Source organism: Proteiniclasticum ruminis DSM 24773, from assembly GCF_000701905.1.
Lineage (GTDB): Bacteria > Bacillota > Clostridia > Clostridiales > Clostridiaceae > Proteiniclasticum > Proteiniclasticum ruminis.
Map to the genome: position 1 here is coordinate 57,672 of NZ_JNKC01000008.1, position 56,085 is coordinate 113,756.

The 56,085-nt window shown below is 45.0% G+C and carries 61 protein-coding genes, 1 riboswitch and 1 other annotated feature (2 of these 63 running past the window's edge); of the genes, 47 read left to right on the top strand and 14 right to left on the bottom strand.

Annotated elements, in window-relative coordinates:
• The 4 genes from T487_RS15985 to T487_RS0110315 all read left to right on the top strand — a co-directional run.
• Positions 1–259: the 3' portion of a M23 family metallopeptidase gene (locus tag T487_RS15985; RefSeq protein ID WP_051651664.1), read on the top strand. 791 nt of this gene lie to the left of the window's left edge; only the last 259 of its 1,050 coding nucleotides appear in the window; the start codon falls outside the window, past its left edge; it ends in the stop codon at positions 257–259.
• Between the two features lie 136 nt (positions 260–395).
• The gene (locus T487_RS0110300; protein ID WP_031576959.1) at positions 396–692 is read left to right on the top strand and encodes a hypothetical protein; all 297 of its coding nucleotides are present in this window, start codon (positions 396–398) and stop codon (positions 690–692) included.
• A 125-nt stretch (positions 693–817) separates the two neighbouring features.
• Positions 818–1,018: a binding site (T-box leader), on the top strand.
• A gap of 47 nt (positions 1,019–1,065) precedes the next feature.
• Positions 1,066–2,502 (top strand): proline--tRNA ligase, encoded by a 1,437-nt coding sequence (proS, locus tag T487_RS0110310; protein ID WP_031576961.1) that lies wholly within the window; start codon positions 1,066–1,068, stop codon positions 2,500–2,502.
• Positions 2,503–2,662: 160 nt separating this feature from the next.
• Positions 2,663–2,992: a hypothetical protein gene (locus tag T487_RS0110315; protein ID WP_031576963.1), complete on the top strand. Its 330-nt coding sequence runs from the start codon at positions 2,663–2,665 to the stop codon at positions 2,990–2,992.
• Positions 2,993–3,222: 230 nt separating this feature from the next.
• Here the strand turns inward: T487_RS0110315 and T487_RS0110325 are convergent, their stop codons facing one another.
• The gene (locus T487_RS0110325; RefSeq protein WP_031576964.1) at positions 3,223–4,017 is read right to left on the bottom strand and encodes a nitroreductase family protein; all 795 of its coding nucleotides are present in this window, start codon (positions 4,015–4,017) and stop codon (positions 3,223–3,225) included.
• A 30-nt stretch (positions 4,018–4,047) separates the two neighbouring features.
• Positions 4,048–4,524, bottom strand: coding sequence for a 2-C-methyl-D-erythritol 2,4-cyclodiphosphate synthase (gene ispF / locus T487_RS0110330; protein WP_031576965.1), 477 nt, complete (start codon positions 4,522–4,524; stop codon positions 4,048–4,050).
• Between the two features lie 508 nt (positions 4,525–5,032).
• Here ispF and T487_RS0110335 point away from each other — a divergent pair.
• From T487_RS0110335 to T487_RS15990, 5 genes are read left to right on the top strand one after another with little or no spacing between them, the layout of a single operon-like run.
• On the top strand, positions 5,033–6,316 hold the full coding sequence (locus T487_RS0110335; protein WP_031576967.1) for an RnfABCDGE type electron transport complex subunit C: 1,284 nt from the start codon (positions 5,033–5,035) through the stop codon (positions 6,314–6,316).
• Between the two features lie 14 nt (positions 6,317–6,330).
• The gene (locus T487_RS0110340) at positions 6,331–7,794 is read left to right on the top strand and encodes an RnfABCDGE type electron transport complex subunit D (RefSeq protein ID WP_031576969.1); all 1,464 of its coding nucleotides are present in this window, start codon (positions 6,331–6,333) and stop codon (positions 7,792–7,794) included.
• Between the two features lie 14 nt (positions 7,795–7,808).
• Positions 7,809–8,753 (top strand): FMN-binding protein, encoded by a 945-nt coding sequence (locus T487_RS0110345; protein ID WP_031576971.1) that lies wholly within the window; start codon positions 7,809–7,811, stop codon positions 8,751–8,753.
• 13 nt (positions 8,754–8,766) lie between these two features.
• On the top strand, positions 8,767–9,405 hold the full coding sequence (locus T487_RS0110350; RefSeq protein WP_031576973.1) for an Rnf-Nqr domain containing protein: 639 nt from the start codon (positions 8,767–8,769) through the stop codon (positions 9,403–9,405).
• Between the two features lies 1 nt (position 9,406).
• Positions 9,407–10,009, top strand: coding sequence for an Rnf-Nqr domain containing protein (locus T487_RS15990; protein ID WP_031576976.1), 603 nt, complete (start codon positions 9,407–9,409; stop codon positions 10,007–10,009).
• 441 nt (positions 10,010–10,450) lie between these two features.
• Here the strand turns inward: T487_RS15990 and rluF are convergent, their stop codons facing one another.
• On the bottom strand, positions 10,451–11,170 hold the full coding sequence (gene rluF, locus T487_RS0110360) for a 23S rRNA pseudouridine(2604) synthase RluF (protein WP_031576977.1): 720 nt from the start codon (positions 11,168–11,170) through the stop codon (positions 10,451–10,453).
• A gap of 141 nt (positions 11,171–11,311) precedes the next feature.
• Between rluF and T487_RS0110365 the strand changes: the two genes are divergently transcribed.
• The gene (locus tag T487_RS0110365; protein WP_031576979.1) at positions 11,312–11,530 is read left to right on the top strand and encodes a cysteine-rich CWC family protein; all 219 of its coding nucleotides are present in this window, start codon (positions 11,312–11,314) and stop codon (positions 11,528–11,530) included.
• 87 nt (positions 11,531–11,617) lie between these two features.
• Positions 11,618–11,848, top strand: a complete 231-nt coding sequence (locus T487_RS0110370; protein WP_031576980.1) for a glutaredoxin family protein — start codon at positions 11,618–11,620, stop codon at positions 11,846–11,848.
• Positions 11,849–11,936: 88 nt separating this feature from the next.
• Here T487_RS0110370 and T487_RS0110375 read toward each other — a convergent pair whose 3' ends face one another.
• Positions 11,937–12,926 (bottom strand): hypothetical protein, encoded by a 990-nt coding sequence (locus tag T487_RS0110375; protein ID WP_031576982.1) that lies wholly within the window; start codon positions 12,924–12,926, stop codon positions 11,937–11,939.
• A gap of 228 nt (positions 12,927–13,154) precedes the next feature.
• Here T487_RS0110375 and T487_RS0110380 point away from each other — a divergent pair, with 228 nt between their 5' ends.
• From T487_RS0110380 to T487_RS0110400, 5 genes are all read left to right on the top strand, one after another.
• Positions 13,155–13,892, top strand: coding sequence for an alpha/beta hydrolase (locus T487_RS0110380; RefSeq protein ID WP_031576984.1), 738 nt, complete (start codon positions 13,155–13,157; stop codon positions 13,890–13,892).
• A 329-nt stretch (positions 13,893–14,221) separates the two neighbouring features.
• Positions 14,222–14,857: a redox-sensing transcriptional repressor Rex gene (locus T487_RS0110385; RefSeq protein ID WP_031576986.1), complete on the top strand. Its 636-nt coding sequence runs from the start codon at positions 14,222–14,224 to the stop codon at positions 14,855–14,857.
• Between the two features lie 139 nt (positions 14,858–14,996).
• Positions 14,997–15,902, top strand: a complete 906-nt coding sequence (locus T487_RS0110390; RefSeq protein ID WP_031576988.1) for a sulfide/dihydroorotate dehydrogenase-like FAD/NAD-binding protein — start codon at positions 14,997–14,999, stop codon at positions 15,900–15,902.
• Positions 15,883–17,277: an NADPH-dependent glutamate synthase gene (gene gltA / locus T487_RS0110395; protein ID WP_341349283.1), complete on the top strand. Its 1,395-nt coding sequence runs from the start codon at positions 15,883–15,885 to the stop codon at positions 17,275–17,277. Before T487_RS0110390 ends, gltA begins: the two co-directional genes overlap by 20 nt.
• A 12-nt stretch (positions 17,278–17,289) precedes the next feature.
• On the top strand, positions 17,290–18,255 hold the full coding sequence (locus T487_RS0110400; RefSeq protein WP_031576993.1) for a DNA-3-methyladenine glycosylase family protein: 966 nt from the start codon (positions 17,290–17,292) through the stop codon (positions 18,253–18,255).
• Positions 18,256–18,334: 79 nt separating this feature from the next.
• On the opposite strand, the gene T487_RS0110405 is transcribed toward T487_RS0110400, so the two are convergent.
• The 5 genes from T487_RS0110405 to T487_RS15485 all read right to left on the bottom strand — a co-directional run bounded on the left by T487_RS0110405 (position 18,335) and on the right by T487_RS15485 (position 22,399).
• Complete coding sequence (locus T487_RS0110405; protein WP_031576995.1) at positions 18,335–19,126, bottom strand: ABC transporter ATP-binding protein; 792 nt, start codon at positions 19,124–19,126, stop codon at positions 18,335–18,337.
• Entirely contained in the window at positions 19,113–20,036 is a 924-nt protein-coding gene (locus T487_RS0110410; protein ID WP_031576997.1) for an ABC transporter permease, read from the bottom strand. Before T487_RS0110410 ends, T487_RS0110405 begins: the two co-directional genes overlap by 14 nt.
• Entirely contained in the window at positions 20,036–21,007 is a 972-nt protein-coding gene (locus T487_RS0110415; RefSeq protein WP_031576998.1) for an ABC transporter substrate-binding protein, read from the bottom strand. Before T487_RS0110415 ends, T487_RS0110410 begins: the two co-directional genes overlap by 1 nt.
• Before the next feature lie 282 nt (positions 21,008–21,289).
• Positions 21,290–21,700 carry a HutP family protein gene (locus T487_RS0110420; protein ID WP_031577000.1) on the bottom strand — a complete coding sequence of 137 codons (411 nt, stop codon included), beginning with the start codon at positions 21,698–21,700 and terminating at the stop codon, positions 21,290–21,292.
• A 63-nt stretch (positions 21,701–21,763) separates the two neighbouring features.
• A complete protein-coding gene (locus T487_RS15485) occupies positions 21,764–22,399 on the bottom strand; it encodes a TIGR01906 family membrane protein (protein ID WP_074542659.1) in 636 nt (211 codons plus the stop codon).
• 329 nt (positions 22,400–22,728) lie between these two features.
• Between T487_RS15485 and groES the strand changes: the two genes are divergently transcribed.
• The 9 genes from groES (at position 22,729) to guaA (ending at position 30,378) form a co-directional block, all read left to right on the top strand.
• Positions 22,729–23,010, top strand: coding sequence for a co-chaperone GroES (gene groES / locus T487_RS0110430; RefSeq protein ID WP_031577004.1), 282 nt, complete (start codon positions 22,729–22,731; stop codon positions 23,008–23,010).
• A gap of 18 nt (positions 23,011–23,028) precedes the next feature.
• The gene (gene groL, locus T487_RS0110435) at positions 23,029–24,645 is read left to right on the top strand and encodes a chaperonin GroEL (RefSeq protein WP_031577005.1); all 1,617 of its coding nucleotides are present in this window, start codon (positions 23,029–23,031) and stop codon (positions 24,643–24,645) included.
• Between the two features lie 207 nt (positions 24,646–24,852).
• The gene (locus T487_RS0110440) at positions 24,853–25,062 is read left to right on the top strand and encodes a helix-turn-helix transcriptional regulator (RefSeq protein ID WP_143004638.1); all 210 of its coding nucleotides are present in this window, start codon (positions 24,853–24,855) and stop codon (positions 25,060–25,062) included.
• The gene (locus T487_RS0110445) at positions 25,059–25,523 is read left to right on the top strand and encodes a hypothetical protein (RefSeq protein ID WP_031577007.1); all 465 of its coding nucleotides are present in this window, start codon (positions 25,059–25,061) and stop codon (positions 25,521–25,523) included. Before T487_RS0110440 ends, T487_RS0110445 begins: the two co-directional genes overlap by 4 nt.
• 72 nt (positions 25,524–25,595) lie before the next feature.
• Positions 25,596–26,132 (top strand): helix-turn-helix domain-containing protein, encoded by a 537-nt coding sequence (locus T487_RS15995; RefSeq protein WP_051651666.1) that lies wholly within the window; start codon positions 25,596–25,598, stop codon positions 26,130–26,132.
• An 88-nt stretch (positions 26,133–26,220) separates the two neighbouring features.
• Positions 26,221–26,559 carry a type II secretion system protein gene (locus tag T487_RS0110455; RefSeq protein ID WP_031577009.1) on the top strand — a complete coding sequence of 113 codons (339 nt, stop codon included), beginning with the start codon at positions 26,221–26,223 and terminating at the stop codon, positions 26,557–26,559.
• The gene (locus T487_RS0110460) at positions 26,556–27,110 is read left to right on the top strand and encodes a hypothetical protein (RefSeq protein WP_031577010.1); all 555 of its coding nucleotides are present in this window, start codon (positions 26,556–26,558) and stop codon (positions 27,108–27,110) included. Before T487_RS0110455 ends, T487_RS0110460 begins: the two co-directional genes overlap by 4 nt.
• A gap of 102 nt (positions 27,111–27,212) precedes the next feature.
• Positions 27,213–27,312: riboswitch (purine riboswitch) on the top strand.
• Positions 27,313–27,377: 65 nt separating this feature from the next.
• Positions 27,378–28,835 (top strand): IMP dehydrogenase, encoded by a 1,458-nt coding sequence (gene guaB, locus T487_RS0110465; protein ID WP_031577012.1) that lies wholly within the window; start codon positions 27,378–27,380, stop codon positions 28,833–28,835.
• Between the two features lie 10 nt (positions 28,836–28,845).
• Positions 28,846–30,378: a glutamine-hydrolyzing GMP synthase gene (guaA, locus tag T487_RS0110470; RefSeq protein WP_031577013.1), complete on the top strand. Its 1,533-nt coding sequence runs from the start codon at positions 28,846–28,848 to the stop codon at positions 30,376–30,378.
• 132 nt (positions 30,379–30,510) lie between these two features.
• Here guaA and T487_RS0110475 read toward each other — a convergent pair whose 3' ends face one another.
• Positions 30,511–31,629 carry a CdaR family transcriptional regulator gene (locus tag T487_RS0110475; RefSeq protein ID WP_031577014.1) on the bottom strand — a complete coding sequence of 373 codons (1,119 nt, stop codon included), beginning with the start codon at positions 31,627–31,629 and terminating at the stop codon, positions 30,511–30,513.
• Positions 31,630–31,774: 145 nt separating this feature from the next.
• On the opposite strand from T487_RS0110475, the gene T487_RS0110480 reads away from it, so the two are divergent.
• The 4 genes from T487_RS0110480 to T487_RS0110495 all read left to right on the top strand — a co-directional run bounded on the left by T487_RS0110480 (position 31,775) and on the right by T487_RS0110495 (position 35,383).
• Entirely contained in the window at positions 31,775–33,055 is a 1,281-nt protein-coding gene (locus T487_RS0110480) for a GntP family permease (RefSeq protein ID WP_031577017.1), read from the top strand.
• Between the two features lie 23 nt (positions 33,056–33,078).
• Entirely contained in the window at positions 33,079–34,236 is a 1,158-nt protein-coding gene (locus tag T487_RS0110485; protein ID WP_031577018.1) for a glycerate kinase family protein, read from the top strand.
• Between the two features lie 269 nt (positions 34,237–34,505).
• Positions 34,506–34,880 (top strand): PH domain-containing protein, encoded by a 375-nt coding sequence (locus tag T487_RS0110490; protein ID WP_031577020.1) that lies wholly within the window; start codon positions 34,506–34,508, stop codon positions 34,878–34,880.
• Between the two features lie 29 nt (positions 34,881–34,909).
• Positions 34,910–35,383, top strand: a complete 474-nt coding sequence (locus tag T487_RS0110495) for a pyridoxamine 5'-phosphate oxidase family protein (RefSeq protein ID WP_031577022.1) — start codon at positions 34,910–34,912, stop codon at positions 35,381–35,383.
• A 96-nt stretch (positions 35,384–35,479) separates the two neighbouring features.
• Here the strand turns inward: T487_RS0110495 and T487_RS0110500 are convergent, their stop codons facing one another.
• On the bottom strand, positions 35,480–36,541 hold the full coding sequence (locus T487_RS0110500; RefSeq protein WP_036909384.1) for a HAMP domain-containing sensor histidine kinase: 1,062 nt from the start codon (positions 36,539–36,541) through the stop codon (positions 35,480–35,482).
• The gene (locus T487_RS0110505) at positions 36,534–37,211 is read right to left on the bottom strand and encodes a response regulator transcription factor (protein ID WP_031577026.1); all 678 of its coding nucleotides are present in this window, start codon (positions 37,209–37,211) and stop codon (positions 36,534–36,536) included. The genes T487_RS0110500 and T487_RS0110505 overlap by 8 nt, the downstream gene beginning before the upstream one ends.
• A 190-nt stretch (positions 37,212–37,401) precedes the next feature.
• On the opposite strand from T487_RS0110505, the gene T487_RS0110510 reads away from it, so the two are divergent.
• From T487_RS0110510 to T487_RS16460, 3 genes are all read left to right on the top strand, one after another.
• On the top strand, positions 37,402–40,143 hold the full coding sequence (locus T487_RS0110510; protein WP_031577028.1) for an ABC transporter ATP-binding protein/permease: 2,742 nt from the start codon (positions 37,402–37,404) through the stop codon (positions 40,141–40,143).
• 254 nt (positions 40,144–40,397) lie between these two features.
• Entirely contained in the window at positions 40,398–41,426 is a 1,029-nt protein-coding gene (locus T487_RS0110515) for a helix-turn-helix domain-containing protein (RefSeq protein ID WP_207638310.1), read from the top strand.
• Positions 41,427–41,578: 152 nt separating this feature from the next.
• Positions 41,579–41,728 carry a hypothetical protein gene (locus tag T487_RS16460; protein ID WP_155953263.1) on the top strand — a complete coding sequence of 50 codons (150 nt, stop codon included), beginning with the start codon at positions 41,579–41,581 and terminating at the stop codon, positions 41,726–41,728.
• Between the two features lie 21 nt (positions 41,729–41,749).
• Here T487_RS16460 and T487_RS16000 read toward each other — a convergent pair whose 3' ends face one another.
• On the bottom strand, positions 41,750–42,499 hold the full coding sequence (locus T487_RS16000) for an ECF transporter S component (protein WP_051651667.1): 750 nt from the start codon (positions 42,497–42,499) through the stop codon (positions 41,750–41,752).
• A gap of 105 nt (positions 42,500–42,604) precedes the next feature.
• Here T487_RS16000 and pdxR point away from each other — a divergent pair, with 105 nt between their 5' ends.
• The 9 genes from pdxR (at position 42,605) to T487_RS0110575 (ending at position 49,278) form a co-directional block, all read left to right on the top strand.
• Positions 42,605–43,999, top strand: a complete 1,395-nt coding sequence (gene pdxR / locus T487_RS0110530; protein WP_051651668.1) for a MocR-like pyridoxine biosynthesis transcription factor PdxR — start codon at positions 42,605–42,607, stop codon at positions 43,997–43,999.
• A gap of 2 nt (positions 44,000–44,001) precedes the next feature.
• Positions 44,002–44,520, top strand: coding sequence for a GNAT family N-acetyltransferase (locus T487_RS0110535; protein WP_051651669.1), 519 nt, complete (start codon positions 44,002–44,004; stop codon positions 44,518–44,520).
• 222 nt (positions 44,521–44,742) lie between these two features.
• A complete protein-coding gene (locus T487_RS0110540; protein ID WP_242848053.1) occupies positions 44,743–45,243 on the top strand; it encodes a flavodoxin domain-containing protein in 501 nt (166 codons plus the stop codon).
• Between the two features lie 43 nt (positions 45,244–45,286).
• Complete coding sequence (locus T487_RS0110545) at positions 45,287–45,955, top strand: DUF308 domain-containing protein (protein ID WP_031577038.1); 669 nt, start codon at positions 45,287–45,289, stop codon at positions 45,953–45,955.
• 49 nt (positions 45,956–46,004) lie between these two features.
• Positions 46,005–47,132, top strand: coding sequence for a DUF5050 domain-containing protein (locus T487_RS0110550; RefSeq protein WP_143004639.1), 1,128 nt, complete (start codon positions 46,005–46,007; stop codon positions 47,130–47,132).
• Between the two features lie 217 nt (positions 47,133–47,349).
• On the top strand, positions 47,350–48,519 hold the full coding sequence (locus T487_RS16710) for an HD domain-containing protein (protein WP_081827622.1): 1,170 nt from the start codon (positions 47,350–47,352) through the stop codon (positions 48,517–48,519).
• Positions 48,520–48,568: 49 nt separating this feature from the next.
• Positions 48,569–48,781, top strand: coding sequence for a hypothetical protein (locus T487_RS0110565; protein WP_031577041.1), 213 nt, complete (start codon positions 48,569–48,571; stop codon positions 48,779–48,781).
• A 51-nt stretch (positions 48,782–48,832) separates the two neighbouring features.
• Complete coding sequence (locus T487_RS0110570) at positions 48,833–49,024, top strand: hypothetical protein (RefSeq protein WP_031577042.1); 192 nt, start codon at positions 48,833–48,835, stop codon at positions 49,022–49,024.
• A gap of 62 nt (positions 49,025–49,086) precedes the next feature.
• Positions 49,087–49,278 (top strand): hypothetical protein, encoded by a 192-nt coding sequence (locus T487_RS0110575; protein ID WP_031577044.1) that lies wholly within the window; start codon positions 49,087–49,089, stop codon positions 49,276–49,278.
• Between the two features lie 84 nt (positions 49,279–49,362).
• Here T487_RS0110575 and T487_RS15490 read toward each other — a convergent pair whose 3' ends face one another.
• Complete coding sequence (locus T487_RS15490; protein WP_031577046.1) at positions 49,363–50,328, bottom strand: DUF1002 domain-containing protein; 966 nt, start codon at positions 50,326–50,328, stop codon at positions 49,363–49,365.
• Positions 50,329–50,527: 199 nt separating this feature from the next.
• Here T487_RS15490 and T487_RS0110585 point away from each other — a divergent pair, with 199 nt between their 5' ends.
• The 6 genes from T487_RS0110585 to T487_RS0110610 form a co-directional block, all read left to right on the top strand.
• The gene (locus T487_RS0110585; RefSeq protein WP_031577048.1) at positions 50,528–51,322 is read left to right on the top strand and encodes an HAD family hydrolase; all 795 of its coding nucleotides are present in this window, start codon (positions 50,528–50,530) and stop codon (positions 51,320–51,322) included.
• Positions 51,323–51,341: 19 nt separating this feature from the next.
• Complete coding sequence (locus T487_RS0110590; RefSeq protein WP_031577049.1) at positions 51,342–52,253, top strand: exonuclease domain-containing protein; 912 nt, start codon at positions 51,342–51,344, stop codon at positions 52,251–52,253.
• 350 nt (positions 52,254–52,603) lie between these two features.
• The gene (locus T487_RS0110595) at positions 52,604–53,233 is read left to right on the top strand and encodes a sugar O-acetyltransferase (protein WP_031577051.1); all 630 of its coding nucleotides are present in this window, start codon (positions 52,604–52,606) and stop codon (positions 53,231–53,233) included.
• A 136-nt stretch (positions 53,234–53,369) separates the two neighbouring features.
• Positions 53,370–54,302, top strand: coding sequence for a tocopherol cyclase family protein (locus T487_RS0110600; RefSeq protein ID WP_031577053.1), 933 nt, complete (start codon positions 53,370–53,372; stop codon positions 54,300–54,302).
• Between the two features lie 58 nt (positions 54,303–54,360).
• On the top strand, positions 54,361–54,795 hold the full coding sequence (locus T487_RS0110605; RefSeq protein ID WP_031577055.1) for a DUF1801 domain-containing protein: 435 nt from the start codon (positions 54,361–54,363) through the stop codon (positions 54,793–54,795).
• Positions 54,796–55,214: 419 nt separating this feature from the next.
• Positions 55,215–56,085: the 5' portion of a methyl-accepting chemotaxis protein gene (locus tag T487_RS0110610; protein WP_031577057.1), read on the top strand. Its footprint extends 869 nt past the window's final position; 871 of the gene's 1,740 nt are visible here — the first part of the coding sequence; the start codon lies at positions 55,215–55,217; the stop codon falls past the right edge of the window.

Consider the following 56,085-nt stretch of genomic DNA (forward strand, 5'->3'; position numbering starts at 1 on the left):
CACAGCATCCCAAAACGGCAAGGTGATCTCTGCCGGATACAAAGGTACTTATGGAAACCTTGTTGTGATCAGACATGGAAATGGTATGGAAACAGCCTATGCTCATTTAAGCAGAATTTCTGTGAGTGTCGGAGATGTTGTGACACAAGGACAGAGTATTGGGAAAATGGGAAGTACAGGAGGATCCACTGGAAGCCATCTTCATTTTGAAATCAGAAAGAATGGCACAGCTGTAAATCCAATGAACTACTTGCAATAAACAATGGAGAGCGGAAGCTCTCTTTTTTTTGTAAAGTTATGCACATAGCGCACAATATGTTGTGGATTGTTTTTCGAGGCACACCACATATTGTGTTGTATTCTTGCTCTTGACTATATAGAACATGTGTTCTAAAATGAAATCAAAAAGTAAAGAAGGTGATTTCATGTACCTGCAGGATTTTCGAAGGCCTTGTGAAGTAATCTCGTATTATAAAGATGGGAAAGTGTATCCACTGAAGTTCCGCGTCTATTCTGTGGAGAATGCCACCTACTATGTGTATGATGTTGAGAAGATTTACTATGTTCTGGAAGAGCATAATAACGGCCTCACCGAGAAGACGTTTTTCGTCCGGGCGAAGAGGAAAAGACTGAAAGAGATACATACACTCTATCTGGATCCCCGGTATAAAAGCTGGTGGGTTCTGACGTAGCCTCACCGGATTATTTTGATTGAGGATCCGTTCAGTGGAGAAGCAGAGGGACCTGGAAGCATCTGTGCAGACCTCTTTCAAAAAAGCAGTTGACCGGAAGTGGAATTTCCTATAGAATTTATATGATATAAACGATGATAAGAACCAGTACGGAAAACCTGCCTTCATAGAGAGAGGGGATTGGTGAAAGCCCTCAAGGAAAGTTTCCGGAACCTGTCTTGGAGTTTCTCAACCAGTTGAGCGGGGAAAGCCGTTATACTTTAGAGTGGATACGTTAGGAGAAGTATCAATAAGGGTGGTACCGCCGAAGAGATTTGGCCCCTTTTATTGAGCCTTCTTTTTTTATTTCATTTATTTTGTGGGAGGTATTGTAATGAACAACAACAAAAAGCTTGTAGAAGCCATCACATCTATGGATGTGGACTTCGCGCAGTGGTACACAGACATCGTGAAAAAAGCAGAACTCATCGAATATTCCAGCGTCAAAGGTGCTGTCATTCTAAGACCCTATGGATATGCCCTATGGGAGAACATTCAGGGGTATCTGGATAAGAAGTTCAAGGAAACGGGGCATGAGAATGTCTATATGCCTATGCTGATTCCTGAGAGTCTTCTTCAGAAGGAGAAGGACCACGTGGAAGGATTCGCGCCTGAAGTGGCCTGGGTAACCCATGGGGGATCTGAGCCTCTTACTGAAAGGCTTTGCATCAGACCTACCTCAGAGACGCTCTTCTGTGAGCACTTCGCAAACATTGTGCAGTCCTATAATGACCTGCCAAAGAAATACAACCAGTGGTGCAGCGTCATCCGATGGGAAAAAACCACACGGCCTTTCCTGAGAACCTCAGAGTTCCTCTGGCAGGAAGGTCATACCATCCATGAGACCGCAGAAGAGGCGCAGGAAGAAACCATCAAGATGCTGAATGTCTATGCGGATATGTTCAGAGACTTTCTGGCCATTCCAGTAGTAAAAGGAAGAAAGACAGACAAAGAGAAGTTTGCAGGGGCGGAAGCCACCTATACCATTGAGGCGCTTATGCACGATGGAAAGGCTCTTCAGTCTGGAACATCCCATAACTTTGGAAAAGGGTTTGCGGAAGCTTTCGGCATCCGTTACACCGGAAAAGACGGTAAACTCAGTCATGTGCATCAGACCAGCTGGGGGCTTTCCACAAGAGTCATTGGTGCCATCATCATGGTTCATGGTGACGATTCAGGACTCATTCTGCCACCAAGAGTGGCTCCAACACAGCTCATGATCATCCCTGTGGCTCAGCACAAGGAAGGTGTTCTGGAAAAAGCGGAAGAGCTTCGCGAAAAGCTTTCAGGTGTGTGCCGTGTGAAGGTGGACGCTTCCGACAAGAAGCCAGGCTGGAAATTCAGTGAGTATGAGATGAAGGGTGTGCCACTAAGACTAGAAGTAGGCCCTAAGGACATCGAAAACAATCAAGTAGTTCTTGTAAGAAGAGACACCCGTGAAAAGATGATTGTATCCATGGATGAACTGGAAGCAAGAATTCCAGCACTGCTGAATGAGATTCACGATGCGCTCTATGAGAAAGCGGTGAAGAGACAGGAAGAAATGACCACAACTGTGACCACTCCTGAAGAAATGAGAGACGCAGCGGACAATAAGCCTGGTTTTATCAAGGCTATGTGGTGTAATGAGCTGGCTTGCGAAGAGAAGATCAAGGAAGTTTATGGACTCAGCTCCCGATGCATGCCTTTTGAACAGGAGAAGGTGGCAGACACCTGCATCTGCTGTGGAAAAGAAACAGACACCATGGTGTACTGGGGTAAAGCATACTAATCAGAACAGGACAGGAGAAGTGCAGATAGAGGCACCTCCTGTCTTTTTTTGCACTTTTTGTAAATATCTTATGAGAAGAAACATTTTGGAGATACGGTGGACTATAATGAAGGAGAAGACAGGCTGTGAAACGCAGCTGATTAAAAGGGGGATGGTTTAAATGTACGAACTGGAACAGCTGATCCAAGGGAACTATCATCTGCGCAGCGTGAAAGATCGAGAAGGTGATAAGGACTATTTTCTCGATAATGAAGGAAGACCCCTGATTCTCAAATATAAGATTGAGATGGAATTTTTTAAAGTCTCTTCCATACTCCTCCGAGTAGGACAGGGGAATCTTTATTCCGTGCATTTTCTCATGGACCGGGATCTTCTTTCCGCCATGTCCTTTATTGAACTGGATGGAGAGAAGCACCAGCTCTCTTATGAGGTGACCGAAGAAAATGCAAAACTGACTATCACGCTGAAAGAAGGCCTTTTTGAAGCGTAGGCGCATCAGAATACACGCTAAAAGAGTACAGTAATCTATGTGATTCTCACACAGATACTGTACTCTTTTATATGTTTGGTTGAAATCTTACTCTATAGGGTTCTCTGTCAGAAGCTTTTCCGACGCTTTCATAAAGAGCAGGGTGCCAAGGAAAAGTGCTAGAAAAAAGAGCTTTTTCTTGTTGACTGGAATCATTTGTTTCGCCTCCCGTAAAATAGATATCTACTCTTTTACTCTTTTATCTCAATTGTGATCATATATTCCATGCCTTCATAGATCACAGGATCTTTCATCAGCCTAAATTTCATCTCCTTGCTTTTGAGGGCTATGACCATGAAGCCCAGAGCGAGTCCCATATCAATCTTATTCAGGGAAGAAAAAAGTTTGCTTTTGATAAACCCTAGCTTTACCCGAAGCAGATGGATTTTATGCCCATCCACTGCAAACCTCCAGGGCTGGGTATTGAAGGAGGATGGAGCAAGTCTTGCAGCTTCCAGAATGAACTTGTACTTTCTTTTTACTGGCCCCTGGATGAGGATGTCCTTATAGGAACGTCTCTTATAATAATCCGCTTTGGGATAAAGAGACAATGGATCCTCTGGGTTGCCAAAGGCGATGAAAAGAATGGGCACCTCTTCTTCTCCCAGTGGAGCAAACTGCTCAATGGTCTTGAGATCCACACCTGGATAGGTGACGCAGGTGGCGATGCCTAAATCATTAAGTGTCAAGAGCACATGCGCCATGGAGTAGCCCGCGGCCTGCCGGAATCCAGAGGCTTCTTTACAGGCCACCACCAGGTAATGTGGAGACTTCACTTTGGTGTATGCGCCCAGGATGCTGGTGCCTTTTTCCATGAAGTGCTCTCCATCTTTTACTAGGATAAAAGATACAGAGAGATTCTCAAAAAGCTGAGGAATATCCTGAAGTGCTTGTTCCACCCGTTCCATGGAGGAAGGATCCAGTGCATCCATGTTGAATTTTCGCGTGGATTTTCTTTTGGAGATGTTCTGATAAAGTCTTTCCATTCCGTACCTCCCTATCTGGAACTTTACTGGTTAGAATCTTTTGTCAATGAGTACGGCCACTTGAGATGAGATGCCTTCTTTGCTTCCAGTAAAGCCAAGACCTTCTTCCGTGGTGGCTTTAATGTTGATCTGGTCTTCCGGAAGGTTCAGCACTTCGCAAAGGACCTTCCTCATGGCAGGGATATGAGGTTTCATCTTGGGTTCCTGCGCAATGATTACGCCATCAATATTGATGATTTTATAAGAACGCTCTTTCAGCATCTTTTTTACTTCCTTTAGAAGAACCAAGCTGTCCACATCTTTATATTCGATTGCGGTATCAGGAAAATGGGTGCCGATGTCACCCAGAGCTGCTGCTCCAAGAAGCGCATCCATAATGGCGTGGGTCAAAACATCCGCGTCGGAGTGTCCAAGCAGTCCTTTATCGTGGGGAATCTTCACACCACCGATGATCAGATCGCGTCCTTCCACAAGTTTATGTACATCATAACCTATACCTATTCTCATAAAATCCTCCATAAAACAGAGTTATCTCTGTGTTCTTTCCTTATATTATACCATGGCTGAGAGAAAACAGAATCTGGAGTTTCGTTTTCGGAGTCCGCAGTAAAATTATGAAAATGGAAAAGGCTATGAGGCTCAAAAAAAGTAAAGTTTTCAGCATTCCTTTGTTGAATAGGTATTGTTCATGAGATTCTACCATGAATCTGTTATTTTATTTAAAGAAAGTTAACAAATTAACATCTAAAATTTAGATTGTTAAATACTGTCAAAACCTTTGATAATATTATACTAAATTTGTGTAAAGGTTTGTTTTAAGAACTTCACAAAAAAGATGGTAATTTCTTGTCGAATCCGGAGTAAAGATCCTGATATGCAGGGCATATTGAAGTTTCAATATTTGAGTTTTATGTTATAATTATTCAGGAACTGTAAAAGAATGATAAAGAGAATCGGGAGCTATTTCATTCTTGGTTTAATTATTAACGAAATTCTGAAAGGTCGGGTGAACAGTATGTCAATATTAATCGGGCCCATGAAATTACATTTGAATGGGCACAAAGAATTGACAAGCCATGGTGAAGTAAAGAACATCGTGGCCGGTAAGAAGGTCTATATACCGCTGATGGCATGTACAGATGTACTTGTGAAAGCAGGGGATACCGTGAAAGCAGGCACAATGCTTGCAAAGCGTGATGACCATTTCAAGGTGCCTATTTTTTCCTCCGTCTCCGGTAAAATTCTGGGTATTGAAGAACTGGAGCATACAACAGGAAGAGTAATAGACCATGTTGTCATTGAAAATGACGGACTCAATACATTTGAGAGACCCTTCGAGCCTATAGATGCTGAAAAAGCTTCTGTAGAAGAACTGGTGACATTCATGATGAATGCCGGAATCGTTGGGTGTGGTGGAGCTGGCTTCCCTTCTTATGTGAAGTATAAAGGGGCTAAAGGCATTCATACTCTGCTGATCAACGCAGTAGAATGTGAGCCATACATCACAGCGGACTATCGTATCATGGACAATCAGGTGGAAGAACTGGTTTATGGAACCAAGACCATGCTGAAGATGTCTGGTGCCAAGAAGGCGCTCATAGCCATCAAGAAAACAAAGAAAGATCTCATAGCCAAGGTTCGTGAAGCTGTGAAGGATACAGAAGGACTCTTCGTGGAAGAAGTTCCGGACCAGTATCCCATGGGCTGGGAAAGAACCCTTATTTATGAAGTCTTCAAGAAGAGATATGACAAGCTGCCAGGAGAAATAGGCGTCATTGTGAACAATGCCACCACAGCCATCGCGTTCTCCGAAGCTCTGCGATATGGAAAGCCAATCATTGAGAAAATCTGCACCATCTCCGGTGATGCAGTGAAGAATCCTTCCAACGTGCGTGTGCCTGTAGGGGTATCTGTTCAGGAAATCATAGAGCAAATCGGTGGATATGCTTATGATGAAGTACGTATTGTGGGCGGCGGACCTATGATGGGTAAGACTGTCTCCACTGATCGTGCTGTAATCAATTCCGCGTCCAATGCCATCACCATTCTGAAGCCTGATGAAGACGAGGCCATTGCTTGTCTTAGATGCGGAAGATGTAATGACCACTGTCCTGCAGGGATTCTTCCAGTAAGAATCAACAATGCGGAAGAAGCAGGGGATGTGAAGCTTCTTACAAAGCTCCGTGCAGACCAGTGTATCGAATGCGGCATGTGTACATATGTATGCCCATCTAAAATCGAAGTGACTGAAGGCGTAAGACGTGGTAAAGCACTCTTAAGAGCCGCAGCGCAGAAGTAAGGGGGACAGTATCAATGAAATTTTTGACCAAAGTGTCTCCAAACAATAGAGACAAAGACCACAGCACCCAGAGTGTCATGGCTGAGCTCACCGTTGGACTTCTTGTAGTCTTTATCTTCTCCATGGTGTTCTATTTCCAGGAGTATGGTATGGACTATGTCATTCATGGTGTGCTTCTTATGGTGACAGCTATTGTTGTTTCGCTGCTGACAGAAGCAGTATTTGCATTGGCAACCAAAAAGAACATCCTAAAACACGTGAAAAGCTCTTTCCCGCTGGTTACAGCAATCATTCTTGTTTTAACCGTACCGATTTCTACCACATACTTTGCCATCGGGGTAGCGTCATTCTTTGCTATTTTCGTAGGAAAGCTGATTTTTGGCGGATTCGGACATAATATCTTTAATCCAGCTGGTGTAGGACGTGCCGTGATTTTTGCCTCCCTGATGGGATCCACTGTGGCAGATGTCACCACCAGCGCAACACCCATCTCCTCTATTGCAAATGCAGGCTGGCTCATCAAAGATGCTGCTGTGACAGAGAAATTTCTGGAGCAGTTCGGCGGACTCAGCAATCTTCTTCTGGGATGGTATCCTGGTGCCATTGGTGAAACCAGTGCGCTGCTCATCCTTCTTGTAGGTGCATATCTTGCTTACAGAAAGGTTCTGGACTGGAAGGTTCCTGCAGTATATATCGGATCTGTATTTGTATTCACCACCATCATCGCACTGGTCAACGGTGTAGGTATGTGGTACCCCATGTTCCATGTACTGGCAGGAGGACTAGTCTTCGGTGCGGTGTTCATGGCAACAGATCCAGTAACCAATCCTACCACCATCAGTGGAAGAATCATTTATGCCATTGGTCTTGCTGCACTGACAGTCATCATCAGACTGCAGGCAAGCCTTCCAGGTGGTGTTGTATTTGCCATTCTTATTATGAACATGGTTTCTCCACTTATTGATAAGCTCACAGACGGATGGTCCATCTATTCTGTGAAGAAGTACTCTGTATCCATCGCAGTCACATTTGCTGCTGGAATCCTTCTGACTTTCATGGCTGGAAACGGTCTTGAGCCTAAAGCCATTGAGTTCCCAAGAGAAGGGGGCGGCCTTGGTATATTCACAGACAGTCAGGACAATCTTCCAGAAGTGCTGGAACAGACCGAAGAGGGATCCGTTGTGACCTTCGTTCTTTCTGCGCCTGGATATTATGCCATCCAGTCCGGCGGAGAGCCTAATAAAATTGAAGTGAAGATCAATAAAGACACCAATATCGTAGAAAGTGTTGCCATCGTTTCCGTGAATGATACACCGGGACTTGGAGACAGAATTGATGACGCTTCATTCCTTGACCAGTTCAAAGGCATCTCCTTTGAGGACAAGAATGCTGGGGTAGACGCGGTTTCTGGTGCAACCATATCATCCACATCTGTGACAAAGGCAGTACGTATTGCTTTTGAAACACTGAATAAGTAAGGGAGGACAGAGAGATGAAAAACATGAAAGGTTTCGTTGTTTTACTTGCTACTGTTCTCGTTGCAGGCGGCGTGCTTCTTTTTGCAGATGCACAGCTGAGACCCCTCATTGAAGCAGCAGGAAGTGGCGAATATCAGGAAATCCTGGAAAAGATCTTCCCGGATTCCAAGAATTTTGAAGAAGAAGAATTTACAGATGAAACTGGTCTTATCCAGAAGCTTTTTGAAGATGAAGATAATGGCGGTTTCGTCTATATCCTTGAAAACCAGGGATTTGCAGATAAGATCACATTCGCTCTGGGCTTTGATCTGGAAGGAAACATCGTTGGATATGAGATCATAAACCTCAATGATACCCCTGGGTATGGAAGTCAGGTAGGTGAAGAAGCATTCATCGGTTCTGTTGTCGGAAAGACCTCTGTAGACGGAATTGCGACTATTTCAGGTTCCACAAAGACCTCTAAAGCAGTGGTGGATGCCATTGATGCAGCAAGAGCGAACTTTAATGAAATGATGGGCATCGAAGACAATGGGGAAGGTGCAGCACCTGAGCCTGTGGCTCCACCACTGGAGTTTGGGGCTAAACTGCCTATTTTTAGAGAAGATGTCTCTGAATCCAGACAAGGTGTTATCATTGATACTGTGGAAGAAGGCGGAAATGTTACTTATACTGTGGAAGCGGCAGGATATGCTGTCATCGAGCAGTATGATGGTGCAAAGCCAAACGTTGTGAAGATTACTTTGGATCCTGCAAATCAGGTGATTGTGAAAGTTGAAGTTCTTGAGGTGAATGACACCAAGGGAATTGGAGATAAAGTCCTCCATGAGGATTTCGCAAAGCAGTTTGAGAATCTATCTTATGCAGATCCATCTGTAGAAGCGGATACGGTGTCGATGGCAACGATATCCAGCACATCCGTCATCAATGCAATTCTCGCAGCGCTGAATGCGAACAAGTAGGAGGGAGAAGAGCATGAATAAATTAAATAACATAAAAACAGGTTTCTTCGGAAATAATCCTGTTCTGTCTCTGGCGCTAGGACTCACCACAGCCCTTGCAGTGACAGGAAGCGTGACAACAGCCCTTGGTATGGGACTTTTGATCTTCGTTCTGGTGATTCTTGCAGGAGTTCTGGGTGGACTTCTTCGTAAAGTGACACCTTCAGAGATGATGATTCCGGTTGGTCTTGTACTTTCCGCATTCCTTGCCAAACTGGGAGAGCTTCTTGCACTGGCGTATATGCCTGGCATTGCTTCTGAAGTGGGCATCTTTATTCCTCTGATGGCTGTGAACTCTCTGATTCTTTTTGCCAGCGGATCACTGACAGAAGGGACATCCTTTGGAGAAAATATGAAAAACGCGCTGCTGGCTGGCTGTGCCTATGTGGTCGCTTTACTGGCGGTAGCGTTCTTAAGAGAACTTGCAGTGACTGGAGGCATCGCCCTTCTGAACCCGCTTAATGGTGCGGAACTCTTCAGTTTCAATATCATTCCACAGCAGTTCACCTTGAGCCTGTTTGCAGGCTCCACGGGGGCATTATTGATGACAGCGTTTGTTGGCGGACTGTTCCAGGCCATTGGCAAGTCCGGAAACGACAAGGGAGGTAAGTAAAATGGAAAATATACTACCGATTCTTCTTGGTACAATACTGATCAATAATCTTGCATTGACAAAGCTTGTGGGACTGGGGCAGCTGGCTCATTTTGGAGAAGAGGAAGGAGAAATTCTTTGCATAGGAGTTTCTGCAGCACTTGTTATGGCCATATCCAGCATTCTTGGGTACTTCGCGGGGACATTATTTGAACTGGGTGTACTGAATCTTTTGGTTTATGTTCTCCTGATTCTTGTGTCCACAGCGCTTGTGATGTCTGGTGTGAAGAAAGTAAAGCCTGAGATGTATGAAAGAGTGAAGAAGATTCTTCCACTTCTGTCAGCAAACTCGGCGATACTCTATCTTCTGTTGATGACTGGCGCAGAAGGAATGGAATTCCTTCTACAGGGAACTGTTGCAAATGACGCTCAAGAGATCCTGCCTGTACTGGTTACAGCAGTCGGAGCTCCACTGGGTCTTCTCTTTGCCTTCATCCTGTATGGAGCAGTAAGGGAAAGACTCTCTGTAGCACATACACCTAAAGCATTCAAAGGCCTTCCAATCCTTCTGGTCTATACAGCATTGGCTGTACTTGCACTGAGCGGCCTCAATGGAATTCTTTAAAAACTGAATTATCTGAACAGGCTATAGAAGTCTCTCCGTTTTCTGGAAATCTGGAAAACGGAGAGTTTTTTTGACAAAAATGGAGTGCAGTTCTGAAAGTGAGGCAATTTACTTGAAACAGTTTTAAGATTTCTGACAAAAGATATTCAAGAACAAGTTTCCACAGAAAATACAGCTTATACCTATGAATTACACATGTTACTCACATGAAATCAGTGAAATTGTGGATAAACCTGTGGATAAGGTGGAAAACTATTTCTTGCACAGGGGTGTATATTGTGTAAAATTCAATTAATCCCCTCGAAACCACAGGAATTCCACAAGTTATCCACAGGAGTTTGTGAATAATGTGCATAAGTGAACAATTGTACGGTTTTTATTTTGATGATATTTTCATCATGTTAAAACTGAGTTAAAAGAAAGACCATAGACTGAAAAAAATCAGTCTATGGTCTTACAGGAATCTTCGAGAAGATCGTTGAGCTGAGAGAGCTCCATGGGAGAAAGATTTCGGTATCTTCCAAGAGCCAGCTTTCCAAGCTCTATGTTCATAATACGGATTCTCTTAAGCGTCACCACTTTATACCCAAAGTATTCTGTCATTCTTCGGATCTGTCTGTTGAGTCCTTGGGTGAGGATGATCCGGAATGTCTTCTCATCCAGCTTCTCTATTTTGGATTCTTTCGTGCAGGTATCCAGGATGGGCACTCTCCCACTCATACCCCTTAAAAAAGAGTCTGTCATGGGTTTGTTCACCGTGACAATATATTCTTTCTCGTGGTTGTTTCTTGCGCGGAGAATCTTGTTGACGATGTCTCCGTCATTGGTGAGAAGAATAAGCCCTTCTGAGTCCTTATCCAGTCGTCCAATAGGGAAAATCCTTTCTTTATGTTTTACAAAATCCACAATGTTGTTTCGAACCTTTCTGTTGGTGGTGCATTCAATCCCTCTTGGCTTGTTTAGAGCGATGTATACCAAAGGTGGTTTATTGTCGACGAGCTTTCCATCCACTCGTATTTCATCCTTCTCTGTGACTTTCAAACCCATGACCGCAATTTCTCCATTGACGGTGACCCTGCCTTGTTCTATATAACTGTCCGCTGCCCGTCTGGAGCAGAAACCCGTATCAGAGATGGCTTTGTTGATTCTTTTCTCTTCCATGGAACTCCATCCTTTTCATTTCTTTTACTTCATCTAAAATGATATTATACACGAAACGGCATGTTTTCCCAAGGGATGTTGAGAAGATGGGAAAAAGAGCATAAGATGAAAGGAAGAAAACATTGTCTTGGAGGTTATACGATGAATGACGGAATCTGTCCCATCTGCCACAAAGAAAACCACTGTCACATGGTCAGCGGAGAAGATCCTTCCACCTGCTGGTGCACCACTGTCTCTTTCCCTGATGGCCTGCTTCTTCTAGTGCCTGAAGAGGCGAGAAATCTGGCCTGTGTCTGCGAGGCCTGCGTGACCAAATTTCAGGAAGAGGGAGCGGAAGGGATCTCATTGCACCAAAGATAAATTGGACAAAATTCAATAGGTACGGTACAATAAAGATACCGGAAGATTCTTTTTCCGGCAAAGACTTTGACTTTGGAGGAGAAGAAAATGAGTAAAAAGGTTGTCATATACACATCCAATACCTGTACCTACTGCGATTTGGCGAAGGAATACTTCAATGCCAACAGCATTTCCTATGAGGAGAAGAACACTTCTGATCCAGTTTTCAGAAAAGAACTTCTGGCTCTTGGCGTGCGCAGTGTGCCTACAATTTTTGTAGATGAAGAGTACATGGTTGGATTTGATGAAGGTTCTTTCGAAGAGCTTTACAACAAATAAAGACTGAAGTGAACAGCTAGAGAAATAAGATGGTCCCGGATCTATGATGTAGATCCGGGACACTTTTTTATTCTTCATTATAATCGGATCACTCCGTAAAAAGGAAAGATCCATTGTCATTGATCTTCGCCTCAATCTGATAGCTGACAATACGGTCTTTGGTTGCACCTTCATGAAAGTAGTCTTTGGCAAGAGGTTTCCCTGAGATGAGAATCTCCACAGTGCTACGTTCCTGAATGGTTTCGCTGATGTAGGCTTGTTCCAGCACTTCTCCCACAGCGGCATCCAGGCTGAGGTCATCAAATTTTGCCCGATCGATGTAGTCTCTTCCTTTGGGGTTGTTTCCGAAGGCATCCACAAGATGTCCGAAGGAGTTGAATTTCAGTGTCACTTCCCCAACAGCTTTGATGATGACCGTACGCTCGATTTCTTTCTGCAGAGAGTTGTAGTAGAACCCTAAGGGGATGGCAAGGATGAGGAGAAAGAGAAGCGGTTTCACCACATTTGGCTTTCTTCTGACTTTTTGCCCAAAACCAAGGCTTCCGACATCGGAGCCTGCATCCCGGATTTTATAGAAAGCACCATCATTGGACAAAATATAGGCAAACCCACCCCTTCGTTTCAGAACGGTTCCGGTATGATCTTTTCCATCGATGGGGGTGGTCCGTTTTTCCTCTACAGCACCAAAGTGGAGGGTCTTCTGAAGCTTCGGATAAGTACCTGGCTCCAAGAGAAGAGTTAATGCCAGAATATGTTTCTGACGTTTTTTCAGTTCGAAAAGCGGCTCTTCCACCATGGAAGAAAAAACTTTTAAAGGTATTCTTTTCAGTTCTTTTGTTTTGGCCAAAAGCTTTTTCTCTGAAAGAAGAATCAGTGCCAGATTCAAGTGAAGGTTGAGCTCGTCTCTGGAAAAATGCTCTTTGGAGAGGGATTCCAGAGAAATCATATACGTGCGTAAAGATGCCATATAGGCTTCAATTTCAGTCTTTCTTTCACCGTTATCCTCTTCTTTATAGAGACTGACTGGAGGTTTATCCAAAAATATATAGTGATCTTTATCAAGGACTCTCTTTTTCATGATTTCACCAAACTTTATCTCTTATTGCTTCTATTTTAGCACAGGACAGAACAATAGGCTCTGACATTTCAAGAACTTAGCAACGAGTTTGTGAAAAGAGAAGAAAAAGACAAGAAAATCCAACTGGAACCCTTAAAGGTTTATCTAAAATACAGTATACTGGTGTAGAGGGCACTGGATTGCCCAGATTTAAAAAGTGACAGCAGTAACAGAATGTGAGGAATTGATATGACAGAAGTGGAGAAGAAAATAATAAGAAGAGACCGGATTGTACGAATCCTACTCATCCTCCTGATTATTATGGGGGTTGGATTCTATGTGTACGCCAGAGACTACTACCGAGCATCCATGGTGGCGGAAGGAGCTTTGGTTTCAGGAGACGGGATTACCTTTGAAGAAGTCAATGGAGATCTCATATTCACGCCTTCAACACCCAAAGGCGGAGTTGTGATCTATCCTGGTGGAAGAGTCTCAGAACGTGCTTATGGACATTTAGCGCGAAAGATTGCTGCATTAGGCTATAAGACTGTGATCGTCAAGGTGCCCTTCAAGTTGTCTATTCTGGAAAATGGTGCAGCCAAGAGTTATGTGAATGAGGAGATGCCATGGATTCTTATCGGACACTCTTTAGGAGGCGTCTCTGCATCAAGCTTTGCACAGAAGAACATGGATACAGTGGATGGTCTGATTCTTCTTGCTTCCTATCCAGCAGGGAACACCGATTTATCTTCCGCACCATTTCCTGTGTACTCCCTGGTGGGAGACAAAGACCAGGTGGTGGATTTTGAAAGCCTTCAGAAGGCTCAGGACCGATTGCCAAAAGGTTTTGAAGGAGTGGTGATCCGAGGCGGAAACCATGCGAGTTTCGGAAATTATGGCATCCAGAAAGGCGACAGTCTCCCGGATATCAGTTTCGATGACCAGCAGCAGTATGTACTGGATGCACTTTTAGAAATCCTGCCGTAGTGGCCAGAAGTTCCATAAGATCATAGAAAATGCCTCTGCGTTGAGTTCTCTTCTACGGCAGAGGTTTTCGCGTAGATGGAGTTCTTTACTGAGAGAAATGCTTGAGAGTGGATAAGAAATCACAGAGAGTATTTCTCCAACTTCAATAAATTTAAAGATATGCAGATTTCTGTTACAATTATGAAAATATCCTGATACATTATGGGGGTATTTCTGAGAATTTCATAAAAATACTAAAATTGATAATTTTCTTTGACAAAAATATACACAACTTAAAATGATTTATGGTATGATATTGTTAGAAATTTATTTAACGATGAGGTGTAAGGATGGACAAGAAAAAAGATATTTCTATGGCCGTAATTAAAAGATTACCAAAATACTACAGACATCTGGCAGAGCTTCTGAGAAATGATGTGGACCGTGTCTCCTCAAAAGAACTGAGCGAGAAAATCGGATTTACTGCTTCCCAGATCCGTCAGGACTTTAACTGCTTCGGCGGCTTTGGCCAGCAGGGGTATGGATATAATGTGAAAGAGCTTTATAATGAGATTTCCACCATTTTGGGGCTGGATAAAAGATACAGCACCATCATCATCGGTGCTGGAAATATCGGACAAGCGGTGGCAAACTACACAAGATTTGAGAAGTTCGGATTCGACCTTAATGGAATTTTTGATGTGAATCCTAAGCTCATTGGAATGAAGATGAAAGACATCGAAATCAGTGATATTGACACTATGGATGAGTTCCTAAAAAACAACAAGACAGATATCGGCATCATCTGTGTACCGCACACTGTGGCACAGAAAGTGGCAGATATTCTGGTGGCAAATGGCGTGAAAGGCATCTGGAACTTTGCACCCATTGACATCCAGGTACCAGAGAATGTATCCATTGAGAATGTGCACCTGAGCGAAAGTCTTCTGACTTTGGTGTATCTCATGAACGATCTGGACAAGTAAAAAGGTCACAAGAAGAGGTCTCGTTGGAGGCCTCTTTTTCATTGTTGCTCATTGTTTTTTCTTGAACAAAGGGTGAGAAGTCCGTATACTGAAAAAGGATAGAGCCAGGCTCTAAAATGAAATATGTTGGGGGAAGCAAATGTATAAAATATTACGGAAAAAAGAACTGGTGCCCAATATCTACCAGATGGATATTGAAGCAAAAAGAGTGGCGAAAAGCGCTCTGCCAGGACAGTTTGTCATTGTGAAGGTGGATGAGAGGGGAGAGAGAGTACCCCTTACCATCTGTGACTATGACAGGGAAGAAGGCAGTGTGTCCATTGTTTTTCAGACCCTGGGCGCATCGACGCAGAAGCTTGCTGAGAAAGAAGCCGGGGAAGAAATCAGAGATTTTGTCGGACCTTTGGGTAATCCATCGGAAGTTGTGACGGAAGACGCAGAAAAGCTGATAGATCATAGAATTGTCTTCATCGCAGGAGGCGTGGGAACAGCGCCTGTTTATCCTCAGGTGAAGATGCTGAAGGATAAAGGCATCAAAGTGGATGTGATCATTGGAACAAAATCTAGGCACACTCTGATTCTTGAAGAGCAGTTCAGAGAAGTGGCGGAAAACCTCTATATCTGTACGGATGATGGCAGCTATGGGTATCATGGACTTGTCACAGACCAGCTGAAGGAGCTTCTGGATGCTGGAGAGAAAAACTATGATCTTTGTGTGGCCATCGGTCCTATGATCATGATGAAGTTTGTGGCAAGGCTCACCAAAGAATACCAGCTGAAGACCATCGTTTCCCTCAATCCCATCATGGTGGATGGTACAGGCATGTGTGGAGCCTGCAGAGTGACTGTGGGAAATGAAGTCAAGTTTGCCTGTGTGGATGGTCCGGAGTTTGACGGGCACCTGATCCATTTTGATGAGGCCATGAGAAGACAGTCCATGTACAAGTCCCAGGAAGGGAAGAAAACCATCGAGAAAGAGCAGAAGGATGTTCATAAGGATTCAGGCTTCTGCAGTTTAGGAGAGATTGCCCATGATGAAAAATAGAGTACCCGTTCGGGAACAAAAGCCCGAAGAGAGAGTAAAAAACTTCAAGGAAGTGAGTTTTGGCTATAATCATGAGGAAGCTCTTTTGGAGGCAGAGCGTTGTCTCCAGTGCAGAAATCCGAGATGCGTGGGCGCATGCCCAGTAGCCATCAACATTCCCAAGTTCATCCAGGAACTGAAGGATGGACATATAGGCAAAGCAAGGGATACCATCGGAGAAGCCAGTAACCTGCCAGCAGTCTGCGGCAGAGTCTGCCCTCAGGAGGAGCAGTGTGAAGGAAAATGCATTGTGGGTATCAAAGGAGAACCGGTGAACATCGGAAAGCTGGAGCGTTTCGTGGCAGACTGGGCCATGGAAACGGGGTATAAGAACACAGAGAAAGCGCCGGCAAACGGACATAAAGTAGCAGTGGTGGGCAGTGGTCCTGCAGGGCTCACCTGTGCCGGAGATCTGGCGAAGCTGGGCTATGAAGTGACGATTTTTGAAGCGCTTCATGAACCAGGTGGGGTGCTGGTCTACGGCATACCAGAGTTCAGGCTCCCGAAGGAAACCATCGTGAAAGAAGAAATCAGGCTACTGAAGGATCTTGGGGTCACCATCGAGACCAATGTCATTGTAGGACGTACGGTGACCATTGAAAGTCTGTTTGCAGAAGAGGGATTCGAAGCAGTGTTCATTGGATCTGGAGCTGGACTTCCCATGTTCATGGGAATCCCAGGTGAAAATGCCAATGGAGTCATGTCCGCCAATGAGTACCTGACCAGAGCCAATCTCATGAAGGCTTTCCAGGAAGGCTATGACACCCCTATAAGCCATGGAAAGCATGTGGCGGTGGTAGGCGCGGGCAATGTGGCCATGGATGCGGCAAGAACAGCGGCAAGACTTGGTGCGAAGGCAAGCATTGTCTACAGAAGATCTGAAAAAGAAATTCCTGCCAGGGCGGAAGAAGTGCATCATGCCATTGAAGAGGGCATTGAGATGAACCTTCTCACAAATCCGAAGGAAATCCTTGTGGATGAGAGGGGATTTGTCAAAGGCATGGTCTGCGTGAAAATGGAGCTGGGAGAACCCGATGCTTCCGGAAGAAGACGGCCGATAGAAATTGAAGGAAGCGAGTTCACCATACCCTGCGACAGTGTCATCATGAGCCTCGGAACGTCCCCCAATCCACTGATTTCCTCCACCACCCAAGGCATTGAAACCAATCGGAGAGGATGTATCCTGGTGAAAGAGGAGTCTGGAGCCACAAGTCTTGAGGGTGTGTTTGCCGGTGGAGACGCCGTGACAGGTTCTGCTACGGTGATTCTTGCCATGAGCGCAGGGAAAACTGCAGCCCAAGGCATTCATGCGTATCTGATGGGAAAAGAGAAGTAAAGCGAGGAACATATGGATTATAAAGTGGGGAAGGTTTTAGAGAAAGGGATTGTGTTAAAGGGCGTGAAGCATTTTCATCCCCAGCAGATCTTTGAATGCGGACAGTGTTTCCGGTGGACAAGCCGAAATACAAAGAAGGACCATTATCTTGGCGTCGTAGCGGGGAAAGTGGTGGAAGTGAAGCTTGTAGAGGATGAAGTAGTTCTTCTAGGCATCACAGAAGAAGAGTTTCAAGTCTTTTTCAAAGACTACTTTGATCTTTCCAGAGATTATGGCAAGGTGAAGCGGATCCTGCGAAAAGATCCGCTTCTGAAAAAAGCCGTGGCTTTTGGCTATGGCATCCGTATCCTCAAGCAGGATCCTTTTGAAACGCTCATCTCCTTTATTCTTTCTTCCAATAATCTGATTCCAAAAATCCGGGAAGGCATCCGAAGAATCAGTGAGAAGTATGGTCAGTCCATCCAGTATGAGGGAGAGACTTATTATACGTTCCCTACGCCAGAAGCGCTTTCCAGAGCCACAGAAGAGGAGCTTCGGGCATTAGGCCTTGGGTATCGGGCAGCTTACATCGAAAAGACCGCAAAGCTTGTGTATGAGGCGTCTCTTCTGAAGATAGAGAAAGAGAAGAGAGCGCTGACCCCTGAAGAGAGGGAGAGCTTTTCTTATGATCTGACATACATTTCGGATCTTCCAGAGGAGGAGTGCCTGAAAGCCCTCATGAGATTTCCAGGCGTAGGCATGAAGGTGGCGGACTGCATCATGCTGTTCTCCATGGGAAAGACCGGTGCATTTCCTGTGGATGTCTGGGTGAAGAAAGCCATGGTTTATTTTTATGGTGCAGAGCCCGGGAGTCTTCCAAAAATGCGCAGCTTTGCCAAAGAGAAGTTTGGGCATCTTGCTGGTTTTTCCCAGCAGTATCTGTTTTATTACGCTAGAGAGAAGAAGATCAGAATTCCAGAAGAAAAGAAGCAGAAATAAAAGAAGAGACCCTGATGGTAAAGCGGCAGGTAAGCAGCGTATCCTTCAGGGTCTCTTCTATTTTAGGAGTGAAGAGGCTTTATACTTGGAGCACCATTCGGTCCTCCACGGAATGAGCGTTTTTCTGGAAGAGGGCAATAAGATCCTTTGAGGACAGTGCTGCCTTTTCTTCCAGAGAGAGGTCTTCTACAATTTCGCCCTCATGCATCATCACCAGTCTGTTGCCATAGGCCAAGGCGTGATTCATGTTATGGGTGACCATGAGGGTGGTGATGCCTTCTTTTTGGATCAGGCTCTCCGTGACTTTCATAATAAGTTCTGAGGTTCTGGGGTCCAGTGCGGCCGTATGTTCATCGAGAAGCAAAAGCTTCGGTTTTTTCATCACTGCCATGAAGAGGGCCACTGCTTGCCGCTGACCACCGGAAAGGAGTCCGATTTTTGTGTGGAGCTTGGACTCAAGGCCAAGGCCCAAAGAGGCCAGCTGATCTTTGTAGTAGCTGATTCTATTCATATTCACTGCTTTTTTCAGACTGAAGCTTTCTCCTTTGGCATCGGCCAAAGAGAGATTTTCCAGAAGCGTCATGGAAGGAGAGACAGAGAGTCTTGGATCCTGATGGACTCTACCAAGAAGCTTTGCTCTCACATGAGCTTTCTCGTAGGTGATGTCTTGTCCATCCAAAAGGATGAGACCATCATCGGATTCGTAGGTTCCAGCAATGAGATGAAGTAGTGTGGACTTTCCTGCACCATTGGAACCTAGAAGACTGATGAAGTCTTTTTCCTGCACCTGGAGGCTGAGATTTTTCAGCACAGTATTTTCAATGGGGGTGCCTGGATTAAAGGTTTTTGATAAGTTTTCAAGCTTTAGCATAGAAGGCACCTCCTTTTTCCACTTTGGTTTCTTTCTTCAGCGCGCTTTGTCTGCGTCTTTTTTTGAGAGCCCCGGAGCTCATGCCCATGGCGAGAATCACCGCGATGGCGGTGGCCAGCTTGAAATCGTTGGGGTCCAGTCCAAGTCTCAGCACCAGCACTAGAATGCCCTTATAGAGCACAGCACCAGAAAGAGCGATGGAGGTCATAGGAAGGTTCAGCTTCTTCAGAAGAGAGCTTCCTATGATGACTGCAGCAAGAGCGGTGACTGCGCTTCCGGTACCCATGCCCACATCGGAGAAACCCTGATACTGAGCGGTAAGAGCGCCGGAGAGGCCTGCTAAAAAGTTTGCGGTCACAAGACCGAGGATTTTGATTTTATGGGCATCTGCACCAAGGGAAGTGAGGATCTCCTCATTGTCACCCACAGCTCTTAAGAAGAAGCCAGTTTTTGTTCGGAAGAAGGCTTCATAGAGAAAGATGAGCACGGTCACGATGAGAAGAAGCAGGAGCAGTGTGCTGAGGTTTTCACCCCCGATGGATACTTCCGGCAATGTGAATACTGTAGTTTCTGCAAAAAGCGCAATATTGGCTTTTCCCATGACCCTCAGGTTTACAGAGTAGAGGCCGAACATAACGAGAATCCCTGCCATGAGTCCATTGATTTTCAGTTTCGTATGGATGATTCCTGTAACAAGACCACCTAAGGAAGCGGTCAAAGCCCCAAGAAGTGTTGCAACCCATGGATTCATTCCTCTAAGAAGAAGCACTGCAGCGGTGGCTGCTCCTAGTGGATAAGTGCCGTCCACAGAAAGGTCTGCAAAATCCATAATTTTATATGTGATATAGATTCCGAAAACAAGTATTGCAAAAAGCAGACCCTGTTCCAGAATGCTGATGAGAATACTCATTATTTTTCACCTACCACTTTCGCGGCAGACAGAATCTCCTCTGGAATGGTAATACCTAAAGAATCCGCAGCATTTTTGTTCAACACAATGATGGGATTCTTCACCACGAAGATGGGAAGTTCTTTGGGCTCTTTACCCTTCAGGATTTCAACGGCCATGAGTCCGGTTTCTCTACCCAGCTCATAGTAGTCAACACCTGCGGAAATGAGTCCACCCACGTTGACGCCAGCATCTTCTGCGCAGAAGACTGGAATCTTCTCGTCATTGGCTAATTTTACAATAAGAGCGTAGGCCGAAGCGACCATATTGTCTGTGGGCGTATAAAGCACATCCACTTCCTTCAGAACACTGGGGAGCACCGCATTGACATCACTAAGAGCTGTGATTCCAGCTTCTTTAACGGTGAAGCCCATGTCTTTTGCTGCTTCTTTCAGTGCATTGACCTGATAGGTGGAGTTGGGTTCTGAGGTGTTATAAATGACTCCGATGGTTTTGGCTTCTGGGAGTATTTTTTTGAGAAGCTCCAGCTGAGGTCCGATGGGAACACCATCAGAAGTTCCAGTGACGTTTTTACCAGGATTCTCAAAGGAATCCGCAATGCCTGCATCCACAGGATCTGTTACCGCGGTGATGAGAATCGGAATATCTTTTGTTGCGTTGTAGGATGCCTGGGCGCTTGAGGTTGCAATGGCAAAGATGAGATCTTTCTTCTTTGCTACAAAATCTTCGGCGATGGCCAGCGCTGTGGGCTGTTCTCCCTGGGCATTCTTATAGTCGATTTCGATGTCCTCTCCTTCTACATAACCATTCTCCTTGAGCACATCCAAAAATCCTTGTCTTGAAGCATCCAGTGCTTCATGCACCACAAACTGATTGATGCCAATTTGAGTGAGTTCATTTTTTTTCTGGCACCCTGCCACTGCAAGGGCCATGGCCACAATACCGAGGGCCACGATTTTCTTTCCTACCATTCTACATATCCTCCTAATACTACTGTTCTTTCATAATCTTGAACAAATTATGAATTACCTTATTATATAGAGGGTTCTGAAGTTTATCAAGTTCAGTGAAACCAAGAGTTTGTTGCAACAATGGTGAAAAATGAGGTGCAATTTTAGAATTCTTTAAAAAACAGAGGTAAAATTATATAATTTTCGAAGTACTTCGAAAATGAAAACAACTACATCGAAAGATTCTGAAATTTGCATACAAAATAAAAGAGACGCTTGATGGCGCCTCTTTCTCAAGTTTTTCTATACTGTTAGTGTTCTGTGGCCGATGCCAATGGCAAATTCATTCAGATGAAGCAGACCAATGCTTACATAAATACAAACGGCCAGGTCATTGCCCATGCGTACCAGTCCGATTTTACCCCCTACATTGAGATTGTTGGACCGTTCCAGCACCTGCATGAGAGCATCCCGTGCAGCACCCATGACAGCGCCTTCTTCCGCATACTCTTCCTTAATCAGTCCCACGCGTTTGGACGCCACCAGCGCCCGTTCCAGAATCTTGCTGATGCTGATGGAGATGTTCCCTCCAATGTCCACTGCGGCGGCTTTTCCGCCCAGGGCTTCCAGCTTCCTTATATAGTCCCGTTCTTCCTCACGGCTGGTGAGTGCAAGCCTCACTGCTTCTCTTGGTACATCTAAGCTCTTATTCATATTCTCATCCTCACAATTTCACCATAGTGTTTTCTATATGCTTTCTTTCATTCTATCAAATATTCAGGCGTCCTGCTTCTTTTTTCCAAAGGTCTTTCCAAGAAAGAGCGTCAGAAGAGCCAGAAGGACCATGTAGAGGAGGATGAGAAACGCAGCATACATAAAGAACCATTCCGGTAAAATCCTGATGACAGGATCGATGGTGGGGTCAAAAATCCAGTAGTCATTGGAAAAGGCGATCTCATGGAAAAGCACAAAGGCTCTGGAGAAATCTACTACAAAAGGGATACCCAGAAGGAGGGGGAGAATAAAGGTGAAAGCAGCTGCGCCCTTTAAGTACCCCAGCTGGTTTTCGCGTTTCCTCTTAATAAACAAGAAAATCGAAAGGACCAGACTGACGGCGAAAAGGATCCAGACAAGGTCAAAAATGACCTTGACTTCATAGAAATGGAATTCACCTTGGGGAGACATGGGGAGTCCATTGAGCTCAAGCTTTCCACGATAAAAAGGATTCAGGTAATCAATGAGTATATCGTAATTGCTTTTAATGAGCCCATAGTCATAGTCCCCATTTTGGGCCTGAATCTTTGGGATATTCATATAATAGAGGATTCTGGTATTGAGACCTAAAAGAACCGAGCCTGTAAGTACAGCAACGGCATGAATCAGTGCGTAGAGTGCTGCTTTAAATTTTTTCATATCTACATCTGGAAGCATCTGCAAAAGGCTTCCATGTTCACCTCATTTCTTAGTGGGAAAGAAAGGAACGAAAGTCCTCGCAATCCCATTAGAATAATGATATCATGATTTTGGAGTCGTGAGTAGAACAAAGATATTGAAAGATAATTGGAGATTTTTATAGATAGTAGAAGCTAATTTGCTTTTTTGAACGGATTTATGCCGTATTTAAGAAAATGACTCTAAAATTCTAGTTGAAATCAGAAACAAATAAATTATAATAAGAATAGATGTTAGCACTCGACATAAGTGAGTGCTAATAAAAGTTTGTTATTAGGAGGAATGTCAAAGTGATCAGACCATTAGGAGACAGAGTTGTACTTAAAAGACGTGAAGCCGAGGAAACCACAAAGTCCGGTATTGTCCTCACAGGTTCCAGCAAAGAAAAGCCTCAGGAGGCTGAAGTCTTAGCTGTGGGTCCAGGAGGCTATGTGGACGGCAATAAAGTGGAAATGGAAGTTAAAGTTGGTGACAAGGTTCTCTTCTCCAAATATGCAGGCACGGAAGTGAAGCATGAGGGTGAAGAAGTCATCGTGGTTCGACAAAACGATATTCTGGCAATTATAGAGTAGTAGGAGGAGTAGACGATTATGGCAAAGACAATCATCTATGGAGAAGAAGCAAGAAGAGCGATGCAAAAGGGTGTGGACATCCTTGCAGACACCGTAAAAGTTACATTGGGACCTAAGGGAAGAAATGTGGTCCTGGAAAAGAAGTTTGGCGCACCTCTCATCACCAATGACGGTGTGACCATTGCAAGAGAAATTGAACTGGAAGATGCCTATGAGAACATGGGGGCACAGCTGGTGAAAGAAGTTTCCACCAAGACCAACGATGTGGCTGGAGATGGAACCACTACTGCAACGGTACTGGCTCAGTCCATGATCAAGGAAGGTCTGAAGAATGTGACAGCGGGAGCAAATCCCATGTTCATTCGTCAGGGAATCAAGCTTGCTGTGGATAAAGCGGTAGAAGCCATTAAGGAGCAGAGTGTTGCCATTGGTGGTAAGGAAGACATTGCAAGAGTTGCTGCAGTTTCTGCTCAGGACGAGGAAGTGGGGCTTCTCATTTCTGACGCCATGGAGAGAGTAGGCACTCAGGGTGTAATTACAGTAGAAGAGTCCAAAACTTTCGGCACAGAGCTGGAAGTAGTGGAAGGTATGCAGTTTGACAGAGGATATGTTTCTGCGTACATGGCAACCAATACAGAAAAGATGGAAGCCGTTCTTGACGATCCTTTCATCCTGATCACAGACAAGAAGATCAATACCATCCAGGAAATCCTTCCAGTGCTGGAACAGGTGGTCCAGACAGGAAAGAAGCTTCTTCTGATTGCAGATGACATTGAAAGCGAAGTCATCGCTACACTGGTTGTGAATAAGCTGAGAGGAACCTTCGTCTGTGTGGCTGTAAAGGCTCCAGGATTTGGAGACAGAAGAAAAGAAATGCTTCAGGACATCGCCATCCTCACAGGTGGACAGGTGATCTCTGAAGAGCTCGGAAGAGAACTGAAAGATGCAACCATCGATATGCTGGGAAGCGCAGATACTGTAAGAATCAATAAGGATCAGACAGTCATTGTCAGCGGAAAAGGTTCTAAAGAAGAGATTGCAAATAGAGTCCATGTTATCAAGGCTCAGATGGAAGAGACCACTTCTGAGTTTGACAAGGAAAAGCTCTCTGAAAGACTGGCAAAGCTTGCTGGTGGCGTAGCAGTCATCAAGGTGGGCGCAGCGTCTGAAACAGAGCTGAAGGAAAAGAAGCTCCGCATGGAAGATGCTCTGGCTGCAACCAAGGCTGCAGTGGAAGAAGGCATCGTTGCTGGTGGTGGAACTGCTTACGTCAATGTCATTGATGCAGTAGGATCTCTAACAAGTGAAGACCCAGATGTGGTTGTAGGTATCAATATCGTGAAGAGAGCTCTTGAGGAGCCATTAAGACAGATCGCCATCAATGGTGGAGTAGAAGGCTCTGTTGTCATCGAAAAGGTGAAGAACAGCGAGAAGGGCATTGGCTTCAACATCATTACAGAAGAACTGGTGGATATGGTGAAGGTCGGTATCGTGGATCCAACTAAGGTTACAAGATCTGCTCTACAGAATGCGGCATCCGTTGCTGCAACCTTCCTGACCACAGAGGCAGCTGTGGTGGATATCAAGGAAGACAAGCCTATGATGCCATCTCCAGATATGGGTGGAATGTACTAAGGGTATAAAATGAATATGTATCGAAGACGGTGTTTCAGACACCGTCTTTATTTTTTTGATTTGCTATACTTTATGACCTTATACGTTGACTTTGAAAAGTAAAGTGAACTAAACAAAATGTAAAACAGACTTGACTTTATGTATAGTTAACTTTACAATAAAGGTATAAAACCGGTTTAGAATCTATAAGACGGAGGAAGATAAGAAATGGCAATGGAGAACAATATTAAGCTGTTTCGTGCGAAGCTTGGGTACACCCAGGAGGATCTGGCGAAGAAAGTGGATGTGACACGCCAGACCATCATCGCATTGGAAAAGGGCAGCTATACGCCATCACTGGAACTGGCTTTTAAGCTTTCAGATTTGTTTCAGGTACCCATCGAAGAAATATTTTACAGAACGGAGGACAAAAAATGAATAAAACTGTTATTGGACAAATCCTGAATATCGCGCTTGCATGGGCACTTTATACTGTATTCCGCGCAAAAAATGCCATGGATCTGGCCTATGAGGGGAAATACCTGGAAGACACCCATCTGATGCGTGTGCTGTTATCCGCCGCCGCCGCATTTCTAATCATTGGCATCATGATCTATATCAGCATGAAAGGCAAGAAGATCCGCAGCTTCGGAGATTTTCTGAAATTGGACATCTCTGTTTCAGAAGACGACGAACGGGAAAGCGAGATCATCCGGCGTATTTCAAGGAAGAACTACCTGGCGTATTCAGGTGGTGTCATGGCCATGATCGTTTTTGCTCCGATTCTTATCGGAACAGAGGAAATCACCATGCACGGAGTGGTTCTTTCTCTGGCTGTGGTAGTCACCGCAGATGCGCTGCTGTTCCTCTTCCAGTATATCAGGGCGTATCATGAATAAAACACTTGACTACTCAAATATAATTTACTAAAATATAATTAAGCAAAAAATATTTGAGCATAAGGTGTAAAAATGAATCAGTGTATGGATGTATTTCTGCAAAAGTTTGGACTCACCCGTTATGATGTATCGAAAAGGACTGGGATTTCTCAGCAGACCTTATCCAGTGCCAACAAGAAAGATCCGGGGAGCTACTCGGTGAAAATCCTATCGGCTCTTTCTGATGCCACAGGGATTTCACCAGGAGAAGTACTGGACCAGCTTTTAAGGATCCAGAAAGAAGAAGAGCGGTTTGTGGTAAGAAACTGGGAGGAGCTGAAGATTGCTGTGGATGCCATGAAAGAGAGATTTCTGGTGGAAGGGGAGTTTACTGAAGTCATGAAAGATGTGAAAAGCGGGCAACTTTCTGATACAGCAAGGCTTGGGACAGAGCTTGGCACCGGTGGAGGTGTGGGCATCATTGAGGCCCTTTACTACTTTGTGCACCGCCAGCTTTCAGGGGGGAATAAGGAAGAGGAGAAGCTGAAAGACAGGCTCACCTCTTTATACCACATCATTCTTCTGGATGAACATACGGTGGAGCTGAAACTGAAATCTCTCAGTTATTAGGATGAGCAATCATCCTTTTTTTGTTGAAGTGAATAAAGCAGGGTTCTCCTTCCTATAATGAGGGTATCAAAGGAAAGGAGGAAAGATAATGAAAAACAAGAAAAGGGGATTTTCTCTGGTAGAGCTTCTTATTGTCCTTGGCATTTCCAGTATTCTCATGGCCATGTCCGCACCGAAGTATCAGGGCATTGTGGGCAAAGCCAATGAACTGGAGCAAAGAGCGTATGTCCGGGAGGCGCTGAACTATGTGGATGTCTATAATCTGGAAGCCAGCAATAAGATTGCCGAAACCATAGCCTTATCGGCAGTACCCCTAACAAGTACGGATTACTTGGCTGCCCGTAAAAAGGTTTCAGCAGAGTATCAGGAAAAAACACTGAAATATCTGAGGGAGTTTACGGAAGGCGTGGAAAGTCCCTCCTCATGATCCATCTCTGTAGAATCTTAGGACCGCTGGGTGGAATCCTTCTTGGAAAGCACCTGCTGAAAGAGAAAAGACCAGACTGGATGGTGTCAGCCATGATCTATGGAATCCTTCTGGTCCTTTCTTCCTATTATTTCAGGTTTACTTTCCTGGAGGTCTTCTTCTACAGCGCATTTCTCTCCGGGGTCTTTACAGACCACTATTCTGGAAGAGTCTACAATCTTTCTCTTTATCTCATGGTGCCCTTTGCCCTCTCTGGATTTTATACCCATCACAGCTATATTGCCGCTCTCTTTATGCTCCTGCTGCCTATTTACAAGAAAAGCAGGAAGCTTCAGTTCTATTTTGGAGAAGCAGATGTTTATGTGCTTCTTTTCATCTCCATGGCCTATGGACGGAATGTGTTCTACACTTTGTTCTATGCTTCCGCATTAGGTCTCCTCTATGCAGTGGTTGGACGCAGAAGGGAAATCTATTTTCTTCCGTTTCTGTTCTTTGGACTTCTACTCTCTCATGTTGATGAGTTTCATAAGTTCTTTGGGATTTTGCTTTAGGATTGGGAGATTGTGAAGGTTATCTTTTATGAACCTGTGAAAAGCAACGCAATTCCTGCAAAATGTGTTTGACTTTGCCTGTGGGGATGTCTATAATAAAGTTTAAATTAAAAACGCGTTACTCGTATATGCCCTTAATAAGGAAGGGCGTTTCTACCGGAAACCATTGTAATTTCCGTCTATGAGTGGCAAAGGTGCTTCTTTGGCATACCCTTGTCACCATGGTGAATTTGGGTATGCTTTTTTTATAGAATAAGGAGGATCTTCATGGGAAAAATTTTGAAAACTGCTTACACATTTGATGACGTTCTGCTGGTACCAAACAAGTCTGAGGTGCTGCCAAAGGATGTACAGGTGAAGACAAAGCTGACGAGCACACTGACCCTGAATATTCCACTCATCAGCGCCAGCATGGATACGGTGACAGAATCCACCATGGCCATTGCCATGGCTCGAGAAGGTGGCCTTGGCATCATCCATAAGAATATGTCCATAGAAGAGCAGGCCCATGAAGTGGATGTGGTCAAGAGACAGGAAAATGGTGTCATTGTGAATCCTTTCCATCTGACAGCGGACAAGACCTTACGAGAAGCCAACGAGCTCATGAGAAGATACAGAATCAGCGGTGTGCCCATCACAGAGGAAGGAAAGCTTGTGGGCATCGTCACCAACAGAGATCTGGTCTTTGAGTTTGATATGGAAAAATCCATCGGTGAAGTTATGACAAAAGACAACCTCATCACCGCTTTGGAAGGCACTACCATTGATGAAGCGAAAGAAATCCTCCGTACCCATAAGATTGAGAAGCTGCCACTGGTGGATAAGGACAATAATCTGAAAGGGCTCATCACCATCAAGGACATTGAGAAGACAAGACTCTTCCCGAATGCTGCTAAAGATGCCAGAGGAAGACTCCTCTGCGGCGCTGGTGTTGGCGTTACCGCCAACATGATGGAGCGTGTAAAAGCTCTAGTGGACGCAGGTGTGGACGTAGTAGTTCTTGATACAGCCCATGGACATTCAGAGGGCGTTATGGAAGGCGTAAAGAAGATCAAAGCCTCTTATCCAGAGCTTCCTGTTATCGCAGGAAATGTGGCAACCGCAGAAGGAGCTAAAGCCCTTGCAGAAGCTGGCGCTGACGCTGTGAAAGTCGGCATCGGACCTGGTTCCATCTGTACCACCCGTGTGGTTTCTGGGGTAGGTGTTCCTCAGCTCACAGCAGTGATGGACTGTGTGGAGGCACTAGAAGGCACTGGTGTTCCCGTCATTGCCGATGGAGGCATCAAGTACTCTGGAGACATCGTGAAGGCTCTGGCCGCAGGCGCAGGCGCTGTGATGCTGGGATCTATTCTTGCAGGATGCCAGGAGTCACCAGGAGAGATTGAAATCTATCAGGGAAGAAACTATAAGGTTTATAGAGGCATGGGTTCTCTTACTTCCATGAATAAGGGGTCCAGTGACAGATACTTCCAGGAAAACGCCAAGAAGCTTGTGCCTGAAGGCGTAGAAGGAAGAGTAGCCTACAAGGGACCTGTATCGGATACCCTATATCAGCTGGTGGGCGGACTTCGCTCCGGTATGGGATACCTGGGATCCAAGGATCTTCCTACCCTCTTTGAGACCGCAAACTTTGTGGTTCAGACAGCCAACGGTCTGAAGGAAAGCCATCCACATGACATCTATATCACCAAAGAAGCCCCTAATTACAGCAATAAAGAAGCGTAGGAGAGAATATATGGAAAACAATGTAATCCTGGTCCTGGATTTTGGCGGTCAGTACAATCAGCTCATCACAAGACGTGTCCGAGAAGCGGGCGTCTACAGTGAACTGATCTCTGCAAAAACATCCATTGAAGAAATCAAGAGAAGAAACCCGGTGGGCATCATCCTGACTGGTGGACCAAACTCAGTGTATGAGGAGGGCTCCATGACGGTGAGTGAAGAAATCTTCTCACTAGGGATTCCTGTTCTGGGCATCTGTTATGGCCATCAGCTCATGACCCATAAGTTGAAGGGAAAAGTAAACACAGGAACCGTGAAAGAATACGGAAAGTCCCACATCCATTTTGAATCCGAGAGCGTCATGTTCCAGGGACTACCTGAAGAGTCAGTGGTCTGGATGAGCCATCAGGATGAAGTGGTGGAAGTGCCAGAAGGATTTAAAGTTACCGCATTTACCAAAGACTGCAAAGTGGCAGCCATGGAAAACAAGGAAAAGAATCTATATGGTCTTCAGTTCCATCCAGAAGTGGTCCATTCCGTACTGGGCAAGGAAATCCTTTCAAACTTCATCCATGGTGCCTGCAAAGCGGAGAGAACTTGGGTGATGAAGGATTTTGCCAAGGAGAAGATTGAAGAAATCAGAGTGAAGGCTGATGGAAAGAAGGTTCTATGCGCACTTTCCGGCGGAGTAGACTCCTCCGTTGCGGCTGTTCTTGTTCATAAAGCAATCGGAGACAACCTCACCTGTATTTTTGTAGACCATGGTCTTCTTCGTAAGAATGAAGGGGATGAAGTGGAGAAGATCTTCAGAGAGAGATTCCATATGAACCTCATCAGAGTCAACGCAAAGGACAGATTCCTTGGGAAGCTGAAAGGCGTGGAAGATCCGGAGAGAAAGAGAAAGATCATTGGTGAAGAGTTTATCCGTGTCTTTGAAGAAGAGTCCAATAAGCTTGGCAAGATCGATTATCTGGTGCAGGGCACCATTTATCCTGATGTTGTGGAATCCGGAACCGAGACCAGCCAGGTCATCAAGAGCCACCACAATGTGGGGGGACTTCCTGAAGACATCGAGTTTGAACTCATTGAGCCTTTAAGAGAACTGTTCAAGGATGAGGTAAGAGTCCTTGGAGAAGAGCTGGGCATTCCACATGATCTTGTGTACCGTCAGCCCTTCCCAGGTCCTGGACTTGGCATTCGTGTACTGGGTGAAGTGACAGAAGAGAAGCTGGAGATTGTGAGAGAAGCGGACTTCATTTTCAGAGATGAAGTGAAAAAGCACGGCCTGGATGAAACCATCTGGCAGTATTTTGCAGCACTTCCTAATGTCAGAAGCGTAGGTGTTATGGGAGATGGAAGAACCTATTCTCACCTCATTGCCTTAAGAGCAGTGCAGTCCACAGACGGGATGACTTCCGAGTGGTCCAGAATCCCTTATGAGGTGCTGGATATTGTTTCCAGAAGAATCGTTAATGAAGTGCCTGGGGTCAACAGAATCGTGTATGATGTAACCTCCAAGCCACCTTCAACCATAGAGTGGGAATAAGAAAAAAACTATAATCAGAAAAATCCTAGAAGGTAAAAATACTTCTAGGATTTTTTGTTGATGTCTTGCTGCTTGTTTGTGACAGTTTTTTAAGAGTTTTTTGTAATGCACTACTCTCAGGGATTCATAAAGTTATCTATTTCGGAGACCAATTTCATAAATCAGAAAAGCAAGCTTTAAAATAGTGTAGTCATGCAGTTCCCTTGGATTATAGCCAGTCTTTTCATAAAGACTGTTCAAGCGGTACTGCAAGGTATTTTTATGAATAAACAGCTCATTGGCACACCTCGTGATAGAACCGTTATGTTTTTCATAGGATTTCAGAAGCGCCATGAAGTCCCCTTTCTCTTTATCACTCAATCGGCCCAGTATTTTTGACTCAAAGAGAGGGGCGGAACCACTGAGCTCGGGAAGAAGGAGGATTCCAAGATCCAAATCCTCATAAAACTGAATGGGAACCTTTACTAAGTTTTTTGCCCACATGAGGCTTTTCTGAGCTTCAGAGAAAGACTTTCTTGAGTCAGCACTCGTGGTGCAAATGGATCCTACACCGAAAACCAAGTCCAGTCCAAAAGAGGTTTTGACCAGTTCTTGTATAGCAGAAAGATTTAGTCTCAATAAAGCGGGCTTTGTGAGGGTAGAAAGGATGGTCAGCGTATTCCGGTTCAGGGCGAAAATGGTCTGAGACGGCTCTGGAACCATTTTCTGCAGATATTTATAAAGAGCAGTGTCTACAGCATGATCTGTCAGAAACATTCCTTGCACAACTCTTCGTGGGATGGTGACATCATACTTATAGATGTCACGATAGCTGTTGTTCTCAAAGTCTGTACTTTGGGTGTTGTAAAGTAAGTTTTCAATGATGATGCGCTGGTTTTCTTTTGTGTTAAAGGATACTTCCTGGAGATAGGCTTCTTTTATCAGAATTTCTGTCATTTTTGTCAGGATGTGCACATATTTCGACACATCCTCTGGATTCCCTGTGATACCCACCACAGCAATGATCTCCTCTTCAAAATACAAAGGAAGATTGATCCCTTTCTTTGTGCCTTTGAACTCATCATCATTCTTTACAGAAAGACTTCTTTTTGTCTTTAATACTTTTAAAGCACCTTCATGTTGCTGTCCGATTCTCACGGGATCAGTAGACGCAATGATAACACCTTCCATGTTCATGAAGTTGATCTCATGATGTATGATTTCCTTGATGCTTTGTACGATATTCTGTGCAAGCTTACTTGATATTTTCATATTTTCCACCTCTTATTTGGTAATCATAACAAAAATTAATGGAGATGAAAAGGATTAATATGGTACAGGTACCGTATGAATGTAAACGACAATCAGATAAGATAAGGAAGGATAAAAAAATAACAACTTAAAAGGAGATCGTTATATGGACGCACAAGTCACAATAACCGCCCTTGGGGCACTGGTTGCACTCATCGTATCTATCGTTTTAATCTTTAAGAAAGTCGCCCCTTTTTACGCATTGTTCATCGGAGCCATCCTAGGAGGACTCATCGGTGGAGCGTCGCTCGTGGACACCATTGGTCTGATGAAGGGCGGAGCAGCTGGAATGATCACGGCCATCTTGAGAATCCTTGCCGCAGGAGTCATGGCTGGAATCTTAATCAAGTCTGGTGCAGCAGCATCTATGGCGTACACCATCATCGATAAGCTGGGGGCAAAGAAAGCTCTGCTGGCCATTTCTCTCGCCACCATGCTTCTTACCATGGTAGGTGTGTTTATTGACATTTCAGTCATCACAGTAGCACCCATTGCCATTGAGATTGCCAAGAAGCTGAAGATTTCAAGAACAACAATTCTCCTTGCCATGATTGGTGGAGGAAAAGCAGGAAACATGATGTCCCCGAACCCTAATGCCATCGCAGTTTCCGATTCCTTCGGTGTGCCACTGACCAGTGTCATGATGGCGGGCATCATTCCAGCCGTCATCGGTATCGCATTGACATTTGTGGTGGCTACAAAACTCAGCAAAAGTGGAAAAGGCACAAGTTTCAGCCTTGAGGAAGGCGGAGAAGTATCCAATGCTGACAACCTACCATCCTTTGGAAAGTCTATACTTGGACCAGTTGTGGCCATTCTTCTTCTTTCCTTGAGACCGATCTTTGATATCAACATCGATCCAATGCTTGCCTTGCCAGTGGGAGGGCTTGTGGCTGTCATCGTACTTGGAAAAGCGAAGCATGTTGTAGAATACACCCAATATGGTCTAGATAAAATGACCAATGTGGCCATCATCCTTCTTGGAACAGGTCTCATTGCTGGTATTATTTCAAACTCGACTCTTGGCGATGTATTTATCAATGCCATTGAGGTACTGGGACTGCCTACGTATCTTCTGGCTCCTATTGCAGGTATCCTCATGTCCGCTGCAACAGCGTCTACCACATCAGGATCTGCCGTTGCGAGCAGTGTATTTGGCAGCACATTGACTGGAGCGGGTGTTGCTCCTCTGGCTGGTGCAGCGATGATTCATACCGGTGCTACAGTACTTGATCACCTGCCACATGGTTCTTTCTTCCATGCCACAGGAGGAAGTGTATCTATGGCGTTTAAAGAAAGACTGGCGCTGATTCCTTATGAGTCCATGATTGGACTGGCCATGACCATCGTATCCACCATCATCTATGGAGTCATCGGTATCCTGTAAACCCCAACTAAGGAGAAGAATTTATGAAAGAACGTAAGACATATGTGCTGGCTCCGGACTCTTTTAAGGGCAGTTTAACTGCAAAAGAAGTCTGCGAAGCCATGGAAAAAGGAATCAGAAAAGCCTGTCCTGATGCACAGATCGTTCATGTGCCCATGGCGGATGGAGGAGAAGGAACTACGCAAGCTCTTGTGGATGCTACAGAAGGAAGACTTGTGAAAAAAAACGTTACGGGACCTCTTGGGAACCAGGTGGAAGCCATGTATGGAATCCTTGGCGATGGAAAGACAGCAGTCATTGAAATGGCATCAGCAAGCGGAATTCATCTTGTGGATCAGAAGACTAAAAATCCCCTGATCACCACTACCTACGGAACTGGAGAACTGATAAAGGAGTGCCTTGACCAAGGAATCCGAAAGATCATCCTTGGCATCGGAGGCAGTGCCACCAACGATGGTGGGGCAGGTATGGCAGCAGCCCTTGGAATAAAGCTTCTGGATGAGAATGGAAGCATGATTCCTTGGGGGGGAGGCTCATTAAGCTCACTGGAACGGATTGATCGAAGCGAGGTGGATCCACGTCTATCAGAGTGTATCTTCGAAGTTGCCTGTGATGTGACAAATCCTTTATGCGGTCCCACAGGAGCATCCCATGTCTTTGGTCCTCAGAAAGGAGCTGCTCCTCACGTGGTTGAGATTCTGGATCAAAATCTCAGACATTATGCAGATGTAATTCAGCGCGACCTTGGACTAGATGTTTCTGACATACCAGGGGCCGGGGCAGCAGGCGGACTAGGTGCTGGACTTCTTGCCTTTACAAACTGCACCTTGAAACCAGGAGTGGAGATTGTCATTAAGTATACGAATCTCAAGGAAAAGCTGAGAGAAGCAGCCTACTGCTTCACGGGTGAGGGTGGCATAGATTTCCAGACAAAATTTGGAAAGACCCCTTATGGAGTGGCAAAAACTGCGAAGGAAGTTTGTGAAGAAATCACTGTAGTTGGAATTGCAGGGATGATTGGGGAAGGGATTGAAAGCCTTTATGAGGTTGGATTTGATGCCATATTTGGCATTGCACCGGGCGCATCAGAACTGGAAAAGCTTCTACAGGAAGGATCCGAAAATATTGCAAGAACCACAGAGAACATTGTCAGACTGATGAAGAAGAGTGAAAAAATCTAGTATAGATTCAGTACATTGACGTGATAAAAGACAGAAGAGAAACTTTAGAGAGAAATGATGTGTGATGCGTCATTTCTCTTTTCTTTTGCTCAGACGTGATGTTTAAGTAAAAGTAGTATCTTATGAATTGACTTAAAATATATGAACTCAAATCCTAAGGTTATAAGAAGTAAACATCTGGAATATTGTGAAATATGTATCTAGTTTTGTTGTGTCTTATGATAATATTGATATGAAGAATAAATAACAAAAAGCAAAGGAGAATAAAAATGATCGATTTTCAAAATGCCTCTTTCATGAAGCTGCGACCAGTAGGAGAAAACTCCTACGCATCACTCATCTCACCTCTATTTGTGGAGGGAGAAAACATTTTGGCTTCCTTCCAGGGCATCCGTGATGGCGTGGTCTTCACAAGCAAAAGAATCTTTGCCATCAACGTTCAGGGGATCACGGGAAAGAAGAAGGACATTTCTTCACTGCCCTACAGCAAAATCCAGGCTTTTTCAGTAGAAACTGCTGGAGTTCTGGACCTTGACAGTGAACTGGAGCTCTGGTTTTCCGGACTTGGAAAAGTGAAGTTTGAATTTGTGAGCCGTGCGGATGTATCTGGAATCTGCCGCATGATTTCAGAAAGAGTTCTCTAAAATCATGTTAACAATAAAGGAGCGGGATTATGACAAAATTTGAAGAAGGCATGAATATTCTAGAAGAGCGTTTTGGAAGGGGCAAAGACAATGTCATTGCCTTGGCCACCATTTCTTTGAAGAATAGCCAAGAAGGATATCCGATGCCCTGCGTCCGGGATGTGGATGCTTATTATGAAGATGGCGCTTTCTATGTGGTGACCTATGGAACATCCAATAAGATCCGGCAGATTGAGGCGAATCCCGAAGTATCTGTTTCTGTGAATTTTGAAGATTTTTTTGGCAGTGGCAGAGGGGAAAATCTGGGCTGGGTACTGGACCCTAAAAATGCAAAACTCAGATCGAAGCTCAGAACTGTCTTCAAGGATTGGTATGATTTTGCCAACAATGAAGCAGATGAGAACTGCTGCTTTTTAGCCATTCATCTGAAGAAGGGCACCCTACGAATCAACCATGGAGAGAAATTCTATCATTTTGATTTTGAACACAGAAGAGCAGAGTAGAAGCAGACAGAATAAGTTCTACTTGAATGAAACAGAAGAACGCCATGAGTTTAAATTTTGTGACTCATGGCGTTCTTTTCCATAGGCTATTTTGTTTCAGTTCATTCTATCTTTTGATGTGCCTGGCAGCTCCACATAAAAGGTGGTGCCTTTACCAGGAGCCGTCTCCACACGAATGGAGCCTCCGTGAAGGGTGACGATTCTATGGGCGATGGTCATGCCAAGACCATTGCCGCTGGCTCCGTGAGAAGTATCTCCCTGATAGAACTTGTCAAAGATGCGGGAAGCTGTGTCCTCATCCATTCCCGGTCCCTGGTCCCGGATGACAAAGATGAAAGAAGAGACCTTCTCTATGATGTGCACCTTGATGACAGAAGCATCCGGAGAGAACTTCACTGCGTTGTCCAGAAGGTTGATGAATACCTGCTTCATGAGCTCTTCATTGGCATGGAGCATCAGTTCTCCTCTTTCGAACTCAATATTGATGTTTCTCTCACTCCACTTGCTGTACATCATGGCAATGATGAGGCGGATCTGCTCGCTGACATTATAGACCTTCTTATCGGTGATGATGGATTGGTTTTCAAGCTTTGACAGGCTCAGCACCTGATCCGCAAGATCCGCAAGACGCTCAGATTCACCGATGATGGTGTTAAGATACTCGCTCCGCATTTCTTCTGTCAGATCCTTTCTTTTCAGAATCCTCGCAAAGCCCCGGATGGAGACGATGGGGGTTTTAAACTCATGGGAGAAGTTATTGACAAAATCGGTTCTTAAAAGCTCCACACTGGCCAGCTCCTCTGCCATATGGTTGAAGCTGTCCGAAAGCTGCTTCAGTTCATAAGGCCCCTTAAGATGGATTCTTGCACTGTAGTCTCCTTCTGCAATCCTATCTGTGGCCTTCATGATCTCCAGTAGAGGTTTCAGGGGCTTCTCACTGAAGAGGAAAGCAAAGACAGTTCCGATGACAAGGCTGATGATGGCAAAGATGAGAAGAGAGAGTCTGTGGTCATAGTCTATGACGTTGACCCCCATTTTCAGGAGCATGAAGCCAAAGAGAAAGATCACCACAGAGGATCCAAACATGATGATGCAGACGATGAGGGCAAAAAGAAGAGCCAGCTGTACTCTTTTGAGCTTTCTTTTCACTCTATCCATGGTGGATCACCGCTTTATATCCGATGCCGCGGATGGCCATGATATCAAACTCAGGAGCATCTTCAAAACGCTTTCGGAGCCTGTTGATGTGGACATTCACCGTCACATCGGACGTTTCGGTATCCATGCCCCAGATCTCGTCCATGAGCTGAAGCCTTGTAAAGATCTTATCCGGGTAGGAAAGGAGCTTATAGAGGAGATAGAATTCTTTCTGAGGGAGGGTCTGGCTCTCGCCTTCTCTTGTCACCGTCAGAGCATCATAGTCCAGGGTGATTTTTCCCACATGGAGTTTATGTTCGTTGGCGATGGAGGCTCTTCTTAAAAGCGCTTTGATCCGAAGAAGCATTTCTTCTTCCTTTACCGGTTTCACCATATAATCATCGGTTCCGGCGATGAATCCCTTTGAAAGCTCTTCTGGCAGGTGCTTGGCTGTGACCATGAGAATTGGCGTGTTGTCTCCGACACTACGAAGGTGCTCTGTGAACTCATAGCCATCCATGTTTGGCATCATCACATCCAGCACTATGAGATCGATGTGATGATTCTCCATCATCTTCAGGGCATCCAGTCCATCGGAGGCTGAAACCACCTTATAACCGGAGAGGGTGAGGACAGCCTTCATGAGTTTTGCAGTGCTTTTGTCGTCTTCCACGACCATGAGCTGAAACATAAAAAATCACTCCTTCAATGGGAAAATTATACCATACTACATAAACTGAAGATAAACTCCCTTGCAGCCATAGAGAACTATTCTGGAAGAAAATATTGAAAAAAAGTAAGTGATACGTTTTCAGTTTATTCTCAGTTTTTCTAAGGGCAGTAGAATAACAGTCGTTAGATCAAAAGAAGGAGACAAACATATGCTGCAGATTAAAAACATCAGTAAAAAGTATCAGACAGGAGACCTCATTCAGACTGCTCTGGACGGAGTGAGCCTGAACCTGAGAGACAATGAGTTCGTGGCCATCCTGGGTCCCAGTGGATCTGGAAAGACCACGCTCCTTAACATCATCGGAGGGCTGGACCGCTATGACAGCGGAGACCTCATCATAAATGCCATCTCCACCAAGAAGTATAAAGACAGTGACTGGGATTCCTACAGAAACCATACCATCGGTTTTGTGTTCCAGAGCTATAATCTCATCCCCCACCAGAGCATCCTCTCCAATGTAGAGCTGGCCTTGACCATTTCCGGCATCTCCAGAAAAGAGAGAAAAAACAGAGCCAAAAAAGCACTGGAAGAAGTGGGACTTGGTGAGCAGATCCATAAGAAGCCGAACCAGATGTCCGGCGGACAGATGCAAAGAGTGGCCATCGCAAGAGCCCTTGTGAACAACCCGGACATTCTTCTGGCCGATGAGCCCACAGGCGCACTGGACACAGAAACCAGTGTCCAGGTCATGGAGCTGTTAAAAGAAGTGGCAAAAAACAGACTGGTGGTCATGGTGACCCACAATCCGGAGCTTGCAGAGGAGTATGCCACAAGAACAGTCAGATTACGGGACGGAAGGGTTGTGGATGATACAGACCCCTATGAAGTGGAAGCGGATTCTTTAAAAGAAGCCGAGCATAAGAACATGGGAAAAGCCTCCATGAGCTTTATGACCTCTCTTTCTTTGTCCTTCAACAACCTGAAGACAAAGAAGGGAAGAACCATCCTTACAGCCTTTGCAGGATCCATCGGAATCATCGGCATTGCGCTGATTCTATCCCTCTCCACTGGCGTGAATCAGTATATTGAGGACATCCAGAAGAGCACCATGGCTTCCTATCCCATCACCATCGAAGAGAGGACCTTTGATCTCAGCACTGTCATTGCAGAGACCCCAGCCCCAGGGTTTGCTGAAGAAGAGGCAGACCATGCTCTGGACGGCGTCTATGTCAACGGCTCTGATTTGGAGCAGGCTTCCAAGGTTCAGACCAACTACAATGAGAACAATCTCACGGAGTTCAAAAAGTATCTGGATCAAGACGACAGTGAGATCCATGAATATGTGGGTGAAAATGGCATCATCTACAGCTATAATACGAACTTCAGTATCTTCACAAGAGACAGTGAAGAGGCTCTGGTGAATACCGACGGCAGCACACTGGAGGACAAAGAAGAAAGTACCGGAAGACCTGGCGGTGGGATGTTTGGTGGAAATCTCATGGGCGCAAGCGCAGGAAACTTTACTGAGCTTCTTCCTGGAGTGAATGGAGAGGGCATCAGCACTGCCATTACAGACACTTACGATGTGGTGGCGGGAGACTGGCCGAAAGAGTTCAATGAGATGGTGCTGGCTCTGGATAAAAACAGTGAGATTTCAGCCACCAAGCTCTATGAGATCGGCGTACTGCCCACCTCTGAATACAAAGAAATCATGGATCAGATGGAAAATGGTGAGGAAGTCACCATCGAAAACAGAAAGATTGATTATGAGGAAATCATGAATCAGTCCTTCTATCTGCTGCCTGCAGTGGATACCTTTGTGAAAGAGGAGAATGGTCAGTACCGTCAGCAAACTGAATCAGCTGGACTGGAGAATCTTCTGGAAAATGCAGTGGAAATGAAAGTCAGCGGCATCATCAGGCTGAAAAAAGACGCGGAGTACGCCTTTGTCAGTGGCGTCTTTGGCTATACTCAGGCTCTTACAGACTATCTCATCGACTATACAAATGGCTCAGAGATTGTAAAAGAGCAGGAAGCTTCTAAAGAGATCAATGTGCTCACTGGTGTGAGCTTTGCGCCCGCTGATGATGAAGCGAAGATTGAGGATGCGAAAACCTATCTTGCCACCTTAGGTGTTACAGAGAAAGCAAATCTTTTCCGGACCATCCTGGCCAGCGGCCAGGGCAGCGCACCTGGAGGCGGAAATGGTATGCCAGGGGCACCAGGACAGAGCGGGGAAATGGGAGAAGTGGAGCTGGCAGCCATGTTTGACAGCTATCTCCAGGACCCTGAGGATGAGACCATTCTAACCATCTATGACAATTATATTTCCCCAGGAAGCTATGAGGAAAACATGGAGAAATTTGGTGTGGTAAGTCTGGATGCTCCGTCTGCCATCAACATCTATGCGGACAGCTTTGATGCCAAGGACAGAATCTCTGAAGCCATCGAAAACTACAATGGCACTGTGGCGGAAGAAAATAAGATTGTCTACACCGATTATGTGGCCATTCTGATGTCTTCTGTCACCACCATCATCAATGTCATTACCTATGTGCTCATTGCATTTGTGGCAGTATCTCTTGTGGTGTCTTCCATCATGATTGGGATCATCACCTATATCTCCGTACTGGAAAGGACCAAGGAGATCGGAATTCTTCGAGCCATTGGTGCTTCCAAGAAGAACATCTCTCAGGTGTTCAATGCGGAAACCTTCATCATTGGGATCATCACTGGATTCATTGGAGTAGGGGTAACGCTTCTTCTTCTGATTCCAGGAAATGCGGTGATTCATGTCATGACGGGCCTTGATACTGTGAATGCGGTGCTTCCACCAGTGAGCGGAATGGTACTCATCGTGCTCAGTATTCTTCTTACCGTACTCGGCGGACTTCTGCCAGCAAAGAAAGCAGCGAAGCAGGACCCTGTGGTTGCGTTGAGAACAGAATAAAAAAGAAGCAGCAGGTAATAAAAAAATAAAAGAAGCTGATTTTTAATCATGGGCGGGAGTATCGCAGGGTACACCCGCTTTTTGAGTGTTATGAAATATAGTGGAGCGTAAAGAAACCTGGGGCTTAGCTCGCTTCATTCACTGGAATAGTAGTTGATTCATAAGCCTATGAGTTGAATACAGCTCCCTTGTATTTCAGTTTCAATCCAGTATGATGAAGACAGAGAGAAGAAAAGGAAGTGGTTATCGTGAACATGCAGGAAATCATCAGGAAGAAAAGAATGGAAAAGAACCTTTCTCAGAAAGATCTGGCGGAGTATGTCGGGGTCAGCTCTTCTGCAGTGAGCAAGTGGGAAAAGGGCAAGGCTCTGCCTGATGTGACCCTCCTTGGACCCTTGGCAAGACTTCTTAAGGTGTCCTTGGAGGAGCTACTTAGTTTTCAGCGGGAGCTGTCTCCAGAAATGGAAAAAGGATACTTGGAAGAACTTCATAGAAAGCTGAAGGAAGAGCCTTACATGGAAGCAGTCCAGTGGGCAAGGGAGATTCTCCTTTCTTATCCTTCTTCCTATCATCTTATTCTCTGGGTCACGAGCCTTCTGGAGTCCCATACTGTGATGTCCCAGGAGAAAGTGCCTGATGAGAATAAGGACCTATTTGAAAAATGGTATCTGAGGGCTCTTGAGCATGGAGAGGAAAAGGAGAGACTCTTAGCAGCAGAGAGGCTCTATTATTTCTATCTGAGAGACGAAAACTATAAGAAGGCGGAAGAGATGCTTACCTATTTCTCTCAGGAAAATCCCCAGTGGAAGAGAAAAAAGGCGCTGCTGAAAACGAAGACCGGAAACCTGGAGGAAGCCTGGAAAACCTATGAGGAGCTGCTCTTTGCCACCTTCCAGATGGCCAATGAGACTTTTCAGGAAATGACCGTTCTGGCCATGAAGAAAGAGGATATGGATCGGGCTAAGCTTCTTATAGAGAAGCAGACGGCCCTTGCCAAAGCCTTTGACATGGGGCTTTATTATGAGGCGTCACCAAGGCTTGAGCTCGCTGTTTATGAGAAGGATCCGGGTGAAACGAAAAGAGTCGCCGAGGAGATGTTGAAGGGTATAGAGAACCTAGATCACTTTACCCGTTCTCCACTATATGCTCATATGACCTTTAAAGCTTTCAGTCCGGACTTCAAAAAAGAGATGAGAGAGAATCTTCTGGAGGCAGTACAAGATCAGGAGACCTTTGGATATATGGAAAAGGAAGGATGGGAACTAGTTCAGAAAAACTTGTAGGAAGGCTGGAATAAGACAGGGGGTTGATTTGAACCTCAGTACGCAGTGGTTCTGATTGACTTATTCTTACTGATTAAAGTGTAATTACTAATAATCAGAGAGATGATTAGTAAGGATAAATAACATAAATTCATCAGCGAGGTGAGAGGAAAATGAGAGAGAGCAGTACGTTGAGTTCCAGAGAGAGTTCACTCATCCGAGGCTTAGTAGAGAAAGGGATTCTCCAGAATGTTTCTGGTGGTAAATACAGCAGATATGAGCTTGGTCTTGAAGGAGAAAAGGTGCAGAGGTTTCTTCATTAGAGAAACTACTCTGCACCTTTTTTAGGAGCGGTATTGTAGAATTTTTCTTTTCACAGGAGATCTTGAGAGTCCTGCGTTGATGACAAAGGCTAAGATGCCACCGATGCCAAACTGCACAATGTTCCAAGGCACACTGAAAATGGAAGCCAGGAAGTTTCCGTATATGATGCCGGAAGCCACGTAGTAGCCCAGTACCATAACAATGCCTGCCACAATCATACCCACCAGCTGACTGAAAGTGATGCCATAGCGGTCCTTCAGCTTAAAGAGGATGAGAGAAAGAAGGGGGAGGCCGATGGCCACCACAAGGAGCTGGATGTTCAGGTTCTTTACAATCTCTCCTGCCAGAGCGATGCTGGAAGCGCCTTCCACATTTTCCATGATGGTTTCTAAAGTGGTGTTCCCTGCGGTGTAGATAAAGGCAAAGAGGGAACCGATCCATAAAAGGGAAGTCCCCCAGAGCACATGCTTCTGGTTTCTTTTCTCACTGGAGAAGTATCCGACGATAAAGCCCATGAGGCCTTTTATGAGGAGCGTGGGCAGTGCCCAGTGGGCATAGCCCCCAAGAAGGTCTGCCATGGCAGATCCGATGCCTGCAGCCACTGCGCCATGGACAGGTCCCAGAAGAATGCCCCCTAGAAAAATAGCGGTATCTCCTGCATGAATGTATCCATTGGTGAAGGGAATGGGAATTTTGATGACTGATGTTGTGATGAACACAAAAGCCGTCATCAGGGCTGTATAGGTCAAAGTTCTAATGTTGCTTTTCATAGGTACTCCTTCTTCATCTTGTATTCAACTTGAGTATACTTTATAATTGACATCATCAATAGGTACAATTTATGTGATTTCAATAAGGTCAGATGAGGTGAGAGCATGATCGGATATATGATGAAGTTTGAGGAAGGGACGGGTATTCCGAAATATATTCAGCTGTATGAACGGCTGAAAGAGGATATCCTCAAAGGAATTCTGAAAAAAGGAGAAAAGCTCCCTTCTGTAAGGTCGGTTTCTGCGTCCTTAGGCGTAAGCAAGATCACGGTGGAAAATGCCTATACACAGCTTCAGCTGGAAGGGTTTGTGGAAAGTGTGCCCAAAAGCGGATTCTATGTTCAGGACATAGAGAGCACCCTTTGGGATTTTGGTAAGGATCCTGGAGATAAAGAGAAAAAGGGGCATGTGCCGGAAGAAATGCCCCAGGATCGGGCCAGTGAGGGCACTTTCAATTTTCAGGAATGGAAGAAAGCCATTAACCATGTGCTGGAGTATCGGAGCGACTCTCTTTTAAGCGTTGGAGACATTCAGGGAGAGTATGAGCTGCGCCTAGAAATCGCTCGGTTCATCAGCCAGTCGAGAGGCGTTCGGGCAGAGCCCAGTCAGGTAGTGGTAGGGGCAGGGATCCAGGTGCTTTTCAGTCTTCTGGCCTCTTTTCTTCGGACTTCTATCCAGGAGATTGCTTTTGAGTACCCAGGATTTTCCAAAGGCATGTATGTGTTTGAAGACCATGGCTATGAGACCTTGAAGATTCCCATTGAAGATGACGGGTTAAGGATTAAGGACCTGGAAAAGAGTAGAGCAAAAATTGTCTATGTGTCTCCCTCCCATCAGTATCCCACCGGCAGTGTCATGCCCATACGAAAGAGAATGCAGCTGCTCAGCTGGGCGGAAAGGGAGAAAGGCTACATCATTGAAGATGATTATGACAGCATTCTTCGCTATGAAGGATACCCGGTGCCAGCCCTTCAGGGCATATCCACCAGTGACCGCGTGATTTATGCTGGGTCTTTTTCGAAGCTTCTTATTCCGTCTCTTCGCATCAGTTTTCTCATCCTGCCCCATGAGCTTCTTGAGAGCTTCCATATGGTAAGAAATAGATACTCCCAGTCTGTATCTAAAACTGAACAGCTGGCTCTGGCTGAGTACATGAGAGATGGCTCCTTTGAGAGGCACCTTCGAAGAATCCGGATTCTTTACAAGAAAAAGAACCAGATGCTGGTGGAAGCCTTCAAAAAATATCCCACGAAATATTTTGATCTGGTGGGCAAAGAATCCGGACTTCATGTGGTCTTGTCCTTTGCAAAAGAAGTGTCACTGCCAGATATGGTGGAACGGGCGAAAGCGGAAGGCATTGCCTTGGAAGGGGTAGAGGAGTATCAGGACAATAGGATCCTCGTCTTCTCCTACAGCGGCATCAAGGATGAGGAAATGGATGCTGTGGTGAGAAAACTCGTGAAATGCAGTGAGGATGCAGCGAGAAAGGAAGTGGACTGAACATGGATGGAATACTTTTTGAAACGGAAAGGCTCTACTTCAGAGCCCTTCAGAAAGAGGATCTGGACGAGATCATGGAGATCTGGGGAGACGAGGAGGTCATGGCGTGGAGCGGCGGTGCCGGAACCAGAGAGCAGGAGGAACGGTCCCTCTCTTTTTATCAGACCATGCAGAAGGAGAGGGGGTTTTCTCCATACCTTGTGTTTCTAAAGGACACGGATGAAGCCGTGGGCGTCTGCGGATTCAATCCGCCGGTGGAAAGTTTTGATGCGGAGCTTCTTTATCACTTCAAGAAAAGACACTGGGGAAAAGGCTATGCCACAGAGTCCGTCCTTGGAGTGACTCAGTATGCTAAAGATGTTTTGCATTTCAGAAGCATCATTTCTTCTGCAGACCCCAAAAATAAAGCTTCCCAAAAGGTGCTGGAAAAAGCTGGGTACCGGTATATTGGGATGAAGTGGTACGAAGATCTTTCCAAGGAGGAGCCTACCTATGTGTGGGAGAGTGATAAAACAGTATAGAAACAGGGAAGTGCCTTGAAGAGATTCCAGGCACTTTTCTCATAAGAAAAAGTACATGCCAATACCTCATCCTAAAGTGTAAATTTCGTTGCGGGAGAGGCCGCTACGGAGTATGATGATAGTAAGATAACAAAGAATTGATTCTTTGTGAAATCATAAGAAATTCCGTAGAATAGAGCTCAGGACTTGGAGTTTTAGAAGGGGTGAAGCAGCTTGATCATTGTGTATGCGTCAAAAACCGGGTTTACGAAAAAGTATGTGAGGATGCTGTCGGAAAAGCTTGGGATGGATATGGTGGATGTGAAGGAGCTGCCTAAGGTGCCAAAGGAGTCGGAGGTGCTGTATCTAGGCTGGATGAAAGTAGGGAAAGTGCAGGGACTTCAGAAGATGAAGGGACATAAGGTGGTTGCGGTGTGCGGCTCTGGAACAGGCAGAACGGCGGAACCCAGTGAAGAAGAAGTGAGAAAGCGAAATGGCCTTGAGAACACACCGTTCTTCTATCTTCGTGGCGGCTGTAAGCCTCTTCGTGATCTCAAGGGGATGGATAAGATGATGCTTTCGATGTTTGTGAAAGCGCTGAGGCAAACTGCGGAGAAGGATGAACGGCAAAAGGAAGCGGTGGAGATCATTCTTCAGGGCTTTGATGGCGTAAGAGAAGAAAATCTAACTCCGGTTCTGGAATGGATCAATAGAAAATTCTCTTTAACAGACAAAATATCATAGGACATGAGAGGGTGAACTAATCTTTTTGAAGGGAGCCTTGAAAATGTTTGCAGATAAAGTGAAAAATCTCCTTCATTCTTTTGAGAATCCAGTGGTTGTGGATCCAGAGAAATTCCAGGATCCACTAGCAGAAAAGGTCTCATGGCAGGGGATGGGGAAGAATAATCCATCTTCCACGTCCACGGTGCTCTATGAGCGGGAACCAGGAGTCCTTTCTTATAAGCCTTCCATGACAGGCTGGATATTTTCTCTCATTTTCATGCTGACGGGTCTTCTTTCTGTGGTTGTGTACTTTTTTGTTCCCGTCACCGGGAACGCGCCCAAATGGGTCCTTCTCCTGGTTGGTGTTCTTTTCATGGCAGCAGGGGTATTTATTTTCTTCCAGTCTTCCCGGATCATCGCCGTTGATGAGAACCTGGGTCTTTTCTATAGAGGGAAGAAAGCGAAAGCGACGATGAAGTCAGAAGGCAGTCAGAATGCAGTGCCATTTTCAGACATTCACGCACTGCAGCTTCTTCTTCGGATGTCCAGAGTCAAAAGTGCAGACAATAGGCCAGACCGGTTTGTTCCAGTCTATGAACTGAACCTTGTGAAAGCAGACGGAGAAAGAGTGCATGTGATCACCTACAGCCGTCGGGAGAAAGCCAGAGAGGATGCTTTTACGTTAAGTGACAGACTCCATGTACCTGTTTGGGATGGGATTGACGGATAAAATTAAAAAGATTACAGGTATAAAAAGAAAGAGAGAGGATGGTGTTTTTATGAAAAAAATGTGGATGTTCCCTTTTCTGATGGTACTGCTTTTGATTTTTGCAGCTGGCTGTGGCAAGAGTGAACCTGTGGATACACCGGGAAATGAGCCCAAGGAGGAAGAGCCATCTGAAGAAACCCCTTCTGAGAATCCTGAGACGGAGGAGCCTTCAGAGGAAAATCCGGAAGAAGAAAAACCAATAATGCTTTCCCTGGAAGGCTTTGGCAACACCATGTCCAACATCAAAAATGATGGTATGGCAGTCTATGAGGCGCCCTATCTATATCACATGGACCGCATGATTACAGGGAATATTCTTCGGACCAACTTGGAGACGAAGGAATCAGAGGTGCTGGTGGAAGGTCAGTTCAGTTTTCTGAACTATGGAGATGGGACGCTGTTTTTTGCTGGATATTATTATCCAGAGAACGTTTCGGACAATGCGTATGGTATCTTTAGAATGGATGAGAACGGGGATAACTTTCAGCAGATTCATCAAGGCTATATCACTGATCTCCTCCTATTTGACGAATATCTGTATTTCTTCAACAGTGAGAATGAGGGTGGACTTTTCCGGATGAAATATGATGAAACGGAAGAAACCATGCTGGTGAAGGATGTTTACGAAGGATATGCGCTGGTGAATGATATGATCTACTTGAACAACTACCTGGATGGAGCCAGCGAGTCCTATGTGTATAAGCTTCCCCTTACTGGTGGAACACCGGAGAAAGTGGACGAGCAGGATACCTTCGGTACGTATCTTTTTCCTGCCAAGGGATTCATCTTGTACGAGCCAAGGGTGGACGGAAGTAGAGGAATGACAAGATTCAATACGGAGAATGGCCAGTTTTCACAGCTGGATAAAGCAATCAGTGACGTCACAGAGGCAGAAGACTTGATCTATTATTTTTGGTCGGGCCGTCGGCAGGACAATGCAGATCAGGGCATATATAAAAGCAGGGCGGATGGATCCGAAGAAGAACTGCTTCTTCAGGTGGAGATTGCGTTCAGCCTGAACTACGTAAACGGCAAGCTGTATTATCACAACAATGATGAGAAAAGGCGAATTTCGGTGCTGGATCCCGTGACGCTGGAGCAAAGCTTCCTTCCACTGATGGAAGAGATAGCCCCATAGTCTCACAGAATCTCAAAAAGAATCAGGCTGCATGGTGTAAGGGTGCCACGCAGTCTTTTTCTTTGAGATTCTTTTGGTTTCGAAGAATAATCATTGAAAATTCTAAAAAGATAGAGTACCGTAAAAGAGATGAGAAATGGTTCTAGTCTGTCGTTTTAGACGGTCAGGTTCAGTGAAGCAGGAAGGCATGCTGCAAAGCAAAAGGGAGGTGAACGGGATGAAACAGGTCATACATATTTATGGTGCTTCCGGGTCAGGAACTTCTACCCTGGGCAGAGAAATCAGCAAAAGACTCGGATATGTCTTTTTGGATACGGATGATTTTTTCTGGAAAAGAACCAATCCCATGTACAGTGAGAAAATGAGTCCTGAAGAGGCGGTGACAATGATTTTTGAAAAGATCAGAATGCTGGACCAGGTTGTCTTATGTGGATCTCTGGTGGACTGGGGAGATGAACTCATCAAAGAGTTCACCTTGGCAGTGCGCCTGGATACAGAGACGAAAGTCAGGCTTCATAGGATTAAAGAAAGAGAATATGAAAAATTTGGAGCACGTATTCTCCCGGAGGGAGATATGTATGAGCAGCATCTGAGGTTTCTGGAGTGGGCTGGAAAATACGATACTGGAAGCGCCCATATGAGAAGCCGCGAAAAACATGATCAGTGGCAGAAGCTTCTTCCATGCCCTCAGCTGAATCTAAGCGGGGAAGATCCTCTGGAGAAGAATGTGGAGAAGATTGAGGATTTTCTCGCTTTTATGGAGAAGACCGAGGTGATTAAGAAGCTGGTAGAAAGTCATTTTCTAGGGGAAGCATCGGGTCATGATGTCTATCATACCTTAAGGGTTTATCGGAATGCACTAATGCTGGCAAAAGAAACAGACTGCTCTTTGGAGGTGGTGTCTCTAGCGGCTCTTCTTCATGATGTGGATGATGAGAAGCTGTTTCAAAGCAAGGAGCATCAGTTCGCGAAAAAGTTCTTGGGGGAAGCTGGGATCTCCCTGGATCTACAAAAAAGGGTCCTGGAAGCCATCAGCACCGTATCTTTCAAAAACCGCAGAGAGAAAACCCCTTCCACCATAGAAGGAATGGTGGTTCAGGATGCGGACCGCCTGGATGCCTTAGGTGCCATAGGAATAGCGAGAACCTTTGCCTTTGGGGGAAGCCGTGGAAGAGCCATGTATGATCCCACGGAAAAGCCGAATCTTGAGATGACTCCGGAAGAGTACAGAAACAGCCAAGGCACTTCGGTGAATCATTTTTATGAGAAACTGTTTCTTTTGAAGGATCTTATGAACACAGAGACAGCCAAGGAAATGGCCAGAGAGAGGGAAGAGTTCATGCGAAGATTTTTAGAGCAGTTCTATCAGGAATGGAATGGATTCTGAGAAAAGTACTTCTAAGATAAGAATGAATGATGATATTGGAGGATTAGAAATGGAAGAGCTAAAAAAGATTCTGAAAAAATTTGTGGATTCTGGGTGGGACCTGATTTCTGTACCATCCCAAGGATATTTGGTTGGAGAAGTTTCAAGGGAAACTCTCTTGGAAGCTGTAAAGCAGGCCGATGAGGAATGCGGAAGCTGCGGCTGTGAACTAGATCCATTATATAAGAGATGCATGGTTCTTTTGCAAGAACAAAGTGTGTAGTGTGATGCATTTATTTTGAAAAATATGTTGGACAATTGAGGAGGACGAGATATGTTATTTATGTTTATGGGTCCCAGCTGCAGCGGGAAATCCACAGCAGGTGAGATTGCAGGAAAAAGAACCGGTGCTAAGATTTACTCAGGTAAGGATTATCTGAGACTTGCAAAAGCGGAAGGTGAGGCCTGGAGGGTCTTCCAGGAGAGAATGGTAGAAGCTGCTGGCATGGTAAGGAAGAATCTCTGATTTTTGTTTGTACAGATAAGGAGCTTTTTGATCGCATTAGTGTTAAGGAGAACATCTTCACTGTGCGCTTTACGGCAACACTGGAAGATATCAAAAGAAGATTTGCAGAGCGTATGCACGGAAATCTGCCGAAGTCTCTTGAGATGATGCTAGAGAAGCAGATGCATCTTTGGGAAGGCATAGAAGCAAAGCTTCTGGTGAATTCCAGCAGTGAATCTCCAGAGGACGCTGCAGAAAGGATTCTGAGGGCATAATCAACTGATAAATACAGTATATAAAAGTAAAAAGGAAGAAGCTCCGTGCCTCTTCCTTTTTGAATGGAGTTATTGTGGAGTTACTTAACCGAACAGTCCCTTAAAGAAGTTTCCTATAGCTTCCATAATGCTTCTGAAGAATCCTGCAATCCCCGTCTTCACATCCTCATCCAGGTTGTCCCAGGTGGACTTCACGTCATCCAGAAGATTTCCGCCGTTTTCGATGAGATTCTTTCCGAATTCTTTGATGGCTTCTTTCTGAGCCTCTGTAAACTCCAGCTCTCCAAACTTCTTCATGAGCTCGATGAGCTTTTCTTTGTTTTCTTCAGAGAGTATATCGCCCAGGTTGTAGTTGTTGAGGACATTGTTCACGATGTTTGTGATGTTCACCTGATTGATGTCCCCGCCATTCTCCTCTTTCTCTTTCTGAATCTGGGCTTTGATTTCTGCGATGGCAGCATTTAAGAGCTCATCAGAGTATCCATCTTTCCCCTCATTCTCCTCACTGATGTCAGAGGTTTCCTGAAGCTCTTCTTGAGCTACGATAACATTTTCTTCAGGCAGCTCAAAACCTGCATCACTGAAGGCTTTGTACACACCGGCCAATGCACCGGAACCGTCCACGGCTTTTACGGAAGCGATGCGGATGGTGAGATTCACAGCTCCTGCGGTGATGGCCGCATTCTGGTACTGGGCTGGAGTGATTTTTGTGATGGTTTCTGGGGTGACGATCTCCACCCGGACCCCTTCCCCAGTGTCCCCGGGCTTCAGATAAACGGAAGAGTATACCTGATAGTAGTCGTAGCTGTTGTGAAGAATGTCATTGAGTTCATTGATTTTTACGATGATCTCTTTGTTATCCTGCTCTACAGATAGAAGCTCTGCGGTTCTTTCCTTCTCAGATGCCGTGAGGCTTTCTCCATAGGCGAATACCGGGTCTTTCAGTTCGTCGGCCAGGACTTTCTTTGAAGGCATAGCAAAGCTTGAAAGCATGAGGCCTGAGAGAGCTAGAGTCAGTACTGTATTTTTTATCCATTTTCTTTGATTCATCTTCATAGATCTCCTTTCATGAGGGCAGTATCCTATTCTCCCTGAATATATCACAAAGTTCTTGGGAAAGAATGTAGAAACCTTTAAGATTTTTCTTGGTCGTTCTTCAGAACTTTTCATCCTCACCAAAGGATTATTTTCCATGGTAGAATAGAAGAAAGATGAAGTATGAAAGAGAAGATGCGAGGAGAGAGAACGATTGATTAAGCTGATACTGACAGATATGGACGGGACGTTTCTTAATAAAGAAGGAGACTACAACAGAACCCTCTTTAAAGAGGTGAAGCAAAAACTGAAGAAAAAAGGCGTGCACTTTGCCTGCGTCACAGGAAAACAGTGTGAGCGGGTGGAGGAGCTGTTGGAAGACGAGAAAGAAGATGTCTGGATTCTAGGAGACAGTGCCACAAGAATTAAAAAAAATGGGGAAGTGATGTTTGAGTCCCTTATCGAAAACAGTCTGGGAGAGAGGATCCTTGCGAAGCTGGAAGAAGTAGGAGCTCATCAGACGCTGATTCCCTGCACCAATGTGGGAGCTTATCTGAAAGACACTGTTTCGGAATCTGAAGCGCAGATTGTCAGAAACTCCTATCAGACGGTGATTATTGTGAAAGACTTCAAGGAAATCAAAGAGCCTTTTGTGAAAATTACGGTGCATGATCCAAAGGGGAACTGCTATGATACACTGAAAAAAATGGAAGAGTTCCAGGAGGAAGCCTATCTTGTGGCATCGGAGGACACATGGCTTGATATCGCAGCCCACGGTGTTCACAAAGGAACTACGGTGGCAAGACTTCAGGAGATGCTCTCTGTGAGCCGAGAAGAAACCATGGCCTTTGGAGACGGATATAACGATCTGGAACTTCTGGACCGGGCTCATTTTAGCTTTGCCATGAGAAATGCAGTGGATAAGGTCAAGGACCGGGCCAGATTTATCACTGGGAATCATCATGAGGATGCAGTGATGCAGACCATGCTGGATTTTCTGGCCTTATAGATAAAGAGAGGAATAGGATATGGAAAAAAGCAGAAGCATTCGTAGAGCTGGGAAATACATCGAAGATTTTTTAGAGGAGTATGTGGTTTTGGACCTGGAGACCACAGGACTTTCTCCGGTGACCCATGAAATTATTGAAATCGGGGCCATTGCTTTTCGGGGTGGTGTTCAAACAGGAGAGTACTGCACCTTAGTGAGACCTAAGACGAGAATCTCAGGGTTCATTACAAATCTTACTGGTATCAGCAATGACATGGTGAGATTCTCCCCTACCATTGAGGAAGCACTTCCTGGACTTCATGGTTTTCTTGATGGACGTCCAGTTCTTGCCCATAATGCAAGTTTTGATTTAGGTTTTCTGAACGCTGCCTATGAGAGGCACTTTGGCATGCCATTTCCAAATGATTATCTGGATACCATGAGAATCAGCAGAAAACTTTATCCAACCGCAAGGCACAGACTTCAGGATCTGACAGAGAGGTTTGGCATTGAGCGGGATGGTGCGCACCGCTCCATGGCTGACTGCATCATGACTCAGAGAGCTTATGAATGTATGCGGGAACACTGCAGAAGAAATGGCATCGAACTGAAGAAAAAACCAAAACCAAACCGGTTTGGCTCTGGTCTGAACCTGAAGGAACTGAAGAGGCCAGAAAATGAAGTTGATAAAAATCATCCACTGTATGGAAGATGCATCTGCATTACTGGAGCGCTTCTTCGGGAGACCAGGCAGGAGCTTCTACAGAAGGTCGTCAATGTGGGTGGTGTTGCGGTGGATTCTGTGACAAAAAAGACGGAAATTCTCGTTCTTGGGAGTAAGGAAGAATGGACTGCCAGGAAATCCTCAAAGGTGCTGAAAGCTGAAAAAATGATGTCTGAAGGACATCCCATCAGAATTATGTCAGAAGAGGAGCTTTACCGTTTTCTATAAAAAGCCAATAAATTGGAACATCCCCTCATATGGATTCTTTTTTTGAATCTCTTTGAGAGGATGTTTTTATAGATCTTTTCAAAAAGGATATAAAACCATAAAAGTCAGAACATTACTCTTCTTTTTGCATAAAAAAAGAAGAAGTCCTTCCATGGTGAAGGAGCTCGAATGTATTTTCAATGTGCTTGGGATTACTCTATCACTAATGGGAGAGAAATCTTGTTCGTTGGGAACTGTAGCTTTAGATGACTACATCGTACTTAGGTTGAAATAGGAAAACAAGTATGATTATGGCATTAGTTTTCTGATAGAATGATCTTAGGATGAATGAGTAGATGGGAGGAAGTTTCATGGATCATAAAGAAAGAATGCTGCAGGGGTTACCCTACAAGGCCTGGATGGACGGACTTTCAGAGGAAAGAGCAATCTGCAGGGAGAAGATTTACGAAATCAATCATCTGCACCCAAAGGAGTGGACGAGGCTACCGGATCTTCTCAAAAACCTTTTTGGTTCCACAGGAGAAGAGCTACAGGTGAATCCACCCTTCTATTGTGATTATGGCTATAATATCCATGTAGGAGAAAACTTCTACGCAAACTACAATCTCACCATCCTGGATGTGGGGAAAGTCACCATCGGTAAAAATGTGATGTTTGCTCCCCATGTTTCCATCTATACGGCAGGACATCCCCTGCATCAAGAGATGCGAAACACAGGATATGAGTACGGCATTGAAGTAACCATAGGAGACCATGTGTGGGTTGGCGGCAATGTGGTGATTTTACCGGGCGTCACCATTGGAAATAATGTGGTCATTGGGTCCGGCAGCGTCGTCACAAAAGATCTTCCGGACAATGCACTGGCTGCTGGTAACCCCTGTAGAGTGCTGCGCTTCATCACAGAAGAAGACCGGAAGTATTACTTTAGGGACAGGATGTTTGATGAGGAGTCTTTAAAGGATCTGGGTTTAGACCTATAGTCAAAAGAGTACAGTCTGCGGAGCTTCTGCAGGCTGTTTCTATTTCTTTTTGAAATGATATAGATTGTTCATGCCTTTTCCTGGGCCGCTGACTTATAATAAAAGGAACTAGAATGAATGGATAGGAGTGGTTATTTTGGACGTATTTGGACTCATGGTTGGTTTGGATAAAAAAGATGCATTTGAAGGATGGTTCTCCAAGGTGGATGCTAAAGAGGCAGGAATCTTGTTTTCTGTCATCTGGGGCTATACCACCCACGAGAAGACAAAACATGCTTTTCTTCAGTTCACCAGCAGCTTGGATCACGACACGGAATACATCTCCTACCCTATAGAAGAGATGTGGGTGGAGGAGAATCCTTTTGTGCTGCACATTGGAAATAACGTCCTGTCCAAGGAGAAGATGGTTCTGGACTTCGAGATGGATGGAAAGAAGGTTCAAGGCAGCTTCCGTTTTGGAGAACTTTCTCCCATCAGAACTTCCTTTTTAAAACCCGGCATCATGGGGTGGCTCACCCACTTTCCCAATGAATGCAATCATGGCATCATCAGCATGAACCATGAAGTGTCTGGAAACCTTACGGTGGGAGAGGACAGCTTTCTCATATCAGGTGCCAAAGGGTATATGGAGAAAGACTGGGGCACCAGTTTTCCAGAAAACTATGTCTGGGCACAGGCCAATGACTTTGAAGACTCTTCCATCGCTTTCAGTTATGCCACGGTGCCCATGCTGGGAAAATCCGCTAAAGGGTTTTTCCTGGTTCTGCATCATGAAGGAAAAGAGTACCGTTTCAGCTCCATTGAAGGAAGTTTTATGCTGGACTTTAAGGTTCGGGAGGATGCCTTTGTGGCTGTAATCCAAAAAGGGCGCCATAAAGTGGTGCTGAAAGCAAAGCAGCTCAATCCGGTGGCTCTGGCGTCTCCAGACCATGGGGAGATGCGGGCGAAGATCAAGGAGTCATTGGATGGAAGGATGGCACTTCTGCTGTTTAAAGGAAAAGAAAAAATCATTGAGCTTCAGACGGAAAGAGCGTCCATCGACGTGGATTTTGGAGAGAGAGCCGACTAGAAGCGAAAGGATCGAGTATCCTTCCTTGTGAGAAATGAGAAGAGAAAGGGGTAGAAAAATGGCAGGCATCAAAACCAAGAAAACAGAGGAAGATGTGGTGGAGTTCATCCATGCATTTTCAGATACAGAGAAAAAGGCTCAGGATGCTTTGGCTCTGCTGGCTCTTATGGAAGAGTTCACCGGGTGGAAAGCAAAGATGTGGGGATCCAGCATGATTGGTCTTGGACAGTACCACTACAAATCAGACAGAAGCAAGCAGGAAGGGGACTGGCCCATTTTAGGGTTCTCTCCGAGAAAAGCAGCCATTTCCCTCTATGTATATTTTGGAGGAGAAGATCAGGATGCGCTTCTAGAGAAGCTTGGAAAGTTCAAAATGGGGAAAGCCTGCATCTATGTGAAAAAACTGGAGGATATCGATCTTTCGGTGCTGAAGGAGCTCATGGCTTCCACCATGAGAAAAGTGGAAGAAAAGTATCCGGTGGTGAAAGCCTGATCTTTATAATGAATCTTACGTTGAAAGGTACGATGTTTATAGGGAAGGACCACAAATCTGAAAGAAAGAAGTGAAAAGAAGTTTTGCGGTGATGGCGAATGAAATGAATCTGTACAGAGGATCATAGGCACAGGATAGAGACAAAGGGATTCTTCGGAATCCCTTTTGTCTTTGAAAGGAAACTTGGCGATGGGGTGTGGCTCTCCTATAAGAGAGAGCCCAAAAAAGCAAAAGAGAATCATCCTTTCAAAAGAATAATTCTCCATTTTCTTCAAAGAAGTACTTAACAAAATTAAGTTGCACCCGATTAGAAAAGTATAGATATACGATTGATCAAATTAAGTAATTTTAATCAATCACTTGTAAGCATTGATACTATACTAACAAAAACTTGATAAGTACATACAAATGGAGGATTCATGTTTAAAACGATAAGAACCAAGCTCATCACAGTCTCTAGCCTCTTGCTGCTTCTGCCTATTATGATACTGGGGACTGCCAGTTATCTTTCTGCCAAAGAAGAGCTGAACATCAAGGGCGAAGTAATTTTGAAAAACAGTGTGCATCAAGTGAGGCAGCTCATAGAGGTCAAGAAGAAGGAAGTGGAGTGGGGAGAACTGACTTTGGAAGAAGCCAAAGAATCCATCCGACAGATTCTCATGTCTGAAAAGGACAAGGATGGAAAAAGAACCATAAAGAAGGACATTGATCTTGGGGAAAATGGCTACTTCATTGCCTACGACAGTGATGGCACTCTAGTGATGCATCCCAGCCTAGAAGGAGAGAACCTATGGGAGACCACGGATAAATCAGGGTCCGGGATGAAGTTTGCCCAGGAACAGGTAAGAGCAGCCAAGGACGGGGGTGGCTTTGTCACCTATTCCTGGAATCTCCCAGGAAGGGAAGAAGCTGCACCGAAAGTCTCCTATCAGGAATATGACGAAGAGTGGGACTGGATCATTTCTGCAGGAGCCTATGAGATGGATTTTAACGCCGGAGCAGATCATATCCGTACGATCGTGATATATGTTTTCCTTGGGGCTGTACTGTTTGGCGCTATCATCATCATAATCTTATCAAGAAGCATCACAAAGCCTTTGGGAAGAGTTACAGAAAGTCTGGAGAAAATGTCTGAAAATCATCTGGACCTCTCCGAACTTCCCGTCAAAGGGAAAGATGAGACAGCAGTGCTTTCCAGATCCTTCAACAGAGTGCTGCTGAATCTTACGGATCTTGTAGGCACCATGAAAACCAGCGCTTCTTCTGTGACGGATCTGTCCAGCAGCCTGG

Coding starts and splice junctions, on each gene's coding strand:
- T487_RS0110300 (WP_031576959.1), top strand. CDS start 396: ATGAAATCAAAAAGTAAAGAAGGTGATTTCATGTACCTGCAGGATTTT.
- proS (WP_031576961.1), top strand. CDS start 1,066: ATGAACAACAACAAAAAGCTTGTAGAAGCCATCACATCTATGGATGTG.
- T487_RS0110315 (WP_031576963.1), top strand. CDS start 2,663: ATGTACGAACTGGAACAGCTGATCCAAGGGAACTATCATCTGCGCAGC.
- T487_RS0110325 (WP_031576964.1), bottom strand. CDS start 4,017: ATGGAAAGACTTTATCAGAACATCTCCAAAAGAAAATCCACGCGAAAA.
- ispF (WP_031576965.1), bottom strand. CDS start 4,524: ATGAGAATAGGTATAGGTTATGATGTACATAAACTTGTGGAAGGACGC.
- T487_RS0110335 (WP_031576967.1), top strand. CDS start 5,033: ATGTCAATATTAATCGGGCCCATGAAATTACATTTGAATGGGCACAAA.
- T487_RS0110340 (WP_031576969.1), top strand. CDS start 6,331: ATGAAATTTTTGACCAAAGTGTCTCCAAACAATAGAGACAAAGACCAC.
- T487_RS0110345 (WP_031576971.1), top strand. CDS start 7,809: ATGAAAAACATGAAAGGTTTCGTTGTTTTACTTGCTACTGTTCTCGTT.
- T487_RS0110350 (WP_031576973.1), top strand. CDS start 8,767: ATGAATAAATTAAATAACATAAAAACAGGTTTCTTCGGAAATAATCCT.
- T487_RS15990 (WP_031576976.1), top strand. CDS start 9,407: ATGGAAAATATACTACCGATTCTTCTTGGTACAATACTGATCAATAAT.
- rluF (WP_031576977.1), bottom strand. CDS start 11,170: ATGGAAGAGAAAAGAATCAACAAAGCCATCTCTGATACGGGTTTCTGC.
- T487_RS0110365 (WP_031576979.1), top strand. CDS start 11,312: ATGAATGACGGAATCTGTCCCATCTGCCACAAAGAAAACCACTGTCAC.
- T487_RS0110370 (WP_031576980.1), top strand. CDS start 11,618: ATGAGTAAAAAGGTTGTCATATACACATCCAATACCTGTACCTACTGC.
- T487_RS0110375 (WP_031576982.1), bottom strand. CDS start 12,926: ATGAAAAAGAGAGTCCTTGATAAAGATCACTATATATTTTTGGATAAA.
- T487_RS0110380 (WP_031576984.1), top strand. CDS start 13,155: ATGACAGAAGTGGAGAAGAAAATAATAAGAAGAGACCGGATTGTACGA.
- T487_RS0110385 (WP_031576986.1), top strand. CDS start 14,222: ATGGACAAGAAAAAAGATATTTCTATGGCCGTAATTAAAAGATTACCA.
- T487_RS0110390 (WP_031576988.1), top strand. CDS start 14,997: ATGTATAAAATATTACGGAAAAAAGAACTGGTGCCCAATATCTACCAG.
- T487_RS0110400 (WP_031576993.1), top strand. CDS start 17,290: ATGGATTATAAAGTGGGGAAGGTTTTAGAGAAAGGGATTGTGTTAAAG.
- T487_RS0110405 (WP_031576995.1), bottom strand. CDS start 19,126: ATGCTAAAGCTTGAAAACTTATCAAAAACCTTTAATCCAGGCACCCCC.
- T487_RS0110410 (WP_031576997.1), bottom strand. CDS start 20,036: ATGAGTATTCTCATCAGCATTCTGGAACAGGGTCTGCTTTTTGCAATA.
- T487_RS0110415 (WP_031576998.1), bottom strand. CDS start 21,007: ATGGTAGGAAAGAAAATCGTGGCCCTCGGTATTGTGGCCATGGCCCTT.
- T487_RS0110420 (WP_031577000.1), bottom strand. CDS start 21,700: ATGAATAAGAGCTTAGATGTACCAAGAGAAGCAGTGAGGCTTGCACTC.
- T487_RS15485 (WP_074542659.1), bottom strand. CDS start 22,399: ATGAAAAAATTTAAAGCAGCACTCTACGCACTGATTCATGCCGTTGCT.
- groL (WP_031577005.1), top strand. CDS start 23,029: ATGGCAAAGACAATCATCTATGGAGAAGAAGCAAGAAGAGCGATGCAA.
- T487_RS0110440 (WP_143004638.1), top strand. CDS start 24,853: ATGGCAATGGAGAACAATATTAAGCTGTTTCGTGCGAAGCTTGGGTAC.
- T487_RS0110445 (WP_031577007.1), top strand. CDS start 25,059: ATGAATAAAACTGTTATTGGACAAATCCTGAATATCGCGCTTGCATGG.
- T487_RS15995 (WP_051651666.1), top strand. CDS start 25,596: ATGAATCAGTGTATGGATGTATTTCTGCAAAAGTTTGGACTCACCCGT.
- T487_RS0110455 (WP_031577009.1), top strand. CDS start 26,221: ATGAAAAACAAGAAAAGGGGATTTTCTCTGGTAGAGCTTCTTATTGTC.
- T487_RS0110460 (WP_031577010.1), top strand. CDS start 26,556: ATGATCCATCTCTGTAGAATCTTAGGACCGCTGGGTGGAATCCTTCTT.
- guaB (WP_031577012.1), top strand. CDS start 27,378: ATGGGAAAAATTTTGAAAACTGCTTACACATTTGATGACGTTCTGCTG.
- guaA (WP_031577013.1), top strand. CDS start 28,846: ATGGAAAACAATGTAATCCTGGTCCTGGATTTTGGCGGTCAGTACAAT.
- T487_RS0110475 (WP_031577014.1), bottom strand. CDS start 31,629: ATGAAAATATCAAGTAAGCTTGCACAGAATATCGTACAAAGCATCAAG.
- T487_RS0110480 (WP_031577017.1), top strand. CDS start 31,775: ATGGACGCACAAGTCACAATAACCGCCCTTGGGGCACTGGTTGCACTC.
- T487_RS0110485 (WP_031577018.1), top strand. CDS start 33,079: ATGAAAGAACGTAAGACATATGTGCTGGCTCCGGACTCTTTTAAGGGC.
- T487_RS0110490 (WP_031577020.1), top strand. CDS start 34,506: ATGATCGATTTTCAAAATGCCTCTTTCATGAAGCTGCGACCAGTAGGA.
- T487_RS0110495 (WP_031577022.1), top strand. CDS start 34,910: ATGACAAAATTTGAAGAAGGCATGAATATTCTAGAAGAGCGTTTTGGA.
- T487_RS0110500 (WP_036909384.1), bottom strand. CDS start 36,541: ATGGATAGAGTGAAAAGAAAGCTCAAAAGAGTACAGCTGGCTCTTCTT.
- T487_RS0110505 (WP_031577026.1), bottom strand. CDS start 37,211: ATGTTTCAGCTCATGGTCGTGGAAGACGACAAAAGCACTGCAAAACTC.
- T487_RS0110510 (WP_031577028.1), top strand. CDS start 37,402: ATGCTGCAGATTAAAAACATCAGTAAAAAGTATCAGACAGGAGACCTC.
- T487_RS0110515 (WP_207638310.1), top strand. CDS start 40,398: ATGCAGGAAATCATCAGGAAGAAAAGAATGGAAAAGAACCTTTCTCAG.
- T487_RS16460 (WP_155953263.1), top strand. CDS start 41,579: ATGAGAGAGAGCAGTACGTTGAGTTCCAGAGAGAGTTCACTCATCCGA.
- T487_RS16000 (WP_051651667.1), bottom strand. CDS start 42,499: ATGAAAAGCAACATTAGAACTTTGACCTATACAGCCCTGATGACGGCT.
- pdxR (WP_051651668.1), top strand. CDS start 42,605: ATGATCGGATATATGATGAAGTTTGAGGAAGGGACGGGTATTCCGAAA.
- T487_RS0110535 (WP_051651669.1), top strand. CDS start 44,002: ATGGATGGAATACTTTTTGAAACGGAAAGGCTCTACTTCAGAGCCCTT.
- T487_RS0110545 (WP_031577038.1), top strand. CDS start 45,287: ATGTTTGCAGATAAAGTGAAAAATCTCCTTCATTCTTTTGAGAATCCA.
- T487_RS0110550 (WP_143004639.1), top strand. CDS start 46,005: ATGAAAAAAATGTGGATGTTCCCTTTTCTGATGGTACTGCTTTTGATT.
- T487_RS16710 (WP_081827622.1), top strand. CDS start 47,350: ATGAAACAGGTCATACATATTTATGGTGCTTCCGGGTCAGGAACTTCT.
- T487_RS0110565 (WP_031577041.1), top strand. CDS start 48,569: ATGGAAGAGCTAAAAAAGATTCTGAAAAAATTTGTGGATTCTGGGTGG.
- T487_RS0110570 (WP_031577042.1), top strand. CDS start 48,833: ATGTTATTTATGTTTATGGGTCCCAGCTGCAGCGGGAAATCCACAGCA.
- T487_RS15490 (WP_031577046.1), bottom strand. CDS start 50,328: ATGAATCAAAGAAAATGGATAAAAAATACAGTACTGACTCTAGCTCTC.
- T487_RS0110590 (WP_031577049.1), top strand. CDS start 51,342: ATGGAAAAAAGCAGAAGCATTCGTAGAGCTGGGAAATACATCGAAGAT.
- T487_RS0110595 (WP_031577051.1), top strand. CDS start 52,604: ATGGATCATAAAGAAAGAATGCTGCAGGGGTTACCCTACAAGGCCTGG.
- T487_RS0110605 (WP_031577055.1), top strand. CDS start 54,361: ATGGCAGGCATCAAAACCAAGAAAACAGAGGAAGATGTGGTGGAGTTC.